The sequence below is a fragment of the Streptomyces sp. NPDC058231 genome, assembly GCF_042882275.1.
Taxonomy (GTDB): domain Bacteria; phylum Actinomycetota; class Actinomycetes; order Streptomycetales; family Streptomycetaceae; genus Streptomyces.
Map to the genome: position 1 here is coordinate 62,459 of NZ_JBHVWN010000002.1, position 57,469 is coordinate 119,927.

Genomic DNA, 57,469 nt, shown 5'->3' on the forward strand with positions numbered 1-57,469 from the left:
GGGCAGTCCGCCGCTCGGCTTCACCTTCGGGCTCGGCGGTCTGGTGGTCTTCCCGTTGCGGGCCGGGGCGTCGACGCTGCTGCTGGAGCAGGCCGGTCCGCGCCAGCTGCTGCCCGCACTGGCCGACCACCGCGTCTCGGTGCTGTTCACCGCCCCGACGGCCTACCGCGTGATGCTCGACCACCTGGACAGGCACGATCTCGCCGCGCTGCGGCGCTGCGTGTCGGCGGGCGAGAACCTGCCCGAGGCGACCTGGCGGTCCTGGTACGAGCGGACCGGTCTGCGCATCATCAACGGCATCGGCGCCACCGAGCTGCTGCACATCTTCATCTCGGCCGCCGACGACGCGATCCGCCCCGGCACCACCGGGGTTCCGGTGCCGGGCTGGGAGGCGCGCGTGCTGGACCGGCACGGCCATCCGGTACCCGACGGGGAGCCGGGGCTGCTCGCCGTGCGCGGCCCGGTCGGCTGCCGCTATCTCGCGGACACCCGCCAGTCGGAGTACGTACGGCACGGCTGGAACCTCACCGGCGACACGTACACGCGTGACCGCGACGGCTATTTCCACTACGTCGCCCGCGCCGACGACATGATCATCTCGTCCGGGTACAACATCGCCGGTCCCGAGGTCGAGGACGCCCTGCTGCGCCACCCCGAGGTCGCCGAGGTGGCGGTGGTCGGGCATCCGGACGAGCTGCGCGGGCAGATCGTGGTGGCGTACGTGGTGCTGCGCGAGGGCGCCGGGACATCGGCCGACGAGCTGCGGACCCATATGAAGGACGAACTCGCCCCGCACAAGTGCCCGCGTGTCATCGAATTCGTGCCGGCCCTCCCCCGGACCGCCACCGGCAAGCTGCAGCGGTTCCGGCTGCGCAGCGACGGAGGGCGGACCGACGCGCGGGACCTAGAGTGATCACGTGGCCGAGCACACTCCCAGATCCCTGATCGTCACCCTCTACGGCGCCTACGGTCGCACCCCCGGCAACGCACCGCTGCCGGTGGCCGAGCTGATCCGGCTGCTGAACGCCGTCGGGGTCGACGCCCCGTCCGTACGCTCCTCCGTCTCCCGGCTGAAGCGGCGCGGACTGCTCGTGCCGGCGCGGACCGCGGGCGGCTCAGCCGGCTACTCGCTGTCGTCCGACGCCCGGCAGCTGCTCGACGACGGTGACCGGCGGATCTACGCGCACCCGCAGCCGCGGCTCCGGGACGGCTGGGTGCTCGCCGTCTTCTCCGTACCGGAAGCCGAGCGGCACAAGCGGCATCTGCTGCGCTCGCGGCTGACCCGGCTCGGCTTCGGCACGGCGGCGCCGGGGGTCTGGATCGCGCCCGCGGCGCTGTACGACGAGACCCGGCACACCCTGGAGCGGCTCGAACTCGCCCCGTACGTGGACCTGTTCCGCGGCGAGCACCTCGGCTTCGCCGCGACGCGGGAGTCCGTGGCGCGCTGGTGGGACCTGGATGCCATGGCCGGGCTCCACCTGGACTTCCTGAAGCAGCACGAACCGGTGCTGCGGGCCTGGGAGTCACGGCCCGGCACCCCCGACCCGGCGGCCGCCTACCGCGACTACCTGCCGGCCCTGGACTCGTGGCGTCAGCTGCCGTACGCCGATCCCGGGCTGCCGGAGGAGCTGCTGCCCAAGGAGTGGCCGGGGGGCCGGTCGGCGGAGGTGTTCGGGCTGCTGCACGCCCGGCTGCGGGACGCGGGGGCGGAGTTCGTACGGGGCGTGCCGGACGGTCTCCCGTAATTTCGGTGCCTCCCGCGGACCGGGCCGGTCATCATGGACCATGACTTGGACGTTCACCGACGACGCCGAGGTGTTCCTGGAGGCGGCCGGCGCATGGCTGGCCGCCCGGCCCGCCGAGAACACCCTGATCCTGACCGTCACCGCGACCCTGCGGGCCGACGGACCGCACGCGTACGGCGACGGGGCGCCGTTGCTGGGCTGGTGGCGCGGGCCGGACGACGAGGTCGCGGGCACCGTGGTGCAGACTCCGCCGTACCGGCCGCTGCTCGGCGCGGCCGTCCCGGATGCGGTCGCGGCGCTGGCCGTGGCGCTGCCGATGACCTCCGTCAACGCGGACCGCGCCTCCGCCGCGACCCTGGCCGCCCGATGGCCGGGGCACCGCGTCGACCAGGAGCAGCGACTGTACCGACTGGCGGAGCTGATCCCGCCGTCGCCCGCTCCGCCGGGCCGCCCCAGGCGGGCGACGGCTGCCGACCGGGACCTGCTGGTGGCCTGGCACCGCGCGTTCGCTGCGCAGGTCGGCCAGCCGGACGACCGTGCCGAGTGGATGGTCGACGAGCGGACGGCATCCGGTGGGCTGACGCTCTGGGAGGACGGCGGGACGCCGGTGTCGATGGCGGCCGTCACCCCGCAGATCGCGGGCGCCGTGCGGGTGGTGGCCGTGTACACGCCGCGGGAGCACCGGGGCCGCGGCTATGCGGGCGCGGTGACCGCCGAGGTGAGCCGGGCGGCGCGGGAGGCCGGGGCGGACGAGGTGCTGCTCTTCACCGATCTGGCGAACCCGACCAGCAACGGGGTCTATCTGCGCATCGGTTACCGGCCCGTCCTGGACCGGGTGCTGATCAGCCGGGAGGAGTGACGGCCGAGCCGGTCCGGCCGATCGCCGCGCACGCGGTCCGGTACCGCAGGTCCGGTCCCGGGCGTCCGCCGCTCACCCCAGGGTGAGCCGCGGCTTCGGTGCGTCGGTGCGACCGGCCGGAGGCCTACGGCTGCCCGCGCGGTACGGGACCGGCCAGGGGGCGCCCGGTCCTGCGTAACCTTGGTCGGCCGCCGCGTGCAGGGTCCAGTGCGGGTCGTAGAGGTGCGGGCGGCCCAGGGCGCAGAGGTCGGCGCGGCCCGCCAGCAGCAGGGAGTTGGCGTCGTCCCAGGAGGAGATCGCGCCGACCGCGACGACGGGCACGACCAGGGTGTTGCGGATCCGGTCGGCGTACGGGGTCTGGTACGAGCGGCCGTACTCGGGGCGTTCGCCCGGGACGACCTGGCCGGTGGAGACGTCGATGGCGTCGGCGCCGTGCGCGACGAACGCCCGGGCGATCTCGACGGCGTCCTCGGCCGTCGTACCGCCGTCCGCCCAGTCGGTGGCGGAGATCCGGACGGTCATGGGCCGGTCGTCGGGCCATTCGGCGCGGACCGCGTCGAAGACTTCGAGCGGGAAGCGGAGCCGGTTCGGCAGCGGGCCGCCGTAGGCGTCGGTACGCCGGTTGGTGAGCGGGGAGAGGAAGCCGGAGAGCAGGTAGCCGTGGGCGCAGTGGAGTTCGAGCAGATCGAAGTCACAGGTGACGGCGTGCCGGGCGGCGGCGGCGAACTGGGCGCGGATGACGTCGAGTCCGGCCCTGTCCAGGGCGTGCGGGACCTGGTTGACGCCCTCCTCGTACGGGATCGGGGAGGCGGCCGACAAGGGCCAGTTGCCCGTGTCGAGCGGCTGGTCGATGCCGTCCCGCATCAGCTTGGTGGAGCCCTTGCGGCCTGAGTGGCCGAGCTGGATGCCGATCGCGGTGCCGGGCGCCGACTCGTGGACGAAACCGGTGATCCGGGTCCAGGCGGCGGCCTGCTCGGGTGTGTAGAGGCCGGTACAGCCCGGGGTGATGCGGCCCTCGGGACTGACGCACACCATCTCGGTCATGACGAGCCCGGCGCCGCCGAGGGCGCGGGCGCCCAGATGGACGAGGTGGAAGTCGGCAGGGACGCCGTCGACGGCCGAGTACATGTCCATCGGGGAGACGACGATCCGGTTGCGCAGTTCGAGACCGCGCAGCCGCAACGGGGTGAACATCGGCGGGGTGCCCGGGGCGCAACCGAACTCCTCCTCGACGGCGGCGGTGAAGTCCGCGTCGCGCAGCCGCAGGTTGTCGTGGGTGACGCGGCGGCTGCGGGTGAGGAGATTGAAGGCGAACTGGCGGGGCGCCTGGTCGACGTACGTACCGATCTCCTCGAACCAGCGCAGGCTGGCGGCGGCGGCGCGTTGGGTCGACTCGACGACGGGACGGCGCTCGGTCTCGTACGCGGTGAGGGCGGCGGGCAGGTCCTGCTGCTCCTCGACGCAGGCGGCGAGTGCGAGGGCGTCCTCGACGGCCAGTTTGGTGCCGGAGCCGATGGAGAAGTGCGCGGTGTGCGCGGCATCGCCGATGAGGACCGTGCCGCCGTGCGACCAGTGGGCGTTGACGACGGTACGGAAGGTGAGCCAGGACGAGTGGTTGGAGCGCAGCGGACGGCCGCCGAGGGCGTCGGCGAAGATCTTGGCGCAGCGTTCCGTGGAGGCGGCGGTGTCCATGGTGCCGAAACCGGCCGCGCGCCAGACCTCCTCGCGCATCTCGACGATGACGGTGGACGCGCCGGCCGAGAAGGGGTAACCGTGCAGCTGCATCACGCCGTGCTCGGTCTCGGCGATCTCGAAGCGGAACGCGTCGAGGGCGAAGTCGGCGGCGAGCCAGATGTAACGGTTGCGGTGGGTGGTGACGGTGGGCCGGAAGGCGTCGGCGTGCGCCTCGCGGGTGGCGCTGTGCACCCCGTCGGCTGCGATCACCAGGTCGTGTGTCGCGGCGAGCTCGGCGGCGGGCGGGGCCTGTTCGCGGAAGCGCAGCCGTACACCGAGGGACCGGCAGCGCTCCTGCAAGATCTCCAGGAGCCGGCGGCGGCCCAGCGCGGCGAAGCCGTGACCGCCGGACGTCTGGGTCCGTCCGCGGTGGATGATGTCGATGTCGTCCCACCGGACGAACTCGGCCTGGAGCGCCCGGTACACCACCGGGTCGGCGTGCTCGATGCCTCCGAGCGTCTCGTCGGAGAGGACGACGCCGAAGCCGAACGTGTCGTCGGGGGCGTTGCGCTCCCACACGGTGACGGTGCGCGCCGGGTCCAGGCGCTTGAGAAGAGCCGCGGCGTAGAGCCCGCCGGGACCGCCGCCGATGACCGCGATACGTGTCGTGCCGGACGGCATCGCGCTACCTGCCTTGCCACTTCGGCGGCCGCTTCTCCGTGAACGCGGCATGGAACTCGGCGTAGTCGTCACCGTGCATCAGCAGGGCCTGGGTGGCGGCGTCCATCTCGACGGCGGCGGCGAGCGGCATGTCGAGTTCGGCGGTGAGCAGCGCCTTGGTCTGCGCGAGGGCGAGCGCGGGCCCTTCGGCGAGGCGGCGGGCGAGCCGGCCGGCCTGCGCGTCGGCCTGTCCCTCCTCGGTCAGCTCGCTGATCAGCCCGATCCGTTCGGCCTCGGGGGCGCGGACCGGTTCGCCGAGCATCAGCAGCCTGGTGGCGTGGCCGAGACCGACGACGCGCGGCAGCAGGTACGCCGCCCCCATGTCGCCGCCGGAGAGTCCGACCCGGGTGAAGAGGAAGGCGAACCGCGCCGACGGGTCGGCCACCCGGAAGTCGGCGGCCAGCGCGAGGACCGCGCCGGCGCCCGCGGCGACCCCGTGCACGGCGGCGACGACGGGGAAGGGGCACTCCCGCAGGGCGCGTACGACCTGCCCGGTCATCCGGTTGAAGTCGAGCAGCTGCGCGGTGTCCATGGCGAGCGTGGCGCCGATGATCTCGTCGACATCTCCGCCGGAGCAGAAGCCGCGCCCCTCCCCGGCGAGGACGAGTGCGCGCACGGAGCGTTCACGGGACAGCTCGGCCAGGAGGTCGCGCAGGTCGGCGTAGGCGCCGAAGGTGAGCGCGTTGAGTTTCTCGGGACGGGCCAGGGTGATGGTGGCGACGCCTTCGTGCGTCGTCAGCCGCAGATGGCGCCAGTCCTCCGTACGGGGGGCGGAGCTGGGAAACGGGCTCATGGAGGGTGGTCCCCTTCAGCCGTCGGGCTGCTACCTGCTCCCGAAGTTATCACTCATCCGTGACTTCCGTCACGAGTACGCGATAGGTCGGCACCGGGTGCGGAGTGGCGAAAGTCCCATTCGTACCGGTCCGCCGCCTCTGTTTCTCCGCCGTTGCGCTTCGTATGGTTGAAACGAGAAATCTTCAGCTCCAGAAAGCCGTGACCTCCGAACGGAAACCTGCCGTGCCCCCCGATGGACCGACCACCGCCTCCTGGCGCATCGCGCTGCCGCACTCCGCGGCCGCCGTACCGATCGCCCGCACCCTGATCCGTACGGCGCTGGCGGACATCGGCACCTCCGCCGAGACCACCGACACCGCGGAGCTCCTCACCGCCGAGCTGGTCGCCAACGCCGTGGAGCACACCGACGGCGACGAGCCGATAGAGCTGGTGGTGGAGCTCCTTCCGACCGGCTGCCAGGTGGAGGTCCACGACCGCGACCCCGCCCCGCCGGGCGATCTCTCCCGGCCGCGGCCGGGCAGCCATCCGGACCCCTGGCAGGAACACGGCCGGGGTCTGCTGCTGATCCGTACTCTCAGCTCGTCCTGCGGTCACCGCACGACGGAGCGCGGCAAGGTGGTCTGGTTCACCCTGCCGTCGCACCAGCCCCAGTAGGGGCGCGCACTCAGTCCTGACCCGCGGCGGCCCGGTCCGCGACCAGCCGCGAGCGGCGTCGCCCGTAGCCCGTGTACACCACCGCGCCGACGGCCAGGAAGACCACGAACTGCACCCAGGTCACCCAGCCCGTCCCGTACATCAGGTAGAGGCAGAAGAGGACGCCCAGGATCGGGCTGACCGGATAGACCGGCACCCGGAAGGAACGCCTCATCCCCGGGTGGCTGCGGCGCAGCGCGATCACCGCGATATTGACCGCCACCATGGTGGCGAGCGTGCCGATGGTGGTCAGGTTGACCACCGCGTCGAGGGACGCGAAGGCCGCCGGGACGGCGAAGACGGCGGCGACGATCCACGTGTTGGCGACGGGCGTCGAGGTCCGCGGCGACACGCGCTCGAAGACCCGCGGGACCAGGCCGTCGCGGGACATCGACATCAGGATGCGGGTCTGCCCGTACATCACCGCGAGCACGACGGACGCGATGGCGACGACCGCCCCGAAGGCGATGATGCCGCCGCCGACGGTCGAGTCGGTGACCTGGTCGACGATGAGTGAGAGCGCGGCCGGCTTGTCGGAGACGGCGTCCGCGCCGAGTGCCCCGATGGCGGTGAGCGCGACCACGCAGTAGAGCAGGGTGGCGACCCCGATGCAGATCATGATCGCGATCGGGATGTTCCGCCGGGGGTTCTTGACCTCCTCGCCCGCGGTGGTGATGGCGTCGAAGCCGATGTACGAGAAGAAGGCCAGCGAGGCACCGGCGGTGATCCCCGGGACGCCGTTGGTGGCGAACGGCGAGAGGTGGCCGGCCTCGAAGGCCGTGAACGCGATGGCGCAGAAGGCGATCAGGATGCCGATCTTGAGGACGGCCATCGCGGCCGTGGCACCCGCGCTCTCACGGATGCCGCGCACCAGCAGAGTGGCCGCCATCATGATCACCACGATGGCGGGGAGGTTGATCACACCGCCGTCGCCCGGCCCGGCGGACAGCGCGGTGGGCAGGTGCCAGCCGACGAGGCTGTTCAGCAGCTCGTTGACGTACTGGCTCCAGCCGACCGCGACCGCGGAGACCGAGACGCCGTACTCCAGCAGCAGGCACCAGCCGACGAGGAAGGCGACGCGTTCGCCGAGGGTGGCGTAGGCGAAGGAGTACGAGCTGCCCGACACCGGGATCGCGCCACCGAGCTCCGCGAAGGAGAACGCGGTGAAGATGCAGGTGATCGCCGCGAGGACGAAGGAGACGACGACCGCGGGGCCGGCCTCGGCGACACTGTCGGACAGTCCGACGAAGATCCCGGTTCCGACGATGGCACCGATGCCGAAGCACGCGAGCTGGAACAGCCCCATGGTTCGCTTGAGACCGTGCCCCTCCAGGTCGGCACCGGATTCGGCGACCAGCTGGATGGGGCTCTTGATACGCAGACCTGGCCGGGGCGACGTGCTCGGCGGGCGGAGCGGGCTCACGGGAAAATCTCTTCTCTGATGGCGCATGTGGGGGCTCGGCCTGCGGAGCGGGTGGGGGCGCTCCGGTTCCCGCGGGGAACCTCGGCAGGCACGAAAATGGGGTTCGAGCGTCCGAGCCCGAACCCCACCATCTGGGACCATCTTAGCCAATTGTCCGTATGTTCACCCCATCGGGTGCATGGCCATACGGCACCCCGGAAGGAGCCGTCAGGCGCCCGCCATGGTCGCGACGAGGACGGCCTTGATCGTGTGCATCCGGTTCTCGGCCTCGTCGAAGACGATCGAGTGCGCGGACTCGAAGACCTCGTCGGTGACCTCCAGCTCGGTCAGACCATGGCCGGCGTGGATCTCACGGCCCACCTCGGTGCCGAGATCGTGGAAGGCCGGCAGGCAGTGCAGGAACTTCACCTCGGGGTTCCCGGTGGCGTTCAGGACGTCCATGGTGACGGAGTACGGCGCGAGGGCCTTGATGCGCTCGCCCCAGACCTCCTTCGGCTCCCCCATGGAGACCCAGACATCGGTGACGACGAAGTCGACGCCCCGCACTCCCTCGGGGACGTCCTCGGTGAAGGTGATCCTCGCGCCGCTGCTCTCCGCGAGCAGACGGGCCCTGGCGACGATCTCCTCGGCCGGCCAGTAGGCCTTCGGCGCGACGATGCGGACATCCATGCCCAGCAGCGCACCGGTGACCAGGTACGAGTTGCCCATGTTGAAGCGCGCGTCGCCGAGGTAGGCGAAGGCGATCCGCTCCAGCGGCTTGTCGCTGTGCTCGGTCATCGTGAGGACGTCGGCGAGCATCTGTGTCGGGTGCCAGTCGTCGGTGAGCCCGTTGAACACGGGGACCCCGCCGCTCGCCGCCAGCTCCTCGACGGCAGCCTGGCTGTCACCGCGGTACTCGATGCCGTCGAACATCCGGCCGAGTACGCGGGCAGTGTCCTTCACCGACTCCTTGTGGCCGATCTGGGAGCCCGAGGGGTCGAGGTACGTGGTGGAGGCACCCTGGTCGGCGGCAGCGACCTCGAAAGCGCAGCGGGTGCGGGTCGAGGTCTTCTCGAAGATCAGCGCGATGTTCTTGCCGCGCAGCCGCTGCACCTCCGTACCCGACTTCTTGGCGGCCTTGAGCTCGGCGGCCAGGTCGATCAGGCCGCGGAACTCCTCGGCGGTGAAGTCCAGCTCCTTGACGAAGTGGCGGCCTGCGAGGTCTATGGCCATGGTGGCTGCTCCTGGATCGGGAGAGGTCGGGCGTACAGTTCCCTGGAAGTCTATACGAGCGGACGCATCGCTATACAGTCTCTCGTGCCACCACGAGCCCCTCCGCACTCCCCCGTGGGCCCGCATTCGCCCGTTCGGCCGGACGGTTCCCGCACAAGGGACGTCCCACCGGCCGTGGAAGGTCGCCGCGCGGCATCGGATGCGGCACGTCGCGCGGCGGAGCGGGTCTCGTGCCGGGCGTGTCCGGACGTTCCCGCAGTGCGGTGAGGGGCCGTGGCCGCCGTCGCGCGCCCGCCAGGGATCACGGCACGGCCCTCACACCGGATCACGGACCACCGGACAGCTCATACAACGGGGTCCGCCCCTGCCCCGGCCCAGTTCACTGCCGCGGATCTCGATGACCTCGATGCCTTCCTTGCGCAGATACGTGTTGGTGGTGGCGTTGCGCTCGTAGGCGATGACGACACCCGGCTCGACGGCGAGCACGTTGCAGCCGTCGTCCCACTGCTCCCGTTCGGCCGCGTGCACGTCCTGGGTGGCCGTGAGGACGCGGATCGATTCCAGGCCCAGCGCCGCGGCGATGGCCCGGTGCATGTGCTCGGGTGGATGGTCGGTGACCTTGAGCTCCCGCGGACCACTGCCCGGCTCGATGGTGTACGAGCGGAGCATGCCGAGCCCCGCGTACTGGGTGAACGTATCGCCGTCGACCATCGTCATCACCGTGTCGAGGTGCATGAAGGCGCGCCTCTTGGGCATGTCGAGCGCCACGATCGTCCGGGCGGAGCCGGCGTCGAACAGCCCGCGGGCCAGCATCTCGACCGCTTGCGGGGTGGTGCGCTCGCTCATCCCGATGAGGACCGCGCCCCGGCCGATGACCAGGACGTCGCCGCCCTCGATGGTGGACGGGTAGTCGTCCTGTCCCTCCGACCAGTGGTGGAAGGCGCCGGCCTCGGGGCCGGTGAACAACGGATGGTGCCGGTAGATCGCCTCGAAGTGGACGGTCTCGCGCTGCCGCGCCGGCCAGCGCATCGCGTTGATGGACACCCCGTCGTATATCCAGGCCGAGGTGTCCCGGGTGAAGAGGTGGTTGGGAAGCGGACCGAGCAGGAAGTCGTCGAGGTCCATGACATGGAAACGGACGGAGGTCGGCTCGTTGTGCCGCTCCAGGAACTCCCGCTTCGTCATCCCGCCGACCAACGCCTCGGCCAGGTCCGCGGCGGACAGCTCCTCGAAGGCGGCCCGCAGGTGTTCGGTGGCGAGCGGGCCGTACTCCTTCTCGTCGAAGACACGGTCGAGGACGAGCCGCCTGGCCACCGGGACGTCCAGGGACTCACGGAGCAGATCACCGAAGAGATGCACCTCCACCCCGCGGTCGCGCAGCACATCCGCGAAGCCGTCGTGCTCCTGCCGGGCCCGCCGCACCCAGAGCACGTCGTCGAAGAGGAGTGCGTCCTTGTTGCTGGGGGTGAGCCGCTTCAGTTCCAGATCGGGGCGGTGCAGGATGACGCGGCGCAGCCGCCCGGCCTCGGAGTCGACATGGAATCCCATGCCTCCATCCTCACCGTGCGGAGCGCCGTTCACCCTGCGAACCGCCACCGAATTCGCCGCGGAACCTGCGTCCGGGTCCACGACCGGGCCGGGCCCGAGTGCTGTCAGAGCCTCGGGTCGACGGGCTCCGACTCCAGGGCGAGCACCGCGAACACCGCCTCGTGGACCCGCCACAGCGGCTCGCCCTCGGCCAGCCGGTCCAGGGCCTCCAGGCCCAGCGCGTACTCGCGGAGCGCGAGAGACCGCTTGTGGCCCAGGGACCGGGAGCGCAGCCGCTCCAGATTCTCCGGACGCGTGTACTCGGGACCGTAGATGATCCGCAGGTACTCCCGGCCACGCACCTTGATGCCGGGCTGGACCAGCCTGCCCTTCCGGTCCCGCACCAGTGCGGCCAGCGGTTTGACGACCATGCCCTCACCGCCGCGGCCGGTCATCTCCAGCCACCAGTCGGTACCGGCGCGGACCGATGCCTCGTCCCCGGTGTCCACGACGAGCCGCCGGGTGACCTGGAGCAGACCGGTGGGGTCGTGCTCCACGAGCCGGTCCAGCCAGGCCAGTTGCCGGTCATGGGGTACGGAGGCCAGCGAGCGGCCCTGCACGGCGAGGATCTGGAACGGTGCGATCCGTACGCCGTCCAGGCCCTCCGTGGTCCAGCAGTAGCGCCGGTAGGCGTCGGTGAACGCCGCCGCGTCCGCCGCCCGGCCCTGCTGACGTGCGGTCAGTTCCGCGACGTCCACACCGCGGGCGGCCGCTGCCGCCAGCGCCGCGTCGACCTCGGGAAGCACGGCGCCGGACGCTGCTCCGACCGCCGCGTACTGCGAGCGCAGCAGCCCGCCCGCCTTGAGCGACCAGGGCATCAGCTCGGCATCGAGCAGTACCCAGTCGGTGTCCCACTCCTCCCAGAGTCCGGCGGCGCCGACCGCCGTGCGCAGCCGGCCGAGGATCACCTCGGTCAGGGCCACGTCGTCCAGGAACGGCCGCCCGGTACGGGTGTGCAGCGCCCCGGTCGGGCCCTCGACCCCGAACCGCTCGCGGGCCGCGTCCGCGTCACGGCAGACCAGGGCCACCGCACGCGAGCCCATGTGCTTCTCCTCGCACACGACCTGGGCCACACCGTCCGCCCGGTACTGCGCGAACGCCTCGGCGGGGTGCTCCAGGAACCCCTCCTCCCGGGAGGTCGCAGTGGGGGCCATGGTCGGCGGAAGATAGCCGAGCAGCCGTGGGTCGACGGCGAACCGGCTCATGACTTCGAGCGCCGCCGCGGCGTTCTCCTCGCGCACCGAGACGCGGCCCAGCTGCCGCGTCTCCACGATCCGCCGGCCCTGCACGTCGGCCAGGTCGAGCGGGCGCCCCTCCCGGCCGCCGGGCGCCTCGGTGGCGAGCGGCTTCGCCGGTTCGTACCAGACCTTCTCGGCCGGTACGTCGACGATTTCCCGCTCCGGCCAGCGCAGCGCGGTCATCTTCCCGCCGAAGACCGCGCCGGTGTCCAGGCAGAGGGTGTTGTTGATCCACGAGGTGCTGGGTACGGGGGTGTGACCGTAGACGACGGCGGCCCGGCCCCGGTACTCCTCGGCCCACGGGTAACGCACCGGAAGGCCGAATTCGTCGGTCTCCCCGGTGGTGTCCCCGTACAGCGCGTGCGAGCGGACCCGTCCGGACGTGCGCCCGTGATACTTCTCGGGCAGTCCGGCGTGGCAGACGACGAGATTCCCGCCGTCCAGCACGTAGTGGCTGACGAGTCCGTCGATGAACTCGCTCACCCGGGCACGGAAGGCCGGGTCACGGGCGTCCTCGCGGTCCAGCTGCTCGATGGTCTCGGCGAGCCCGTGGGTGTGCTGGACCTTACGGCCCTTGAGGTGGCGCCCGAGCTTGTTCTCATGGTTGCCCGGCACGCACAGGGCGTGGCCGGCCGCCACCATGGACATGACGCGGCGCAGCACCCCCGGGCTGTCGGGACCACGGTCGACCAGGTCACCGACGAAGACCGCCGTACGTCCCTCGGGGTGCACGCCGTCGGCATAACCGAGCTTGCCGAGCAGGGTCTCCAGCTCGGTGCTGCAGCCGTGGACGTCACCGATGATGTCGAACGGCCCGGTGAGGTGGCGGAGGTCGTTGTAGCGGCGCTCCAGCACCACTTCGGCGTGCTCGGCCTCCTCCTCGGTGTGCAGGACGTGCACCTTGCGGAAGCCCTCGCGCTCCAGACCGCGCAGCGAGCGGCGCAGCTCGCGGCGGTGGCGCTGGACGACGTGGCGGGGCATGCCGGCGCGGTCGGGGCGGGTGGCATTGCGCGCCTGGCAGACCTCTTCGGGCAGGTCGAGGACGATCGCGACGGGCAGCACGTCGTGGCTCCGGGCCAGCTGGATCAGCTGCCTGCGGCTCTCGGCCTGGACGTTGGTGGCGTCGACGACGGTCAGCCGCCCGGCGGCGAGCCGCTTGCCCGCGATGTAGTGCAGGACGTCGAAGGCGGCACCACTGGCGCTCTGGTCGTTCTCGTCGTCGGCCACGAGACCGCGGCAGAAGTCCGAGGAGATGATCTCGGTGGGCTTGAAGTGCCTGTGCGCGAAAGTGGACTTGCCGGAGCCGCTGGCCCCGATGAGAACGACGAGGGAGAGGTCGGTCACCGGCAGCACGCGGTGGGCACCGGCCCTCCCCGCGGTGCCGGTGTGGTGCTCGGTGTCGGTCTGCTTCTCGGTACCGGTCATGCTGCCTTCGCCTCCTTCTCCCTGTCGTCCTCGGCGGTCCTCGTGAACACGGCCATCTGCGTGGGCGGCCCCACCTCGGGGTCGTCCGGCCCCACCGGCACGAATGCGACTCCGTATCCGTGTCGCCGCGCGACCTCCCGCGCCCACTGCCGGAACTCGGCCCTGGTCCACTCGAAGCGGTGGTCGCCGTGGCGCACATGTCCGGCCGGGAGGCTCTCCCAGCGGACGTTGTACTCCACGTTCGGCGTGGTCACGAGTACGGTCCCCGGCCGGGCGGAACCGAACACGGCGTACTCCAGGGCGGGCAGCCGCGGCAGGTCCAGATGCTCGACGACCTCGCTGAGCACCGCCGCGTCATATCCCTTGAGCCGGTTGTCGGTGTAGGTGAGCGAGCCCTGCTGCAAGGTGACGCGGCCGGCCTGCTGCTCCCCCATCCGGTCCAGCTTCAGCCGGCGCGAGGCGATGGTCAGCGCGCGCATCGAGACGTCGACACCGACGATCTCCGTGAAGCGCACGTCCTTCAGCAGCGCCTGGACCAACTGGCCCTGCCCACAGCCCAGGTCGAGGACCCGGTTCGCCCCTGCGGCCCGCAGCGCCTCCAGGATGGCGGCGCGCCGCTGCTCGGCGAGCGGCACCGGCTGCTCCTCGGTGTCCGTCGTCTCGTCCACCGCGTTGTCGACGCTCTCCACCGTCAGCTCGTCCAGCTCGGCGAGCCGTACCAGTTCGAGCCGTTCCATCGCCTGCCGGGTCAGCCCGCGGCGCCGGGAGAGGTAGCGGCTGGTGATCAGTTTCTGTTCGGGGTGGCCCGCCAGCCAGCCGTCACCGGCCCGCAGCAGCTTGTCCACCTCGTCGGGCGCGACCCAGTAGTGCTTGGCATCGTCGAGCACCGGAAGCAGGACGTACAGCTGCCGCAGGGCGTCGGCGAGCCGCAACTCGCCTTCCAGCACCAGCCGTACGTACCGCGAGTCACCCCACTCCGGGAACCGCTCGTCGAGCGGTACGGCCACCGCGTCCACCCGCGTCCAGCCGAGCGGCCCGAAGAGCCTCGTCACGAGTTCCGCACCGCCGCGCGCCGGGAGCGCGGGCACCTCGATCCTGAGTGGCAGAGGCGACTCCGCCCGTTCGGGCAAGGCCCGGCACACACCGTTCAGAGCTGACTTGAAGACGGTGCTCATGGCGACGGAGAGCAGCGAGGACGCCGCGTACGGCCGGTCGTTGACGTACTGCGCGAGTGCCGCGTCGGGGGCGCCGCCGCGTCCCTTGCCCTTGCCACGCCGCACCAGGGCCACAGGATCCACCTGGAGCATGAGCGCGGCCGTGCAGTGCGCGGCGGATGCCTCGGGGTAGAAGACATGCGCGGTGCCGTGGGACGTGGAGAACGCCTGCGCCTTCTCGGGGTGCTTGTGCAGCAGGTAGCCGAGGTCGGTCGCGGGACGCTCCGGGGTGCCGGTCGTACTGATTGTCAGGAACACACGTCCGAGTATGGTCCGGTCACTCGGTCCCCACCAGGCAATTTCATGGCCTCCCGGGTCCTTCCGGCTCTCCTGTTCCCCCTGTCTCCCCGGTCGCGTGGCCGGTCCGTCCCGGCTGCACCAGCGCCGCCAGTTCCGTGATGCTGCCGGGGCCGACCCGGCAGCAGCCACCGACCAGCCGTGCGCCGGCCTCCTGCCAGCCCCGCACCCGGGCCGGGTCGAAGGTGGCGCCACCGGTCCACCCCCGGCTCGGCGCGTCCCAGCGCTCCCCGCTGTTCGGGTAGACGACGACCGGCTTCCCGGTCGTCTCCGCCGCCGCTCGCACCGCTCGGTCCGCGTCCGCCGGATCGCAGCAGTTCACCCCGACGGCCACCACGCAGTCGTGCCCGGAGACGAGTCCGAACGCCGTCTCCAGCGGCTGACCGGCCCGGGTCCGGTCCCCCGCCACGCTGTAGGAGAGCCAGACGGGCAGCCCGCACCCCTCGACCACCCGCAACAGCGCCTCTGCCTCGTCGGTGTCCGGCACCGTCTCCAGCGCCAGCACATCGGGCCCGGCAGCGGCCAGCGCCTCGATCCGGGGCCGATGGAAACGCTCCAGTTCCCGGACCGAGAGGCCGTACCGCCCGCGGTACTCGCTGCCGTCCGCGAGCATCGCGCCGTACGGGCCGACGGAGGCGGCGACCCACACCTCCCGGCCGGCCGCATCGCCGGCCCGCCGCGCCAGCTCGACACTGCGGATGAGGAGCTCCACCGCCCGGGTCCGACTGACTCCGCGCCGCGCGAAACCCTCGAACGTCGCCTGATAGCCGGAAGTGATGAGCACCTGCGCACCCGCCCGCACATAGGCCCGGTGCGCGGCCTCGATCTGCCACGGCTCGTCGAACAGCAACCGGGCCGACCACAGTTCGTCGGTCAGATCGCAGCCCTGTGCCTCCAGTTGGTTGGAGAGACCGCCGTCGAGCACGACGGTCCCTTCGGCGAGCGCGACGGCAAGCGGGCGGACGGGTCGCACGGTTACTCCCTCATGTTCGCGTCTGCTTCATCTGTCCCTGCCACCCTCCGCACTCAGCTCAGCTGGGACTGGACCTGCGAGGAGATCAGATCCAGGTGCTCCAGATCGCCCAGATCCAACACCTGGAGGTAGATCCGCGACGCCCCGATCTCGCCGTACCGGCCGATCTTGTCGACCACCTCGGCGGGCGATCCGGCCAGCCCGTTCGCCTTCAGCTCCTCCACATCGCGGCCGATGACCGATGCCCGGCGGGCGACCTCCGCGTCGTCCTTGCCGACACACACCACCAGGGCGTTGGAGTACACCAGGTCGTCCGCCGCTCGCCCGGCCGCTTCCGCCGCCGCCCTGACCCGGCCGAACTGCCTCTCGCTGTCCTGCAGCGAGGCGAACGGGATGTTGAACTCGTCCGCGTACTGCGCGGCCAGCCGCGGCGTACGCGACGCACCGTGACCGCCGATCAGGATCGGCACCTTCGCCTGGGTGGGCTTCGGCAGTGCCGGCGACTCGGTGAGCTGGTAGTACGTGCCGTCGTAGGTGAACTTCTCGCCGACCTCCGTCCCCCACAGGCCGGTGACGATCGCCAGCTGCTCCTCCAGCCGGCCGAACTTCTCCTTCGGGAACGGAATGCCGTACGCCTTGTGCTCCTCCTCGAACCAGCCGGCGCCCAGGCCGAGTTCGACCCTTCCGCCGGACATCTGGTCGACCTGGGCGACCTGGATCGCGAGCACACCGGGGAGCCGGAAGGTTCCCGCGGTCATCAGCGTGCCCAGTCGGATCCGCCTGGTCTCGCGCGCCAGCCCGGCCAGGGTGATCCAGGCGTCGGTCGGACCGGGCAGCCCGTCTCCGCCGCCCATGCGGAGATAGTGGTCCGAGCGGTAGAAGGCGTCGAACCCGAGGTCCTCGGCGGCCTTGGCGACGGTGAGCAGGGTGTCGTAGCTCGCCCCTTGCTGGGGCTCGGTGAAGATTCGAAGATCCATGGTTCCATCCTGCACCTCCGGCCGCCGGTCGTTCCCCCCTCCCGCCTCGCGCCGCACCGCCGGTACGCCCCGCCCCGCCGGTGCGGCTCCGCGCCGTCACTGCTGTCCCGCCGCCGACCCCGCCGGGCCGCGGACCGCACCGTAAGCACCGTCCGCCTCCCGCTCCCGGCCGTGCTGACGCTCGCGGTCCTGTTCGGCGAGGAGCCGGAGCATGCCGTGCACCCGGTCCAAGGCCTCGTCCGCGGCGTCGATCGCCTCTATGCACTGCCAGTAGAGGCCCTCCTCGTCGGTGTCGCAGGCCACCGCGACCAGAGCCATCCCCGCCTCCCCCAGCAGGACACCGAGACCGGTCAGTGTCGCGCGCGGATCGGCCACCTCGGAGAGCTGGGCGGCCCGCACCCCACCGGTCCGCAGCACCGAATCGTCCGGTGTCCCGCCGCCTGTCCCCCCGATCTCACCGAGCCCCCGCGCCTCGCCCCGCAACTCCTTCGGCCCGCTCGCCGCCAGCCGCTCGCCGACCGCTTGGGCCAGCGCCTGGACCTGCCACGCCTCCGCCATGATGGACGGCGTGCCCCGGCTCTGCGCCAGAGCCCGCCGGCTTACCCCTATGAGCCGCTCCGCTTCCATGCGTCGCCCCCGTCCGTACGAAAACCCGCTCACCTCATCCATTACCCACAGTGAGGGTGATGGCACCGAAAGGCCAGGGGATTTCGGAAATCTGTGGACACGAAGTCGATTGTGGATAAATCGATCACTCCGAAGAGTGACGATCTTGGCGTTCCGGGCGTCCCGGAACCGGAAAACGCGCCTCGTTCCTGTCGATCTTCGCCGCCAGCGCCGCCAGCGCATCGATGCCCAGCACCTCGCAGAGCTGCAGGAGATACGCGAGCACGTCCGCGACTTCGTCGGCGACCCGATGCGCCGTCTCGGGTCGCTCCATCACCCGGGACGACTGCTCCGGCGTCAACCACTGGAAGATCTCGACCAGTTCGGATGCCTCGACGCTCAGCGCCGCCACCAGGTTCTTCGGCGTGTGGTACTGCTCCCAGTCCCGTGCGGCCGCGAACGCGGCGAGCCTTCTCTGCAGTGTCGGTACATCAAGTTCTGTCACGGATGCAGGTCTACCACTGTCACGCCGGCCATCCCCCGCGCCTGCTCGGCGGCCGACTCCGCGATCGTTCCCACCAGTCTGAGATGCCCGGCCGTGACGATCGACGCCGCCAGTGCCAGCAACTCCCGCAACTGCCGCCGGTCGAGGTCCCGGTCGACCCCGTCGACCAGCACGGTGAGCGTCTGCAGGGCCGACGGCACCTCCACCGCGGTCTCCATGGCCAGCACCCCGGGCCCGGTGAGCAGCACCAGGGCGAGCGCGAGATACCTCAACTCGCTGTCGCCGAGCCGCCCGGCCGGGGTGAGCCGGCCGTCCTCGCGCCCCACCGTGGCATGCAGCAGCCCGTCCGTGAGCTGTTCGACGCCCAGTCCCGTGACCGTCCCCGCGCAGCCGGCGCGGGCGGCCGCGACCAGCCGGGCGTGCCGCCGGCCGCACTGGGTGTACGTGCGGGCGAGCACCGCAGCGAGGTTGTCGCAGCCGCGGCGGAGGCGGTCCGCCCCGGCGGGCACCGGCGCACGCATCAGCTCCGGCCGCGGTGCGCACGCGAAGACCGAACGCAGGGCGACCACCATCTGTTCGGCGGCGGCAAGGACGCGTAACTGCCCCTCGGTGGTACCCGCGACGCGCAGCGGCAGCAGCGCCGTGCCGAGCAGGTCGTCCGGCAGCGGCGCCCGGGTCACCGGGACCGCGCCGGCCGTGTGCCAGGCCGCCTGGACCGTCGGGCGGCCCGGGTCGCGCAGCGCGGTGGTCAGCAGGGTCTCCCCGCCGCCGGTCAGCCGTTCGCCGACGATCCGGAGGGTGGGCTCGGCCTGGACGGCGAGATCGAGATGGACCGGGCCGGCGGGTCCGTCCGCCGTGCAGCCGATCCGGAAGCCCCGGCGGCCCTGCGCATCGGGCCCGCTCCCTTCGGGCACATGCGCCGCCGGGTCGGGGAAGACCTCTGCGAGCGAGTCCCCGGCACCCAGCCGGGCCAGCGCCTCGTACGCCCGCAGCGCACTGGACTTGCCGCTGCCGCCGGGGCCGGCGAAGAGTGTGAGCGGGCCGATCGGGAGAGCGGCGCCGCGGTGCGAGGCGAAGGAGGAGAGCCGCACCTCGGTCACGACGGGACCGGCGGAGCGGGCTTTCCGGGAGCGGGCGTCCTCGGACGTGTCCTCGGATCGGGCGTCCTCGGCTCGGACGTCCCCGGACAGGGCATCCCCCGGACGGGCGTCCCGGGCGGCGGATGTCAGGAGTGTGGCCCGCGGTGTCTCAGGGCGGCATGCAGTCATGAGCGGACCGTACGCATGCCGCGGACCGGCGAACCGTTCCGCCCGGACCACCTTCCTACGATCGGGGGACGCCCGTCGCCGCGGCCCCCTCGACCTCCATGCCGACGGGCGACAGCAGAAAGACGTTCCGGTCGACCCGGTGCATCCCGCTGCCGAGACCGAAGACCACCCCGCTGGTGAAGTCCAGGATGCGCTTGGCCACATCGGTCTCGGCGCCGGTCAGGTCGAGCAGCACGGGAATCTGGGCGACCAGGTAGTCGGCCACCTCGCGCGCGTCCGCGAAGACCTGTACCCGCAGCACGACCAGGCGGCGCTGTTCTACGGCCTCGCGGTCGTCGGCAACCGTGCGGTGGTCGACCCGGGACGGCCACTCGTTGCGGCTGCGGAGCGGTACGACCTGGGCCAGCCCTTCCCACTGCTCGTCCGTGACGTCGTACCTGTCGTACCTGCTCACCGGACCACCCCGTCCGTGCATCGGTTGGCGTCGCGCCGGCTCTGGTCACTGTTCATCGGGCAATTCTCTCGCCCCTCACCCGTTCGGCGTACCAGCGACACGGGTCAGCGGTTGATCGACACCTCCGGCGACTGCGGAAGCTCCGCTTCCGCAGTCGAGTCGAGCGGGGTGAAACGGACCGGCAGATGCATCAGCGCCCGGTGGAACGGGCCGGGACGCCACATCAGTTCACTCGCCGGAACAGCCAGTTCCGCATCGCACAGCCGACCGGTCAGCTGCTCGATCGCGGTCATCGCGATGAGCAGCGCCGGCTGCTTCGCCGGGCACCGGTGCGGCCCAGCCGACCACGCCAGGTGGGCGCTGCCGCCGGAGCGTACGGCGGGGTCCGAAGAAGCCTGGCCGGACTGGGAGTTGGCCGCGGCGTAGGAGACGATGAGCAGCTGCCCCGCGCGCAGCCGGACGCCGTGGAACTCGGTGTCGTGACGGGGGTAGTGGGCGGCCAGGTTGGCCAGCGGCGGGTCCTGCCAGAGCACCTCGTTGATCGCCTCGTGCGCGGTCATCGCACCGCCGTGCAACGAGCCGGCGTAGCGCGCGTCGGTGAGCATGTGCAGCAGCGCGTTGCCGATGAGATTGGTCGTCGGGTCGTGGCCCGCGCTCATCAGCAGAGTGATCTGACGCACAGTCTCGTCGTTGTCGAGACCGGCGGGGTGGCCGAGGAAGTAGGAGGTCAAGTCGCGGCGTGGTCTGGCGCGCCGGTCCGCGACGAGGTCGGTGACGACGGTGACGAGATCGGCGTACGCGGCGGCGGCGTCACCGGCGGAGTTGAACATGCCTCCGACGCCGTCGACGATCCGTTCGCGGTGTCGGGGCGGTACCCCGAACCAGGTGGTGAAGATGTGCAACGGGAGCCGTCGCGCGTACTGGGCGACGAGGTCGCCGCTGCCGGTGGCGGCGAACTCCTGGATGAGCTGCTGGGCGACCCGGGCGACCTCGGCCCGCAGGATGTGCGGTTCGATCAGGGCGAGGGTGTCGTTGATGGCCTGGCGGTAACGGGCGTGCACGTCACCGTCGCTGAAGAGCGCGGTGGGCCGGTAGCCGAGCACGGGCAGGATCGGCGAGTCGGCGGGGACGGTGGCCTGCCAGGCGCGGGGGTCCTTGGTGAAGGTGTGGGTGTCGCGGAGCAGATCGACGGCGGCCTGGTAGTCGGTGACCAGCAGGGCGTCGATGCCGGGGGCGATCCGGACGGGGGCGATCGGACCGTGTGCGCGCAGCTGTCGGTAGTGGCCGTGCGGATCGGCGGCGAAGTCGGGCCCGTACAGCGCGAGCGGCTGCGGCGCCTGCACGGACCTGACGGAGGGTGCGGGGGGTGTCATGACGGGTCCCGGGACTCGGGAATGCGGCTCAGCGCATGCTCGGCGAGGGCGATCAGGGCATCGATGCTGCCGCGGCGCTCGCGGGCGTCGCACTGGAGCATGGGGGTGTCCGGGTGCAGGTCGAGGTGGTTGCGCAGCACCTCGTCGGTGTGGGCGGGGGCGTCGGGGAAGCGGTTGACGGCGACGGCGTACGGCAGCCCCTGCTCCTCGACCATGTCCATGACCGCGAAGGAGTCGCCGAGGCGGCGGGTGTCGACCAGCACGAGTGCGCCGAGGGCGCCGCGCGCGATGTCCTCCCAGAGCGGGAGGAACCGTTCCTGTCCGGGGGTGCCGAACATGTAGAGCACCAGGTCGTCGGCGACGGTGAGCCTGCCGAAGTCGACGGCGACCGTCGTGGTGGTCTTGTGCGGCAGTCCCGCGGTGTCGTCCAGCCCGGTGCTGGACTGGGTCATCGTCTCCTCGGTGTGGAGCGTGGGTATCTCCGACAGGGTACGGATCAGGGTCGTCTTGCCCACACCGAACGGACCCGTGACGACGAGCTTCATCAGGGTCTGGGCGGCAGGCGGCAGATAGCCGATGCCGGTCCGGTCAGTGGAGGGAGCGGAGTCCAACGAGCAGCCTCTCGACGAGCGACCGGTCGGTCTCCCCGGCGCTGGGGATCGGCGGTCGGGTGTACAGGTGTCCGGCGGCCGCGAGGTCCGCGGCCAGGAAGACGGTGGCGCTGACCGGGAGGTCCAGGTGGGCCGCGCATTCGACGACGGTGAGAGCTCCCGGTTCCAGCAGTTCGCACAGCCGGCTCTGCTCGGACCCGGTGTCCGGCGGCAGCTCCCTGTCGGTGCGTACGAGCACGGCGAGCCGGTCGAGGGCGGGGCCGGAGGGCCTGGTCCGGCCACCGGTGACCAGGTAGGCGGGGATCAGGCGGCGTCCTGGGCCCGAGGTCATGGCCGGGCGGCTGCGTCCGGCCGGCGGTCGGGCGCGTTCATCGCCCGGGTCAGCGCGGTGACCTGCACCTGCATCTGATAGGCGATGTCGCCCAGCTTGGCGCCGGGATCCGCGAACAGGGCGAGCGTCGTGTTCTTGCCCGCGGGCACGACGATGGCGAATCCCTGGTCGGACTCGACGACCGTCTGGGCCAGTTGCGGCGCCTCGACATCGGTGAACGCCGTGGTGAAGGCGCGCGCCGCCGCATGCAGGGTGGCGGTCATGGCGGCGACGCGTTCGCCGGACGCCCGGTCGAGTCCGGGCGAGGCCCCTTCGACGAGACCGTCGCCGGTGGCGACCACGGCGTGCTGCACTCCGGGAAGTTCCAGCAAGGGGGTCAGCACCCAAGCGAGGTCACCGGTGGTGGGGGTAGGGGTGCTCACGTCTGGTCGTCTCCTTGATCGTGCCGGTCGTTCCGGTCTTCTTCGTACTCCGATGCCGATGGGGCCGCCGGGGCGGGGGCAGTACGGCCGCTGAGCGTGCCCTGCTGGAGCGCCGTCCAGGACGCCGCGGCCTGCTCGGGGGTGCGGGGCGCCGGGGCTCCGGCCGGGGTCGCGCGGACGGCTGCCGCGGGCCGCGCCGCCGCCGGGCGGGGTGCACGGCGGCGCCGGCTGGGCAGCCCGGTGGAGGACGCGACGGCGGGCTCCGGCACGGCGGCGGGCTCCGGTTCGGGCGTCTGCGCAGCGGGGGCCGTGCCGGCGGCGGGCCCGTGAACCGGCTTCGGGGCGAGGGCGGAGAGGGTGCGGTCGTCCTGAAGCACGGTCAGAAGGTGGGCGGGGACACGCAGCATGGTCCGCATCCCGCCGAACGGCGAGGGTTCGATGTGACAGCTGAGGCCGTACTGCACGACCAGCCGGCCCACGACGGCGAAGCCCGTCTGGGGCGGGTCTCCCAGCTCGGTCAGCAGGACCTCGGAGGGGCCCGCCAGCAGCGTACGGGCCCGTTCCAGCGCATCCGCGTCCATGCCGATGCCGGCGTCGTCGATGACCAGGAAGGCGCCGCGGCCGCCGCTCTGCTGGATCGTCACCTGCACGTCCGTGTCGGGGTGCGAGTAGGCGGTGGCGTTGGCCAGCAGTTCGGCGAGGGCGATCGCCAGCGGTTCGGCGGCGCGGGCGACGACGGCGAGCCACTCGTCGCGCAGATGGTTGGCCACCTTGATCCGCTCGTAGCCCGCGACCCGCGACTGGGCGCCGAGCACGATCTCGACGAGCGGCGAGTTCTGGCGGGCCAGACCCGGCCAGGCGTCGCAGAGCACCGCGGTGGCCTGGGTCCGGCGCAGCGCCAGTTCGTTGCGGAAGTCCAGCTGCAGGATCCGTGGGTCGTCGTACTCGTGCTGGAGCTCGTGCAGGAGCTGCTGGGACTGGTTGAGCAGCGACTGGATCTTCGCGGAGGTGCCACGCATCGCGGCGCGGGCGGCCGCGTCGACGCGCTGCCGCTCCTCGACGACCGCCGTGCGGGCGGCCTGGACCGCCTCGGTCAGCAGCCGCGCGGAGCCGCCGTCGACCTCGGCGGCCTCCCGCAGTCCGGGGACCGGCGCACTGGGGTGGGAGAGGGCGAGTGCGGCGGCGGGTATCCGCCTCCGGGCGAGCTGCCGGATCTCCTCGGTGAGGGCGACGGTACGGGCGTCGGCCGCCTTCGCCTGACGTTCGGCAAGTTCGGCCCGGGCCACGGCAAGATGGGCCTCACGGGTCGCGTTGTAGGAACGGACCGCCGTCACCACGGCGGTGACGGCGGCGATCAGCGCCACGATCCATCCCATGCCCGTCACCGCTTCTCTGTCGTCGGAGTCTCTTCTGCCGGATCGGTCTCCCGGCCGGGGCGGCGGGCGACGGCGGCGGTCACACCGCGGGGTCCTTCTCCGCGCGGGGCCCGACGTCTTCGCGCGGGGCGCCGCCCCGGACGGCCGCCGCCTTCGGAACGGTCCCCCGAGCCGCGATCTCCCGTGCGACGACGGCGACATCGGTCATCAGCTGGAGCACCCCCGGCAGTTCGGATCCGTCGAGCTGCCGGTACTCGCTGCCGATGGTGATCACCAGCCGTTCGGCCAGGCCGAGTTCGGGATGGCGCCCCTCGGCGATCACCCGGCGGGCTGCCTCCAGCGCGGGCACCCCGGCCGAGTGAAGGGCATGGGCGCGCTCCCGTACGTACTCCAGGTAGCCGATGTGCGCCCGTACGCCGGCCGGGTCGAGGACCGGTCCGTGGCCGGGGACGATGGTCTCGGCGCCGGTGGCCAGCACCTGTTCGCAGGCGGCGATCACGTTGGCCAGCGGGCCCGCCCAGTGCACCGGGTGGTCGCCGGGCTGCCCGGGCGTGGAGGAGAAGATGATGTCGCCGCTGAACACGGTGCGCTGCGCGGGCAGGTGCACGATCAGGTCACCCGTGGTGTGGGCGGCGGGCAGGGCGGACACCTGCACCGGGTACTCGCCCAGGGTCAGTTCGAGCTCGCCGGTGAAGTACGTGGTCGGCCGGACGGGTTCGGTCTGCGACCAGTCGAACGAGCCGAAGTGGTGTCCGAGGTACTCGCCGAGCGGGGTCGCCGGATCGCCTCCCCGGACGAGCGCGTGCTGCTGCTTCGGGGTGGGTTCGTAATGGATGTGCTCCCGGGCCTCGCGGGTCGCGATGATCTCCGCGTCGGGGAGTACGCCGGCGCCCCAGAAGTGGTCGCCGTTGGCGTGCGTGACGATCACCCGGCCGATGGAGACGCCGTCCGGCAGTCGCTTCGTGGATTCGGCCAGGAACTGGCCGGCGAGCACCGGGTCGTACGGGGTGTCGATCCAGATGGCGCCCCGGGGTGACGTGAGGAGACCGCAGTTCGCGAGGCCCCAGCCCCGTCTCGGAGGGAGCCATGCGTACAGGTCCCGCCCCAGCGCGACGAAATCCCCGTCAGTGATCGACATGGACGCGATTATGCCGACCTCCATCCGGTAGCGCGTTCGAACTCGGTCCCCAACGGTCCGGGTTGGCGCAAAATCGCCGTTCGCTTGCACCGGTGTCGACGGGGCGGTGACGGTACGAGACCGGACTGCCTGGTCCCTCTATCCCATCTTCCGGACGAGAGACACCATTTCGACCGACAGTGACACGTGCGGAGGCGACCTCCTGTCCGGTGGCAGCCAAACCGGAATGTGGCGATTACCCACCGAGCATGGCTGAAAACAGATGCAGAAAGTGCCTCCGGTGAGTGCGCTGGACAGCGCTGTCATCGAAGGTCCCCGGGTTGCGGCCCGCGGTGTCCGGTGCCGTATCAGGCAACGTTCGCCCACGCGACCGAGCCATGAGGGAGTGCCCACGTGGCTTTGTCGCCGAGAGCCAGGAGCGCTTGTCGGTCAGCGCCGAGAGCGGCCTACCAGTTGCTGGATCGCGTTGCCGAGTTCTGGAGACGCGTTGGTGCCTCTGCCCGGCTGTCGCCTGTGCGGGTCGGATGGTTCGGTGGGTTCACGTGGCGGGCCAGGTGCCCAGTGCTCGGGCCAGTCGATCGCTCTGGTCCCGGGTGATGCCCTGGGCGAGATGGATTCCGCACCGGGGGCTGCCGGGCTCGTCGCAGTGCAGGATGCCGGGGAAGTGGGCCCGACTGCCGGAGAGCGGGGAGACGGCAGGCGTCACCCATGCAGCCGGCTCCCACAGGGGGTGGTCCATGAGCAGGGCCTGAGCCAGCCGCGGGACCTCATCAGCTCCGACACCTGCCTGGGTGAGCGCGCTACCGAGCAGACCGGCCGCTTCGTCGGGCAGGTCGGCGTCGCCAAGTGCGGGCAGCAGAAGCAGGAGGCGAGCGTACGGTGCGTGCACGCCGGGAGAATCAGGGTCGGCCGTGTTGGCGATGTGCGTGAGTTCGGGCCAGGACAGCCCAGGGCCGGCTTGATGCCCGTCGACGGTGGCCAGGTAGCCGTGCCGGTCCCACTCGGGGTGCGAGATGAAGTATTCCGTCCCCGCGTCGTCGGCGAGGTTGCGGCCCAGGACGACCGCAGTGTGACCGCCGCCGAACGGGATCCGGAAGACCGGCCACCGCTCCTCGTCGCTCAGGGCCTCGTATGCCGCGTCGGTGTCGGCCTCGTCGACACCGAACCACTCCGGATCCGGATCGTCCTCTTCGGTCTGGCACAGCCACAACAGGTAAGCGGCCCAGAACCCGGGCAGGGCCAGCAGCTCGTCCCCGGGAACAAGCGGGTCGTTCTCAAATCCATCGATCAGCACCAGCCCAGACTGCCAGCCACGTCTGACAAGACCCGCATCACCCTGGAAACCGACAACACATGTCTTCGGCCGGCTTCGACGCCGCTTGCTGCGCCACCGACCTCAGCAAGTACCGTGCCTGCGGTCACACCTACGAGCGCTACTCCTCGAGAGTCTGCCGCCGCTTGACTCCGACCGGTTCACAGGCGCATTTCGATGGCTCGGGGACGCCGGCGCCCCCATCCCGCGGCAGGTCATGAAGCTCATTCCCTGCCGCGGGATTTCGTCAGGTCCGACGCGGCACCTAGTACGTCGCCGGCACCGTCCACTGCTGGTTCGCGCCGCCGTGGCAGTCCCACAGGTCCAGTGCGGTCCCGCTGGTGCTGTTGCTCCCCGGGACGTCCAGGCAGCGGCCGGACGCCTTGTTCACGAGGGCGTGGGTGGAGGTGTTGTACGTCCACTGCTTGGCGGTGTCCGTGACGGCGCCTCCGGCGCCCGTACCGGCGCAGTCACGGACCAGGACCGCTGCCCCGTTACCCGTCCCGGCCGCGGTCAGGCAGTAGTCGGAGGGCAGCCGCAGGGTGCCGTCGGCGGCCCTCACCCATGCCTGGTTGCTGTTGCCCGTGCAGCCGTAGAGGTCGGCGGCGGCCCCGTCCGACACGCCGCCGAACGCGTCCACGCACTTTCCGGCCAGGCCCGTCACCGGGCCGCGCACCGAGTTGCCGACGGCGAGGTTCTGCACCGTGCCGCCGGAGACGGTGTCGGTCCGCGTCATGGACGCACAGGCGTTGCCGCTGTTCGAGGTGGAGGAGACGGTCGCGGTGACCGTACCGCCGTTGCCCTTCGGCAGCCCGAACCGGGCGTCACTGAACGGCTGGTCGTAGCAGGTGGCGCGGGGGTCGTTCCACTCGAAGTACTCCGTCCAGTCGACCATGCCGGACGGCGAGATGGCGGTGGCGGGCGTCTTGATGCTGCCCAGCTTGTACGACGTACCCGCCGTGGTGTCCGTGACGGTGGCGCCGAACCAGCCGTCGCCCTCGGCCGCCACCTTGAAGGTGTACGTGTGGCCGGCGGTCCAGTCGAGGTTCATCCGGCAGCTCATGCCGTCGCCCTCGCCGCCGAAGCCCTGGCACCAGGATCCGGTGGTGCCGGCCTTGGCCTCCGAGACGTCCCAGACGGAGAAGAGGAGCACTCTGCTCGACCCTCCGTTGGACTGCATCCCCAGGTAGGCGCCGTTGCCCTGGTTGAATCCGAACTGGTGGCTCCAGAAGACGTCGGCGGTGTAGCCGGGATCGTGCTGGACGGTCGTCGACCAGGTGACATCGGTCAGGACCGGCGCACCGGAGAACGAGTAGTTCGTGTACGTGCCGGGAGTCGTGCCGGTGTCCGCGGCGTGGGTGGGGCCGGCCACTCCGAGCAGGGCCAGGGCGGCTGCCGCGGTCGTGGCGAGTGTGGTGCCGAACAAGTGGCGCAGAGTCATGCGTTGCACCTGCTTCTGATGGGGGGAAATGGGGGATCGTGCTCTCTTGCATGCGCCTGTGGAACGAGGCACACGGTGTGCGAGTCAAACCCGTCGGACAGGGCCGAAGCCCTGTCCGACACTTCCCGGCAGAATCGGCCAGAAGTTTCCTAGCGGACCTGACCGCGCTCGAAGTACGCGACCAGCTCGGGGTCGAGGGCCGGCACGTCGTACGGTGCACCGCCCTCACGCAGCGAGCGGGTCGCGAGCACACCGGCGGCGACGCTCATCCGGGCGGCGACCGGAGAGGTGTCGGTGACGCCGCCGTCGCGGACGAACCGGCAGAACTCATCCATGATCCGGCTGTCCCCGCCGCCGTGCGAGCCGTCGGCCTCCGGCACCCGGTAGGTGATGTCGGCCTCGGCGCGGTATCCGCTGGGGCCGGTGTTCCAGACCTTGACCTCGTCACCCGGGCTGTCGCCGAAGTTCTCCAGCCGCCCCTCGGTGCCGATGACGGTGTAGTTCCGCCAGTAGTCCGGGGTGAAGTGGCACTGCTGGTAGGCGGCCACGACGCCGTTGTCGAGCTGCATGTTCATCACCGAGACGTCCTCGACGTCCACGATGTGATGCAGGTCCTTGCGAGCCGTCGGCGGCCAGTCGAACTCCCGCAGCCAGTTGTCCGGTCGCGGGGTGTCCGCCTCGCGGCGCGGCAGGTCGCCGTAGACGAGGAGGTCGCCGAGGGCGTTGACCCGGCGGGTGTATCCGCCGGCCAGCCAGTGCAGCACGTCGATGTCGTGAGCGGCCTTCTGGAGCAGCAGTCCGGTGGTGCGGGTCCGGTCGGCGTGCCAGTCCTTGAAGTAGTAGTCACCGCCGTAGCCGACGAAGTGCCGTACCCAGACGGCCTTGGGCTCGCCGATGTCGCCGCGGGCGATGATGTCGCGCATCAGCCGCACGACGCCCATGTGGCGCATGTTGTGGCCGACGTACAGCCGGGTCCCCGTCTCGTACGCGGCGCGCAGGACATTGTCGCAGCTCTCGACGGTGATACCGAGCGGCTTCTCGACGAAGACCGCCTTGCCGGCCCGGAGGGCATCGATGGCGATGGCCTCGTGGGTGTCGTCCGGGGTGGCGATGATGATCGCGTCGAGGTCGTCCCGGTCGAGGAGCTGCTTGTAGTCCTCGACCGCGACATCGGTGCCGAAACGCTCGGCCTCGCGCTGCCGCACCTCGGGGTCGAGGTCGCAGACGGCGGTGATCGCCGAACCCTTTCCGGGGTGGTGGGCGGACATCGCGATGGAACGGCGCAGGCCGAGTCCGATGACGCCGAGTCGCAGGTCTGACACGGGAGTCCCTTTCTCTGGATGTACTGGTCGAGCGGGCGGAGACTACTTACCGGCGAGCGAGGCCTCGAACTCGGCACGCATCTTGTCGCCACCGCCGGAACGCCACTTCCGCAGCTGCTCCTTGTACGCGGAAAGCGGCTTGCGGCCCGCGACGATGTCCAGCATGCAGTCGCTCATCGCCGTGGTGAGCGAGGGGCTCTTGCTGGTGGACGTGTCGGAGAAGTGGCCGCTCGTCGGGTTCGTCTGGTTGATCTTGAGGAGCTCCTGCTGCCAGCCGTGGATGTTCCCGGCCAGCTCCGACTTGCCCGGCAGGTAGATGTACTCGGGACCTGCGGCGAGGAAGGCCAGCGGCATGGCCGTGGTCACCGCCTCGGAGTTCCCCTTGGCCGTGAGCTTGACGTCGCCCTTCGATGTACGGGTGAAGTGCTTGCCCTCGATGCCGTTGTCGAGGAAGAGCCGTTCCTCGGTACCGAAGGGGGCGGCCAGGTAGTCCATGACACCCAGCAGCATCTTCACGCGCTTGGCGTCGACCTTCTTGTTGATGGCGGTGTAGCCGACCGAGCCGTAGCCCATGTTGTACCGCGGCTCGGCACCGGCCTTGGCCGCGAACGGCACGATGACGCCGAACGGGAAGTCGTACGTCTTGGCGTCCACCAGGAAGCTGGGGAAGGACTGCACATAGGCGCCGAGGGAACCCTGCGCCATCTTCTCCATCGTGGTGCTGAGGTTGGGGTCCGGCCAGAAGAGACCGGCCTTGGCCACCTTGACGGCGAACGCCACGGCCTCCTGGTACTCCTCCGTCTCGTACATGTGGGTCAGCTTGCCGTCCTCCAGCCGCCAGCCACTGGGCGCGCCGAACCACTGGCCGAACATGCCGATGTGGTTCACGTACGCCGGCTCCAGGACGTACTTGTTGCGCTTGGCGTCCAGGAGCTCCTTGCCCTTGGCGAGGAAGTCCTCGGCGCTGCTGAACTCGGCGCCGCCGACCGGCTTCCAGAAGTCCTGGTTGACGACGTAGACCTGGCCCATGGAGCCGTAGGCCACGGTGACACCGCGGATCTTGCCGTTGACCACGGCGGTCTTCCACGCGGTGGTCGGCAGGTTCGCCAGGTTCGGGTAGTCCTTGACGGCGTCGCCCGAGAGGTACGGGGTGAGGTCGTGGAACTTGGCGTCCAGCAGCTCGGGCACGCGCTGGATGCCCTGGTTCGGCGGGAACCACACCAGGTCGGGTATGTCGCCTCCGGCCATCATGGCGTTGAATTTGGTGAGGTACGCGTCGACGCCCTGGTCCACGACGATCGTCATGTCGAACTGCGCCCCGAGGCGCTTGTTCAGCTCCTGCCAGTAGGCGTTCTTGGCCTGCGGCGGGGCGGGCGTGGTGAACGTCTCCGTGAGGGCCGTGATGCGGCTGCCGTCACCAGGCGCCTTGGCCACCGACTTGGTGAGGACCTTGGGGTAGCGCAGATACGTGGCGTCCAGACCCGCGGCGTTGCCCGCCAGATCCGCGGGGGCGGTCTGCGCGGCAACGTACGTCGGGAGCTTGAGCTTGGCCGACGCCTTGGCGCCGCCCTTGCTGACCGTGGCACCGCTGCCGCAGGCGCTCAGAGTCGACAGACCGGCCACGGTCAGGCCGGCGATTCCCGCGGCGCCCATGAAACCGCGCCGGGACAAGTTGGTGGACATGGGGCTCCTTGAAGTGTGTGTGACGGACGTGGCGGCGATGTCGGGGTGGGCTGATCAGCCCTTGACCGCCCCGGTGAGGACGCCCTTGACGAAGAACTTCTGCAGGAAGGGGTAGGCACAGAAGATGGGCACGATGGCGATGATCAGCACGGCCATCTGCAGCGAGGTCGCGGGCGGCACCGCGTGGACGCCCATGGCCGAGGCGTTGATGCTCTGCCCGTTCAGTACGTAACTGCGCAGGATCACCTGGATGGGGAACTTGCTGGAGTCGTTGAGGTAGAGCACCGCGTTGAAGAAGCTGTTCCAGTACCCGACGGCGTAGAACAGGCCGACCACCGCGAGGACCGCCTTGGACAGCGGGAGGACGATCCGGAAGAGGACCGTGACCTCACCGGCACCGTCGATCCGCGCCGCGTCGTACAGCTCCTCGGGAATGCTCTGGAAGAAGGAGCGGACGACCACGATGTTGAACGCGTTGAGCAGCACCGGAAGGATCAGCGAGGCGTACGTGTCCAGCATCTTGAACTGCTGAACGGCCAGGTACGTCGGGATGATGCCGGGGGCGAAGAGGAACGTGCCCAGCACCAGCAGCAGGATCGGTTTGCCGAGAACCGTGCCGGGACGCGAGGTGCCGTACGCGATCATCACCGTGCACGCCAGGCTGAGCGCGGTACCGATCAGCGTGATGAAGATGGAGACCAGCGCGGCCTGCGTGACGATCCCGCCGGAGAGGATGACGCGGTACGCCTCGAGCGTCGGGTGGTGCGGCAGCAGTACGTAACCGCCGTTGGCGTTCAGCTCCTCGCGGCCGGCCAGGCTGGTACCGATGGCAAGGACGAACGGGTAGAGCACGATCACGGTGAGGACGACCAGGGCCGCCGCCTTCGCACCCTGTCCGTACCAGTGGGGGCGCTCCATCCACGGCGGCCTGCCGTGAGAGGAGCGGGGGCGTGCACCGCCCCGCGGGCCGAACCGTGCCGTGCGCAGCCGGGTCGCGGCGGACTGTTGACTCATCGGTAGACTCCCTGCTCGCCGAAGCGGTGTGCGAGCTTGTTGGCGGCGAGGATGAGGGCGAATCCGATGACGCCCTTCATCAGACCGGCGGCGGTGCTCATGCCCCAGTCGCCGTCGACGACGCCGTGGAAGTAGACGTAGGTGTCCATGACTTCGGAGGCGTCCGGGCCGACGGCGTCGCGCTGCAGGATGATCTGCTCGAAGCCGACCGAGAGGATGTCGCCGAGCCGCAGGATCAGCAGCATGAGGATCACCGGCCGGATGCCCGGCAGGGTGATGTGCCAGATCCTGCGGAACCAGCCGGCCCCGTCCATGGCGGCCGACTCGTACTGGCCCATGTCGATCGAGGCGATCGACGCCAGGAAGATGATCGTCCCCCAGCCGCAGTCCTTCCAGATGGCCTGGGCGGTGATCAGCAGCTTGAAGGTTCCGGGGTCCGTCATCACGTTGCCGATGCTGACCCCATGCTCCATCAGGAGCGTGGTGACCGAACCCGCGCCACCGAGCACCTGCTTGAACATCGCGACCACGACCACCCACGACAGGAAGTGCGGGAGGTAGACGATCGTCTGGATGAACCGCTTGATCTTCTCGCTGATCAGCGAGTTGAGCAGCAGCGCCAGCGCGATCGGGGCCGGGAAGTAGAGGAGCAGCTGGATCGCGGTGATCTGCAGCGTGTTGGAGACCGCGGACCAGAACTCCGGCTCGGAGAGCAGCGCGGTGAAATTCGCGAGGCCGACGAACGGGCTCTGCTTGAAGCCCAGGAACGGCTGGTAGTCCTGGAAAGCGATGACGTTGCCCGCGAGCGGCAAGTAGAAGAAGAGCGCGAAGTACAGGACGCCCGGCAGGCAGAACAGCAGGAGCGCTTTGTCGCGCTTCAGGCGGTGCCGCAGCGGCTGCCGTATTCGGCCTTTGGCGCGCTTCTTCCCGCCGGGTGAGTCCGTGTCATCCGGATCGCGGGGCTGCGGCACCGGCGACCGCACCGATGAGACCGGCGCATCTGCCATCGTCACAGGCACCTCCAGGGCTGATGGAGCAAAGGGAGTCCCGCAGCGATGGAGGGGCGGCACGCACCGTCCACGGTACGGCCGCCGCTCCGTTGCGGCGACAGCCACATAGTTCACGACAGTGCGCATGAATGGCAAGAGATGTTCATTTCACAGAGGTAACGAACATCTATAGACATTGAGAAAGTCCAATGAACGTCCGTTTTAAGCCCATTGGGGACTACGGCTGGGTGTGCCGGAAGCACGGAAGCGTCCAATGAGTGGCCTGAGCCTCTTGCCACCGGGTTCGCCACGGGACCAGGATGCTCCACCGTGCTCGATCTTGCACTGACGGGCACTCTTCCCAACATTCACAAGCAGAGACGGGTATGCCCGTATGACCTCTCGCATGACTGTGTCCGGCCTCGGCCGGCTCGGCCGCATCGCCGGAAGTGCCGTCGCGGCGCTGGCACTTGCGGCCGGAATCGGAATGTCCACGGCCGCCACGGCGCAGGCCAACGAGGACGGCTGGGGCGACACCCCCGGCACATACACCCACTACGAGTTCCCCGCCGGGACGCCGGACCTGTCGTCGGTGACCTGGAGTACCACGGTCACCGCCGAGCCCGGCTTCACCTCGCACACCTTCTGGTCGCACCAGTTCGGCTTCAACCAGGGGAACGGCGGCTACATAGGCATGCAGGACAACGGGGGTGAGGACCAGCTGTTCCTCTTCTCCGTCTGGGACGTGAACCAGGCCAGGCCCGGCACCGAGGGCAGCTGGTGCCAGGACTTCGGCGGCGAGGGCACCGGCTACAGCTGCCGGATGAACGTGCCGTGGAAGGCCGGCCACACCTACACGTTCAACGTGGCCGCCGAGGGCGACGGCTGGTTCGGCGCCACCGTCGAGGACACCACCGCCCACAAGTCGTTCAAGCTCGGCAGCATCCTCACCCCGGCGACCGGGGTCAAGACGGCCGGCATGGTCGACTGGGTCGAGTACTACGAGTGGAGCATGACCCGCTCCACCTGTGTGCAGCAGCCCTACAGCGCGGCGACCTTCGGCCTTCCCGAGGCCACGACCCTGGCGGGCACCCGGGTCACCGGCACGGCCACCCGGCCGGAGGACAACGGTGACTGCGCCAACGTCTCCAGCACGATCGGGCCCGACGGCGGCGAGCAGGTCCTGGGCATCGGCAACTCCGCACGCGGCGCCGTGACCGACCGGGCGGGCAACTGCCTGGACGTGGAGGGCGTGGACTTCGCCCAGCTCGAATGGGCCGAGGACACCGATCTGGCCGCCGACGAGAACCGGCCCGCGGTCGTCGAGACCTGCCACCGGCGCACCGACCAGGGGTGGGTGCACGGCGCCGACCGGACCCTGCGCCTGGTGAACAACTTCTGCCTGACCGCCGCCCCGGAGAAGTCCGGGCACGGCAGGAAGGTACCGGTCACGATCACGACCTGCGCAGGCACCCCGGGACCGCTGACCACCTGGACGTACGGCGCCCACGGTTCGATCGTGAACGACGCGACCGGCCAGTGCCTGTATACCCCGGGCGGTCACGAGACCGGGCACCGCGTGGAACTGCGCGACTGCACCGGCAAGGCCGACCAGCGGTGGACCGCGCCCCGCAGCTGATCCTGCGGGACGGCGCCACCGCCGGGCGGGCCGGAGTCTCCGTCACACCGCGATGACGGTGACTCCGGCCTCGGTGAAACGGGCCTTCGCGTCCTGGGTGATGCCGGTGTCGGTGACCAGGAAGTCGACCTGGCCGAGATCGCAGACCCGGGCGAAGGCCCGCTTGCCGATCTTGGAGGAGTCGGCGGCCACGACCACCCGCTGCGCCTGCTGGGCGAGCAGCCGGTTGATGCTGGCCTCGCCCTCGTGATGGACGTAGGCCCCGCGCTCGGTGTCGATCGCGTTGACGCCCAGCACGGCGACATCCAGCGTTATCTCACCGAGCACCCCGCTGGCCAGCGGCCCCGTGAGCTCGTACGACTGGGGCCGGGCCACCCCACCGGTCACCACGATCTTGATCTGCGGCCGGATCACCAGCTCGTTGGCGATGTTGAGGGCGTTGGTGACCACGGTCAGCGTCGGCTGCCCGCCGACTCCGGGCCCGGTGTCACCGACGAGATCGGAGCGGACCGCCAGCGAGCGGGCGACCTCGGTGATGGTGGTGCCGCCGGTCAGTCCCACCACCTCCCCCACGGCCACCAGTTCGGACACGGCACGGCCGATGGCCTGCTTCTCCGGGGCGTGGCGTCCCGTCTTGTAGCGCAGCGCCAGTTCGTACGAGACCCCGTGCGCGACGGCGCCGCCGCGGGTACGGGTGAGCAACTGCTGCTCGGCGAGCTGGTCCAGGTCGCGGCGGATGGTCGCGGCCGAGACATCCAGCGTCGTCGCGGCGTCCTCGACCTCCACCCTGCCGTTTTTCCCGACCAGCTCCAGCAGCGCGTTCCACCGGGCATCCCTGGACAAGAGAACTCTCCTTACGGGTCCGGGATTCGAGCACCCATCCCCTTGGGCACGGTCACCGGACAAGCGCAAGCGTCGCACAAGGTTACGGGCAGTCAAGCCATATGCAAGTCCCTGCAAGGAAGATGCTTGATAATGCTTGCAGTTCACGTATAACGTGCGTGAACGAGCATCCCATCACCCATACGGAGTGCAAAAGTGTCGTTTGTAGAGATTGAGACAGCCAGTCAGCCGGAGTGCTGGCGTCGCGCCGCAGACCTCGCACAGAGCCAGTCGGCCGCCCTGCCCGCCACGGGCGAGCGCATCGCCGTCGTCGGCTGCGGCACCTCGTTCTACATGGCCCAGGCGTACGCGGCGCTCCGCGAGGGATCCGGGCAGGGCGAGTCCGACGCGTTCGCCGCGTCGGAGTTCCCCTTCGGCCGGCGCTACGACCGCGTCGTCGCACTGACCCGCTCGGGCACCACGACCGAGGTGCTGGAGCTGCTGAACCGGCTCCGCGGCGTCACCCGTACCGTCGCGATCACCGCCGACCCGACCACTCCGGTGATGACCTCCGCCGACGACATCGTCGTCCTCGACTTCGCCGACGAGCAGTCCGTGGTGCAGACCCGGTTCGCCACCACGCTGCTCACGCTGCTCCGCGCCCACCTCGGCCTGCACACCGACGCCGTGGTCCGCGACGCGGAGACCGCGCTCGCCGAGCCGCTGCCCGAAGGCCTGGTGGACTGCACCCAGTTCTCCTTCCTCGGCCGCGGCTGGACCGTCGGTCTCGCCAACGAGGCCGCACTGAAGATGAAGGAGGCGTCGCTGTCCTGGACGGAGTCGTACCCCGCGATGGAGTACCGTCACGGCCCGATCAGCATCGCCACGACGGGCACCGCCACCTGGATGTTCGGCACCGCACCGGACGGACTCGAGGAACAGGTGCTGTCGACCGGCGCCCGCTGGGTGGAGAGCGGACTGGACCCGCTGGCCGAACTGGTCCGCGTACAGCGGCTGGCGATCGCCCGCGCCGAAGCCGCCGGCATCGACCCGGACAGCCCCCGCCACCTGACCCGCTCGGTGGTCCTCGCAGACGCCTGACCGGCCGATGGACATCGTCGAGCATGCCCTCACCGTTCCGCACGACGGTGCGGGCGAAGGCACGTACGACGGTGGATACGGGTGCGAGGGGTTCCTCGCCACGCCTGTGCGGGGCGGCGAGGCCGGCGTCCTCGTCCTCGCAGGTTCCAGCGGACGGATCGAGGTCGAGCGGTGCCGGATCCTGGCCCGCGAGGGGCTGACCGCCCTGTCGGTCCGCTGGTTCGGCGGCCCCGGGCAGCCACCGGGGATCTGCGAGGTCCCGCTGGAGACGTTCGTCGCCGCGACCGGACTGCTCCGGTCGCGCGGGGCGCGGCGCATCGGGGTGCTGGGCGTCTCCAAGGGTGCTGAGGCCGCACTGCACCTGTCGGTGCTGCACCCTGGGACCGATGCCGTGGTGGCTCTCTCTCCCACCTCGCTGACCTGGGCGAACGTCGGTCCCGGCCGGGACGGGCAGACACGGCCGTACCGGTCCTCGTGGACCTGGCGGGGCGAACCGCTGCCCTTCGTCCCCTACGACGACCGCTGGACTCCGGCCCAGCCGGAAGGCGCCCCGGTCTCCGTCCTCGACTGGTACGAACGCAGTCGGCGGACCTTCGCGGACCGCGTCGGCGCCGCCACGATCCCGGTGGAACGGTCCGCCGCCGACCTGCTGGTCGTCGCGGGCGGGGACGATGCGATGTGGCCGTCCCTGCGCGCCGCCGAGGAGCTCGCCGCGCGCCGCCGTGCGGCCGGGCGGCCGGTACGGGTGGTCGCACGCGCCGACGCCGGGCACCGCGTGCGCTTTCCCGGCGAGGGCCCCGCGCCCGCCTCCACCCTGTTCCTGCACGGCGGTTCGCCCGCTGCCGACGCCGCGCTGGGCGCGGCGGCCTGGCCGTACGTGCTCGATGTACTGCGTGGCGCCGCGTGACCATCGCCCGACGGCTCCGGCTGCGCCCGCCACGTCCACGCCGGGTGCGAACGGCAACTCCTCCAGCCGAAACGCCACTTCTGGGCCCCGAGCAGTCGTCGGAGAACCCTGCGGTTCCGCATACGTCCCCTATTGTGGCTTTTGATGTCGTGTCTCCACGGATCGGACGGAGTTGGGGCTGTGGCGTTCGCGGAGTCGGCCGGCGGCGGTGAGTCCATGCCCTCTCCCGAAGCGGCCCCGGAGTCCGAGCGACGGTCCTGGGCACCCCTGCTGGCGGTGTGTGCCGGGTATTTCATGGTGATCCTGGACGTGACGGCCATCAACGTCGCCGTGCCGGTGATCGGCCGGGAACTGTCGGCCTCGCTCACCGGCATCCAGTGGATCACCGATGGGTACACCCTGGTCTTCGCCGGGTTCCTGCTGACCGGTGGCGCGCTGGGTGACCGACTGGGCAACCGCCGGGTCTTCTGCTCGGGCGTGGCGGTGTTCACTCTGTCCTCAGCCGCGTGCGCACTCGCACCGAGCGCCCCTTTCCTGGTCTGCGCCCGACTGGTGGAGGGGCTCGGTGCGGCACTGATCGTGCCCGGTTCCCTGGCCCTGCTCCAGCAGGCCTACCCGCAGCCGGCCGCTCGCTCGCGGGCCTTCGGGCTGTGGGGTTCGATGGCGGGCATCGCCGCCTCCGCCGGCCCGCTGCTGGGCGGGCTGCTCGTCTCCACGCTGGGTTGGCGCTGGGTGTTCCTCATCAACCTGCCCGTCGGTGTGGCCTGCACGGTGCTGACGCTGCGGCATGTGTCACGCTCGCCCCGGCGCACCGCCCGGGCCCTGGACTGGCCGGCGCAGTGCGCGGTCGTGGCGACGGTGGCGCTGCTGACCGCGGCGCTCAACGAGGCCGGACGGCGGGGCTGGTCCGATCCGGCGGTGCTCGCCGGGGTGGGCCTGGCCGTGCTGGCCGCCGCGGCGTTCACGGTGCGCGAGCGGCTGGCCCGCTCCCCCGTCCTGCCGCCGAGCCTGTTGCGCTCCCGTGCGATGAGCGGCGGAGCCGTCATCGGACTGCTGTTCAACTTCGGCTTCTACGGGATGGTGTTCACCGCCAGCCTGGAATTCCAGCACCAACGCGGCTTCAGCGCCCTCGGTACCGGGCTGGCACTGTTCCCGGCGGTGGCGATGACCATGTTCGCCTCCGTCCTGTCCGGGCGGCTGGCCCGTCGCACCGGCGATCGCCCGCTGGTGGTCTCCGGCATGCTCCTGGCCGCCCTGGGGCTGGTCGGCTGGGCCGCGGCGGGAGCCGACCCCGCCTACCCGCTGCTGGTGGCCCCGATGATGGCCGTGGGATTCGGTACCTCCTTCGCCCTCACCGGCTCGACCGCCACCGTGATGGGTGCCGCTCCTTCGGCGTACTCGGGCGCCGCCTCCGCCCTGTTCAACACCACACGCCAGATCGGCAGCGCCACCGGCGTCGCGCTCGGCGGCAGCCTGCTCGCCACGGCCACCGACTACGACAGCGGGCTGCGCACGAGCATGGCCATCGGCGCGCTCGCCTACCTGACCGCCGCAGGCCTCGCGTGGCTCTGCGTGCCGGCGACGACGAAGAAGGCGTAGAGGACGCAGAGCGTTCTGAGGCCACCGGTCAGGCCGAGGACAGCCTGCGGCTGCCGGCCCTGCTGTCCCTTCCCCGTGGACGGAACCGTCCCGGAAGCCGAAGGCCCGTGCTTGCAAGGGGAACTGACGGCTGGAAAGGCACCGGGCGGATGTGCGGGCGGCACTCTCCGGCGGAGCCTCGGTCGCGTGCGCACCGCAGGATCCGGACGCTGTCCGCCGGCTGCGCGTCAGATGACATCCGATCGCCGCGCAGGGCCGTGCGGGGAGGGAACCGGCGGCCTTCGCAGCCCCCGGCTCCCTCCCCGCCGTCGTTGCGGCGGCCTGGACCGCTCTCGCCGCTACTCCTCGAAGTAGGCGTCCAGAACGGCGTCGAGCTCTTCCGCCCACTCCTTGAGGCTGCTCCTGGCCGGTGCCTCGACCTCCGCGTTGAACCAGCGACGGGTCGACATATGGACGGTGACCGTGAACCGGCGGCCGAACCGGGGAGACTTCACCTCGACCGCGCCGATTTCGTCCCAGCGGAAATCGGCCTCCTGGTCGTCCAGCCGGAACAGGATGCCGTCGCGGTTCGCGGTGATCGAACCGCGACGGTCGCGGACCTCGAACACGGGACCGTCCCCGTCCTCCCCGGATTCCTCCTTCTCCGCGTCCGCCACGTCCTCCGCGTCCGCCACGTCCTCCACCTCGGCGGAGGAGACGTCCACGCCCACCTCCCCGGCGGCGGATTCGTCGGGGACGCCCTTCGCGAGGGCATCGTCGGGGGCGGCGTCCTCGGGCGCCGGCTCCGCTGTCTTTTCCTGGTCCACGTCGGGCGACCCGGCGAGGCGGGGAGCCGTGAGGCCAGGGATGTACGCCGGGTCTGTCCCTGCGGCGTACGCGGGCTGAGTGTTCGGATCTATGCGCTGCTCCACGGCGGGCAGTATGGCCGACGAACCTGTACGAGACCAGTGACCGCCGGCCTCACCGGACCTGTTCCCACTCCGACGGCGCTCCACTGCCTCCGTCGCGCCGCGTGAAGGCGGGTGCGGAGTACGCCTGACGGCGCGTCCGCCGACCGCGCACACGGGACCCTCTCGGGTGCGTGGCAGCCGCTTCTCAGGCGGCCGGGATGGTGACGTCGAACCACGTGGTCTTGCCGCGCCCCGCCGGTGAACTCCCCCAGTCCCCGGCGAGCGCGTCGACGATCAGCAGGCCGCGTCCGGACTCGGCTTCCTGATTGATCTCCTCGTCCGCGACGATCGCGGTGGGTACGGGCGGATGCGGGTCGCTGTCGCGGACCTCGACACGGATGCGGTCGGGGTACTCCCGCAGGCGCAGCTCCACCTCGCTGTCGGCGTGGATCAGCGCGTTGGTGACCACTTCGGAGGTCAGCAGTTCCATGGTCTCCTGCAACGGCGCCATGTCCCACTCGCTCAGCAGGTCCCGCAGGAATTCCCGGACCCTGGCGACACCCTGCAGATGGTGGCGCTGCACCGACATGCTCGCCATCCTCCGGTGGCCACAGGTTTCCGCCCCCTCGTACCTGAGCAGCAGCAGCGCCGCGTCGTCGGCGAGCACATGCCACGCCCGGCGGTCCGCGACGAGCCGGTCGGCCAGGACCTCCAGGTTGTCGCCGCAGTGGTCGGAGAGCACCCGGCCGAGCTTCTCCATCGCCGCGTCCGATCCGAGGAGGCGCCCGTCCAGCAGGCCGTCGGTGAAGAGTGCCAGCACCGAACCCGTCTCCACCAGCACCTCGCTCTGCTCGTACCGGGTCCGCGTCTCGACGCCCAGCGGAGGTCCCGCCGGCAGGGGGCCGGTGACGTTCCGGCCCTGCGCGTCGACGATGAGCGGGCTGGGGTGCCCCGCGGTGGCGATGGCGGCGGTCCCGGTCGACAGATCGAGCCAGACGCAGCAGCAGGTCACGTACAGCTCCGTGTCCAGCCCGGCGAGCAGCCGGTTGCTCCGTTCCAGCACGGTCGCCGGGTCGTGCCCCTCGGTGGCGTACGCGCGGACGCTGCTGCGGAGTTGTCCCATGACCGCCACCGCCTCCAGGCTGTGGCCCTCCACGTCGCCGATCACCAGGCCGATTCCGCCGCCGGGCAGCGGAACGATGTCGTACCAGTCGCCGCCCACCTCGGCACGCTCGGTCGCGGGGAGATACCGGGCCGTGGCCACCGCCTCGGTCAGATGCGGGAGGCTGCGGGGCAGCAGACTGCGCTGCAGGGTCTGGGTCAGCGCGTGCTCGAGCTCGTACGAGCGGGCCCGTTCCAGGGAGAGACCCACCTGTTCGAGCATGATCGTCAGCACCGCGAGCTCCTCGGGGACGAAGGGACTCGCGGGCTCCGGGAACTCCAGGACGCAGCAGCCGGTGGCCCGGCCGTGGGAGACGAGGGGGAGGTAGGCGCGGGCCTGGGCCTCCGGGTCGGCCTCGTCGTCGGGATAGGCCTCCCGGAGCGCCTGCGCCGAGGCGAACGACCGGATCTCGATCTTGCGGATCGTGTCCGTCTCCGGCGTGGGCCGGGACAGCAGCGTGCCCTCCACCCGGTGCACGGACTGGCGGGAGAACCCCGCCGCGCCGACCACATGCAGCCGCCCCTGCTCGGCGAGGCACAGCATCACCGCGCGGCCGCCGAACGGCCGGACGACTTGCGTATGGGCAGCGGCGAGCACGTCCTGGATGTGCACGGCGGCCGTGAGTTCGGCGGCGAGCCGTTGCAGTTGGTAGAGGAACGTACTGCTGGTCGGCTTGGGAGCGGGCGGCGCATCGAGATCGGCCCGCTCCGCCGCCGGCGCACCGCCGCGCGACACGGCGGAGATGAACAGCGGGAGCTCCGGAGCCGTCATCGACACCCCTTGCCGCGCGAGTCCCTGCAGCTCGGCGGCGAGCTCCTCCGCGACGGTACGGAGATGGTCCAGCACCTCGTCGGCGACCGGCCGCGGCGGGACCCAGCGCACGCTCAGGGCACCGAACCGGCGGTGGGAGGTCCGCACCGGCGCCGAGGCGACCATCATCGGGTACGGGTTGGTCAGGAAGAGGGCGGGAACCCGGCGGGTCAGCTCCCGCAGATCCGCATTCTGGAACAGCACCAGTTTTCCCGACTGATGCGCTTGCGCCGCCGAGAAGTTGGCGTCGTCCGCGGCCATACCCGAGGGGACGGTGAAGCTCAGGCTGGTGTCGACCATCATCGCCGCCGCCAGTGCCTGGGCGTCGTCGGTCAGCAGATAGGCCGTGCAGGTGCTGAAGTCGAAACGGCGGTTGAGGCGTCGCAGAGCCGCGGCGATGGCGCGGTCACGGGACGTCGCCACCCGCCCGGTCGGCCACTCGGTGCGTGCCGCGGAGGATGGGGAGTCCATGAAATCCACCCCGGTGCGTCGGCGACAGGTGGGGGTGCCCGGCTGCTCGGCGGTATGCGCCGTAGCCATTTCAGTATGGGCGCAATCCCCGAGGTACGCGCCCGCGCAAGGCCATCGGTGTCCCGGCGTGGCCCCGTGCGGCCGTGCTGGCGTCCGCTGCCCGGCTCCGGTGGGACAGCCCACCCGGCGCCCGGGGCCGCGGGCTCCCGGGCCTCGGTCACTCCTCCGCCGCCGCCACGCGGGCGAGCAGTTCGTCACGGCTGATCGGATCGGTTCGCGTCGATGCCACCGTGCAGGCGTGGGCTCCGGCCACCGCACCGTAGAGTCCGCATCGCCGGGTCGGCTCGCCGGCCAGCCAGCCGAGGAGGAAGCCGGACGCGAAGGCGTCGCCTGCGCCGTTGGAGTCCACCACCGGCGCGGGCGGCGTGACAGCCGGTACATGGGTCAGCTCGTCATCGGCCAGCAGGTACGCGCCTTCGGCCCCGGCGGTCGCGACGACCACCCGGGCCCTGCCCCGCTCGGTGATCCGGCGCATGGTCCGCTCCGGGTCGGCGAGGGCGGTCGCGGAGACGAAGACGAGGTCCGCCTCGTGGGCGAACGGCTCGTGGTAGGGATCGGCGCCGTCCCAGTTGTGCAGGTCGGTCGAGATGGTCACTCCGGCCGCCCGCAGCACCGGGAGAGCGAAGGCGCACGGGTAGGTGATGGAGACATGGGCGTGGCGGCTCACCGCTGCCAGGGTCCGGACCGTCTCCTCGGGCAACCGGTCCGCCTCCCGCGAGCGGCTGTCGTCGTACAGGGAGAGCCGTCGCCCGTCGGGGCTGACGAGATTCACGGCCCGCTTGGTGCCGCCCGGCTGGAGAACCTCGGTGAACGCGATGCCCCGGTCCCGGTGCAGTGCCCGGACCAGGTCGCCGGCGTGATCGTCGCCGATCATGTCGAGGTGATGTGTGCGCAGGCCGAGAGCGCTCACCCCCAGCGCGACGAAGTCCCCGGTCTGGCCCGCCCGCGCCTCGATCCCCGGCCGGATCATGTAGCTGTCGGCCAGCGGCAGCGGCAGCTCGGGTACGTAGACGATCGTGTCGACGCCCGCGCCTCCCAGGACGAGGACATCGGTCTCGGTGCTCATGGGGTTCCTCTCCGGCCTGCCGGCAACTGCGGTTGCCGGCAGGCGAGTCAAGCAGCCGATCACACGCATCAGCAAGATTTTGCAGAAACTTTCAGCAATTCTTTGCTGACCTCCGCCCTCCGCCTCCGCTTCCGGTGGGATCGCCGCTCCACTCCCGCCGTCGCCGCTTCCGGCAGGGCCGTTACGCGGCGCACGGCCGTGAGTGCGGCCCCGCCCTCGTGGGCGGGGCCGCAGTCAGGCGCTACCGGGGCGGTGCCCCGTGGGGGGCGATGCCCGGCGCCGGCGCGTATCCGGTGGCGCGGGTGGTGAAGGTCCCCCGGCCCTGGGTCCGGCTGCGCAGCCGGGTCGCGTAGCCGAACAGCTCGGCCAGCGGCACGGTCGCGGTGATCACCGCGGTGCTCGCCCGGCTGGTCGAGCCCGAGACCCGGCCGCGCCGTGCCGCCAGGTCCCCGAGCACCCCGCCCACCGCGTCGTCGGGCACGGTGACCGTGACTTCCACGACCGGTTCCAGCAGCAGCATCACGCTGGTGCGCAGCGCGTCCCGGAGCGCGAGCCGCCCGGCCGTCCGGAACGCCATCTCCGAGGAGTCCTTGGGATGGGTGGCTCCGTCGGTCAGCGTGACCCGCACCCCGGTCACCGGGTGCCCGCCGAGCGGACCTTCGGCCAGAGCGTCCCGGCAGCCGGCTTCCACCGCCCGGACGTACTCCTGCGGTACCCGCCCACCGATGACGGCGGACCGGAAGGCGAAGTCCACCGCACTGCCCGGACCGTCGTCACCAGCGGCTTCCAGCGGTTCCACGTCGAGTACGACGTGCGCGAACTGGCCCGCGCCTCCGTCCTGCTTGACATGCCGGTACACCAGCCCGGACACACCGCGGGCGACCGTCTCCCGATAGGCCACCTGCGGCCGGCCGACGCCGATGTCGAGCTCGTGAGCGCGACGGATCTTCTCCACCGCGACCTCCAGATGCAGCTCTCCCATTCCCGACAGCACCGTCTGGCCGGTCTCGGGATCGGTCCTGACCGACAGCGAGGGGTCCTCCTCGACCAGCCGCACCAGCGCCGACACCAAACGGTCGGTGTCGATGGTTCTGCGGGCCTCGACCGCCACGGAGACGACCGGGACGGCCACGGAAGGCGGTTCGAGAACCAGAGGTGCCGCGGGTGCGCTCAGAGTGGCCCCGGCGCGGGCGGCCTTCACCCCGATCACGGCGACGATGTCCCCGGCCACCGCCAGGTCCACGTCCGAGTGACGCCCGGCCTGCATCCGCAGAATGCGGCCGACCCGCTCGGTGCGCCGTGCGCCGACGTCCAGCACGGTTTCTCCCTTCCGGATCGTTCCCGAATACACCCGCAGACAGGTCAGCCGCCCCGTGGCGGTGGAATGCACCTTGAACACCAGCGCGGCGAAGGGCGCCGCCGGGTCGGCGGCCCGCTCCTGCACCTCGCCGTCGAGGGTGCCGCGTACCGCGGGCACCTCCAGCGGCGACGGCAGATACGCCACGACGGCGTCCAGCAGAGGCTCGATGCCACGGTTGCGGTAGGCCGACCCGCACAGGACCACCACGCCCTCACCGGTACGGGTCAGGTCGCGCAGCGCGGCGGCAAGAGTCGGTGCGGAGACCTTCGACTCCGCACAGAACTCCTCCAGAGCGGAAGGATGCAGTTCCGCCACCGTCTCCTCCAGCAGCCGCCGTCGCCGGTGCGCTTCCTCCCGCAGGGCCTCCGGCACCCGGACCTCCTCGAACGTGTCGCTGCCGTCGGCCCAGACCAGTGCCCGCATGCGCAGCAGATCCACCACCCCGGTGAAACCGTCCTCCTCTCCGATCGGCAGCTGGACCACGAGCGGGACCGTGTGCAACCGCTCCCGGATCGAGGCGACCGCCGTGTCGAGGTCGGCCCCGGCACGGTCCAGCTTGTTGACGAAGGCGATGCGCGGCACCCCGTACCGATCGGCCTGCCGCCACACCGACTCACTCTGCGGCTCGACCCCCGCGACGGCGTCGAACACCGCGATCGCGCCATCGAGCACCCGCAGCGAGCGCTCCACCTCGTCGGCGAAGTCGACGTGCCCCGGGGTGTCGATGAGATTGATCCGGTGACCGTCCCAGGCGCAACTCACCGCGGCGGCGAAGATGGTGATTCCGCGATCGCGTTCCTGGGAGTCGAAGTCGGTGACGGTCGTCCCGTCATGGACCTCTCCGCGCTTGTGGACGGTGCCGGTCAGATAGAGGATCCGTTCGGTGACGGTGGTCTTGCCCGCGTCGACATGGGCGAGGATGCCCAGATTACGAACGCGGGTCAGCGGGCTGGTGAGATGACGGTGCAGTTCGGTACGCACGGCCGTGGCCTTTCGGAGTGATCCGGATCGGGTCGGCGCGATTTCCGGACGGGCCGGCCTGCGATCGGGCCGGGCAGATGCCCCCCCGATACGGCGCACCGCATCGGAACTCAGCCGCTCATGCGGCTCGACTCCGTGGAGTGAGGGGTCAGTTGTCCGTCACGGACGTCCGGTGCCGGCCGCGCAGCAGGCACCGGGCGGACGGAGACACCAGGATCACCTCGTACCGCGACCGGGGGACGACGACAGCGGTGCGGTAACGCACGACCGGTCTCCCCTCACTTGTCACGGCGCGCGCCGGAACGTGGGTACGGCGCGCGGTTCGTGGCGAGTGTAGTGAACCCGGTGCGGGTGGGGCATCGGGTTTTCCGGAGTCCGGGCGGGGCCTGCGGAGACTGCACGGATCGGCCCGGCACCCTCGCCGCGGAGCGCGTACGGGGCTCCGGCGGCGGCTCCGTCCCGTCGCGGACGACAGCCTTCCGTCGCCTTCCGACCGGTCCGGGCGCGCCTATGCCGTGGCGGCTTTACACAGCCGTCAACCCCTGCACCTGCAACCTTTTCTGTCGAATCATCAGTCCATCCGCACCACCCCCGACGGCGAGCAGGACGTCATGCTGCGCAAGGCCGACGGCACCACGGTCGATGTGACGCCCGGGCAGTGTGCCCCAGGCAAGTGAGGCGATCAGCAACGCGGTTCCGTGCTCATCCCGGCCCCAATCCCCCGTGCGAACGGATCCGCGCACTCCGATCCCCCGACTCCGAGGGCTGCCCCGTCAACGATCTTCGAACCGTCGGGACGGCTCCGCCGCCGCGATCACACCGGCCACACCGGCCACACCGAGATCGCGCATGGCCGGCCCCGGCAGGCCGCCGGGAAGTGTCGCTCAGCCCGCGGACTCCCGTTGCGCCCCCGTCGCGAAGGCGAGGATGTCGGGCACCGCCTCGCGCAGGGTCCCGAAGTGGCGGTGCACACCGTCGACCGCGACCGGGGCGTTGACTCCCCACACCGTCATCCCGGCCCGCAGCCCGGACTCGACGCCGGACGGCGCGTCCTCGATGACCAGGCAGTCCGCCGACACGGCACCGAGACGCTCCGCGGCCAGCAGGTACGGGACCGGTGACGGCTTGCCCTCGTCGACGGCGGCGGCGTCCACGACCACGCCCGGAACCGGCAGCCCTGTCCGGGCGAACCGACCACGCACCCGGTGCTCGTAGTTCGAGGTCACCAGCGCCCAGCACTGCGCGGGCAGTCCGGACAGCAACTCCGCCGCGCCGTCGAACGAGGCATAGACACCGGATCGGACATCCTCGTCCTCCAGTTCGTGCAACGCGGCCAGACACTCCCGTGGGTCCCGCCCCGGGGCCACCGCCGCGAACGTCTCCATGGGACGTGTCCGCAGCGCCACCCGGTACACCGCGTCGGGGTCGAGTCCGTACCGCGTCGCCCATGTCTCCCAGACCCGGCGCTGGTTGGACAGCGCATCGATCAACGTACCGTCGACGTCGAAGAGGACGTACTTCGCGGGGTCCGGCCGGGTCGGTTCGCTGGTCACGCCGTGATCATGCCATCAGCCCGCCGCACCGGCGGTTACGGGACGGGTACGGGCCCGGAAGCGTCAGCCGGCCCCTGCGCGACGCCTGGACGCCGGCCTCCTCGAGCCCCGAGGTCAGCAGGGTCAGCAGGGTCAGCAGTTCACCCCACTCGTCTCCCGGCTCGTCCGCTCGTTCGCCTGACGAGCCGCGCCGGTGCGGACCGGCCGTGGCAGGAAACTCTGAATGATGGTTCACTTCTTTCATGGCCTACCGCAAGACCCCAGCCGAAATGCGTCGGCTCGAAGCCGCCAGAGAGCGCCTCATCGCCTGCGCCACGTCGGTCGTCGCGGAAGTGGGCTGGTCACAGGCGTCCGTGACCGCCGTGGCCGACTCGGCGGGCATCGCGGCCGGGTCGGTCTACCAGCACTTCCCGTCCAAGGCGGCGCTCGCTGTGGAGGTGTTCCGGCGCGCCGCCGGACGTGAGGTCGAGGTCCTCGGCGAGGTGTTGCGGGGACCCGGCTCGCCCGTCGTGAGACTCGCCGCAGGGGTCCAGGTCTTCGCCCGTCGCGCCCTGGAGAACCGCGGCCTGGCCTACGCCCTGCTGGCGGCCCCGGCCGAACCGGCGGTCGGCGCGGAACGCCTCGAATTCCGCCGCCGCTACCGGTCGCTGTTCGCCGAGGTCGTCCACCAGGGCATGGCCGATGGCCTGCTGCCCGAGCAGAACGGCGAGGTCACCGCGGCCGCGCTCACCGGCGCGATCGGCGAAGTCCTCGTCGCCCCGCTGGGCACCCCGCGCGAGGACGACACCGACACCCTGCTCGCCGAGCTGACGGCGATGGCCCTGCGCTGCGCGGGTGCCCCGCCGCAGACAGCCGGCCCCTGAGGAGGTGCCGTCCGGTTCCACGCCGGGCCACAGCCCACGATCCGAACCCACCCCGGGAGAGACGCATGACCTCGACGCCTTCACCGCTCAGCCACCCCACCGCGGTGACGCACGAAGTGACCAATCAGGTACCGCCGTTGACCGGCCACGACGCCGCCGACGACCCGGTGCTGACCGAAGGCGTACACCGTGAGGGCGCGGGCTGGTACCTGGAGGACCTGCACCGGCTCGGGCGCCGGGCCGGCAGCGAGGAGGTGCAGCGCTGGGCCGACCAGGCCAACCGCTACGAGCCGGTGCTCCGCACCCACGACCGCTACGGCCACCGCGTCGACGAGGTCGACTTCCACCCGGCCTACCACTCCCTGATGGACGTCGCGGTCAGCGAGGGACTGGCCGGTGCCGCCTGGGCGGACGAACGCGTCGGGGCCCACGTCGCACGTGCCGCGGGCTTCATGGTGTGGAGCAGCGCCGAGGCCGGTCACGGCTGCCCGGTCTCGATGACGTACGCCGTCGTCCCGGCGCTGCGGCACGCCCCCGACCTCGCCAAGACGTACGAGCCCCTGCTCACGAGCCGCGTCTACGATCCCGGTCTCAGCACCCCCGCCGGCAAGCGCGGCCTGCTCGCCGGCATGGGGATGACGGAGAAGCAGGGCGGCACCGATGTACGGGCCAACAGCACCACCGCTGCCGAACAGGCCGACGGGACCTGGCGGCTGCGCGGGCACAAGTGGTTCACCAGCGCACCGATGAACGACCTCTTCCTCGTGCTCGCCCAGGCGCCCGGCGGCCTCTCCTGCTTCCTCGTACCGCGTGTGCTGCCCGACGGCAGCCGCAACACCTTCCGTATCCAGCGCCTCAAGGACAAGCTCGGCAACCGCTCCAACGCCAGCAGCGAGCCCGAGTTCGACGACACGGTCGCCTGGCTGGTCGGTACCGAGGGCAAGGGGGTGCGCACCATCATCGACATGGTGACCATGACCCGGCTCGACTGCGTGCTCGGCTCGGCGGCCGGTACCCGTGCCGCCCTCGCGCAGGCCGCCCACCACGTGCGTCACCGCGCGGTCTTCGGCGCCAAGCTGATCGACCAGCCGTTGATGCGCAACGTCATCGCCGATCTGGGCCTCGAGTCCGAGGCCGCCACCACGCTCGCCCTGCGCCTCGCCGGGGCAGCCGACCGGGCCCGGCACGGCGATGCTCAGGAGCGCGCCTTCCTCCGGCTCGCCACCGCCGCGGCCAAGTACTGGGTGTGCAAGCGCCAGCCCGCCGCCGTCGCCGAGGCTCTGGAATGCCTCGGCGGCAACGGCTACGACGAGGCGTCCGGCATGCCGCGGCTGTACCGGGAGGCTCCGCTCAACGGCATCTGGGAGGGCTCGGGGAACGTCAACGCGCTCGACATGCTGCGGGCCCTGGCGCGCGAACCCGAGTCCCTGGAGGCGTTCCGCATCGAGATCGAGGCCGCCGGCGGCGCCGACCGTCGGCTGGACGCGGCCTGGCGGGATCTGCGGGGCGAGCTGGTGCTGACGGAGGACGCTCCGCTGCGCGCCCGCCGCGTGATCGAACGCGCGGCGCTCCTGCTGCAGGGCTCGCTCCTGGTCCGCCACGCCCCGCCCGCGGTCGCCGACGCGTTCTGCGCGTCGCGTCTGGCCGGGGACCACGGGGTCGCGTTCGGCACCCTGTCGCCGGGAACCGACTTCGCGGCACTGCTGGACCGGCTCCCCCGCTGAGGCCGGGGCCCCCACGGTGAGCAGCTCGGCGGCCTGATCCGACGGGACCGGCCCCGGGGCTCGGGAGGGTCGGCCACCAGCAGGAGCAGCGTGCCATCCGTGCGGGTGGCACGCGGCCTCGCCTTCGCCGTGTGGACCGACGATCACGTGGCGGATTCGGTCGAGCTCCTCGGCTACCAGGGCGAGATCGGCTCAACGCCGATGCGGCGCCCCGCCTCGTCGAGGAGATGGCCCATGCGTTTGGCTGTGTGAAGGCCGACGATGCGATCGGTCACCGTGAGCGTGGGCAGGCGGGCGCACAGAGCGGTCTCGCGCCGTTGGATGTCACCGAGGTCGTGCACCCAGAGCGTGGCGAAGATGTTCGCGGGACCGGTCACGGCCGCGACCAGGCGGCACTCCGGCAGGGCCGCGAGGGTGCGGTGGACGGTGCCGATGTCCCGCGCGGGCACCCGGCCGAGCAGGGAGACCGGGACTGGATGCCCGGCGAGTGCCGAGGCGATGTCGCAACGGAAGGTCAGGACCGCTGAGTCCGTGAGGCGGCGCAGGCGGCGGCGGACGGTGGCCGGGCTGGTGGCCGTACGCTCGGCGAGTTCCGCCAGACCGAGCCGGCCGTCGCGGACCAGCTCGTCGAGCAGGGCCCGGTCGACCGGATCGAGTGCGAACGTACGGACCGGGTCCCGCGCCGACGCCGAGCGGCCGAGCGCGGTCAACTGGGCAGGATCGAGGGAACGCAACCGCCAGCGACTGCCTTCGACGTACAACGACGTGGCGAACAGGCAGCTCACCGAAACGATGCCGGGCAGGCGGTCCAACTTCTCGTTGAGGAATCGGCCGAGCGAAGCCAGGTCCGGGGTCAGCACGTCGAGGAGCAGGTCCGCGCTGCCGGGCCCGGTCAGCTCGATCGTCACGGCTTCCGGGAGCGCGGTCAGCTCCGTCATCAGCCGGGACCTCTCCTGGGGGACGCAGCGCAGCAGCACGAACGCCGTGCAGCGGTTGCTTGTGAACTCCCGCCCGGGCGCCGCGTACACCCAGGCGAGCCCCGCCCCGGTCAGCCGCTCCCAGCGCCGCGCCAGCGTGCCCGCGGTCACGCCTAGCAACGGCGCCAGTTCCGACCATGAGGCCCGCGGCCGCAGCTGGAGGGCGTTGACCAGGGCGAGGTCGAGTTCGCTGGTGGTGACCGTTTCTCGCATCGCAAGCACCCCGTACGTACGAATCCATGAATATTCGGAGCTGTTCGTACCTCGACCCGCACAGTAGCCACCACATTCGGTTCCGGACACCAGATGATCCAGAGGTGAAGCTGTGCCCACACGCATATCGAAAACAGGAAACGGACCCGGAGCGCTGAGCTCCGGCCCGGGAATGCTCGCGACGATGGCGGTCGTCGTCCTGTTCAGCGGCATCGTCCAGGGCTATCTGACGCCGCTGCTGCCCGAGGTCGGCCTGCACCTGCGCATCGGCACCGTGGGGCAGAACAACATCTACCTGCTTTCCCAGCTGGCCTTCGCGGTGATGACACCGCTGCTCTCCCGGCTCGGCGACCTGTACGGGCACCGCAGGCTCCTGCGGGTGGCCCTCGCGATGGTGGCGGGCGGCTCGCTCCTGATCGCCGTACGGCCGTCCGCTCTGACTCTCGCCGTCGGCGTCACGCTCCAGGGCGCCCTGGTCGGGTTCTTCCCGCTCCTGGTGGGCATCCTCCGCTCCCGTGCCCCGGAGCGGAACCGCACCGGAATCTCCCTCCTGGTGGGTGTTCTGCTCATCGCGATCGGCGTGGGCGGCCTCGTGGCGGGCGCACTCAGCGAGCGGCACGCGGAGGCGGGACTGTGGACGGCCGTGCCGGTCGCCGCTCTCGCCCTGGCCGCGGGCTTCGTCCTGCCCGACAGCGACGCACCGCGCGGCGGGCGCTTCCACTACGGCGCGGCGGCGCTGCTCACCACGGGCCTGCTGGCGCTCGTCCTGGTCCTCGCGCAGGGCAGTACGTGGGGCTGGGCCACACCGCGCACGGTCGCTCTCGCCATCACGGCCCTTGCCGTCCTTGCGGCCTGGGTCGTGGTGGAACGGCGGTCCGCGCATCCTCTGGTCAGCGTGCGGATGCTGAGCAATCCGCGCCTGGCGGTGGTCAGTGGCTATACCTTCTGCGCCGCCTTCGGCACGATCGGTTTCCTCGGCGCCAACGCCCTCTTCCTCGGCGCCTCACGGTCCACGGCCGGCTACGGCATGGGCCTGGGACCGCAGGCCATCGCCACCATCTCGCTGGCCATGGTGACCGCCGGATTCGCCGGCTCCACGCTCACCCCCTACCTCGCCCGGCGGCTCGGCGACCGCGCCGCGCTCGCCTCGGGCGGCGGCCTCGTCGCGCTGGGCTTCCTGGGGATGGCCCTCTTCCACGACACCCTCGCCCAGTACGTGGCCTGTGCCCTCGTCGTGGGGCTCGCGACGGGGCTCTTCGAGTCGATCACGCGGACCCTGTCGGCCGAGGTCGTCGAGGAGCACGAGACCGCCCTCGCTGTCGGCATCAACGAACTGGCCCTCTCCCTCGGCGCAGCCATCGGCGCCGCCGTGATCGGCGCGTTCTTCGCGGCCCACGCCCTGCGCGGCACCACGCGCATCGCCGAGTCCGGCTACCTGTGGGGCTGGGGCGCGTGTGCCTGCGCGGCCCTCGTCGGCATGGCCCTCGCGCTGCGCTATCCCAGCGCACGAGGGGCGGACACGACGTACGTACTTCAGCCGGCCCAGGGCGGAGAGCTCGCATGACGGACACCCCGGACGTGCACAGGACCGTGACCGAAGCCGTGCGTTCCTGGAGCGAGCGGCTCGTGGCCCTCAGCCACGGCCTGCACGACGAACCCGAGACCGCTCTCCAGGAACACCGCTCAGCGGCGAGGATCGCCGGCCTCCTGGAGACGGCCGGCTTCACCGTCACCCGGGGCGTCGCGGGCCTGCCCACCGCCCTCGTGGCCACCCGTGGCACCGGCGACCTCGTCATCGGGTTCTGCGCCGAGTACGACGCCCTGCCCGGCATCGGCCACGCCTGCGGGCACAACGTCAACGGCGCCGCGGCCGTCGGCGGCGCGCTCGCACTGGCCGCCCTCGCGGACGAACTCGGCCTGACGGTCAAGCTGATCGGCACCCCCGCGGAGGAGGACATCGGAGGTAAGGTGCTCCTCCTCGACGCCGGAGTCTTCGACGACGTGGCCGCCGCGATGATGGTGCACGCGGCCCCCGACGACAGTGTCGGCGCCTCCTCGCTGGCCATCGGGGCCTGGGACATCACCTACCGCGGCAAGCCCTCGCACGCCGCGCTGGCCCCCTGGGAGGGGGTCAACGCCCTCGATGCGATGACCCTCGCCCACACCGCCGTAGGACTGCTGCGCCAGCAGCTGCCGCCCGGTGTGGTCGTGCACGGCATCGTCACCGACGGCGGTCAGGCCGTGAACGTCATTCCGGCCCGGACCAGCGCGCGCTGCGAGGTCAGGGCGCTGACCGGGGAGCAGCTCGCCGAATCGTGGCAGCGGGTGCGCGCCTGCTTCGAGGCCGGGGCGCTCGCCACCGGCGCCGATCTCGAACTACACGCACACGGAAGGGACTTCGCCGATTTGCGCCAGGACCCGGACATGACGGAGGCGTACGTCAGGGCCCTCGGCGAACTGGGCCGCGCTGCGACGTCACGGCACGGCGAGACAATGGCGTCGACGGACATGGGCAACGTCTCGCAGCTCATCCCCACGATCCATCCCACGATCGGCTACGACACGGGCGGCGCGAAACAGCACACCCCCGAGTTCGCGGCGTACGGAAAAAGCCCCGGCGCCGACCGAGCGGTGCTCGACGGGGCGGCCGCGCTCGCCCTCACCGGAGCAAGCCTTGCGACGTCCCCGGCCCAGCGGAGCCGGCTGCTCGACGGAGTGAGGAAACGACAACGGAGTCAGCCGACGGCCGGCGCACGAACCGCTCGTCCCCTTCCCGGCCGGGCCGAGCACGACGAGGCACCGCCGGCCTCACACAGTGATCGGCCGCCTCTTCTGAATGCCGCTTCACGAAACCCGGTCACGGAAACCCGGCCTCCCAGCACGCCCGGCCTGCGGCGCCCACAGAGTGACGCCCCATCTGAACGAGCGCCAGTTCAGCATGAAGACCTCACCGTCAACACACCCAACACGCCTGCCACAGACCGGGAGGCCAGAGGTCGTGGTAGGGGGTCGGAGTCGGGGGCGGCGAACGCGGTGGTCAGGTAGCGCGGGATCAGTGAGGCTCCACGCGCCGTTTGGATTGCTCAACTTCTGCGGGCCCGATTCAGTGCCTGGTGGCGCGGCCCTGATGATCAGCGCACTGCGGAACTGAGGTCGGTGGCTGTCGGTCTGCCGGAGTGGAGGGTGAAGACCCGGTCCAGGCCGACGAGGCGCAGGATCCGGACGGTGTTGGCGGGGACTGCGGTCAGGGCTATGCCGGCGCTCTGTTCCGTAGCCAGGTTGCGTGCCGCCAGCAGGGCGGCGATGCCGCTGGAGTCGCAGAATTCCATGCCTGCCAGATCCAGGACCAGTAGTTGCCCGGTAACCAGGGTGAGGCGGTCCGCGGCCTGACGGAGTTCGGGTGCCGTCGTATGGTCGAGTTCACCGGTGATCTCCAGCACGGGACCGGTGGCTGCGTCTCGGGCAGTGATCGTCAGCGGGCTCATGTCAGATCTTCACTCGCGGGGCGGAAAGCGGGGCGGGCACGCCGAGGGCGAGCAGCGCTGTGTCGTCGTCAAGCCCGTCGCCGAAGCCCGCGAGGAGCCCGGTCAGAGCGGTGATGAGTGCCTGGGGCCCCGTGGCGGGCTGTTCGGCGACGAAGGCGCGCAGGGCGTCATCGCCGTAGAGCTCACGCCCCGCCCCGGTGCGGGCCTCGGTCAGGCCGTCGGTGTAGAGCAGCAGGGTGTCGCCTGGGAACAGCTGGGTGCGGGCGGGTGTGAACTGTGCCCGGGGCAGGGCGCCGATGAGCATGCCGCCGGGGGTGGGCAGGTAATGCGCGGTGCCGTCGGCGCGTTGGATCAGTGCAGAGGGATGGCCGCCGGAGGCCAGGTGCACGCTGACGTGGTCGCTGCCCGGGCACAGGACGCCGAATATGGCGGTGCAGTACCGAGTGGCGCCGCTGGTGTACCGCTCGTGCAGCACGGTGTTCAGAGTGGTCAGCGCGGTGACGGGGTCCGGGTCGTGCAGGGCGGCCGCCCGCAGCGTGTAGCGGGTCAGTGAGGTGACCGCGGCGGCCTGGGGGCCTTTGCCGCACACGTCTCCGAGGAAGAACGCCCACCGGTCCGCACCGAGGGGGAACAGGTCGTAGAAGTCTCCGCCGAGAAGATCCGGAGAGGCAGTGTGGTAGTAGGAGCCGGCTTCCAGGCCGGGAACCGTGGGCAACTCGGCAGGCAGCAGGCTCTGTTGCAGGACGGCGAGGGCTTCCTGGAGTCGTTCGCGGTCGGCCTCGGCCTGCCGGCGCGCTTCTTCAGCCGCCTGGCGTGCGCGCAACAGCTCGGTCTCGTAGGCGCGGCGGTCTCGGGCGTCGAAGATCGTGGTGCGGACGAGCATCGGTCCGCCGTCGTCGCTGGTCTTCACCTTCGAGGTGACGAGCACCGGCATCCGTTGCCCGTCCGTGTCTTTGATCTCCAGGGCAATGCCGCTGACCTCGCCATTCATTTGCAACAGTGGGGCGAAGTGCGTCTCGTGGTAGAGCTTGCCGCCCACCGTGAGCAGATCGGTGAACCGCATCCGGCCGACCACCTGCCGCCGCGACAGACCCAGCCACTCCAGAAGGGTGGTGTTGATCTTCGCGATGGTGCCGTCCATCAGCGTTGACAGGTAGCCGCAGGGCGCCTGCTCGTACAGCTCCTCCGCGCTGTCCTCCAGCAGGGCGGTGAAGGCCACGTCGGTGGCCTCCATCTCCTGCTCCCGGTCCGGATGTTGATCGCCGCGGCACATCAGCTGGTCACTTCTATGAAGTCGGTGATCGCCACCGCGGTGGCCTGCGGTGCGCTCAGTTGCGGGCAGTGCCCCGTCGCCTCCAGCGTGACCAGGCGGCTGCCCGGGATCGCGTCGTTGACGAAGGCACCGACCTCGCGGGGGGCGATCACGTCCTGTTCGCATTCCAGCACCAGCGTCGGCACCGCGACCGTCTTGAGGTCTTCGCGACTGTCGGACAGGAACGTCGTGCGGGCGAAGACCCGAGCCATGTCCGGGTCGGTCGCACAGAACGAAGTGGTCAGCTCCTGACCGAGTTCCGGCCGGTCCGCATTACCCATGATCACCGGGGCCATCGCCGCCGACCAGCCCAGATAGTTGGACTCCAGCGATTCCAGCAGCTCACCGATATCGTCCGCGCTGAACCCGCCCCGGTACCCGTCCTCGTCGATGTAGCAGGGCGACGGAGCCACCATCACCAGCCGGGAGAACCGCTCGGGCGCCTCGGCGGCTGCGAGAACCCCGACCATGGCACTGACCGAATGCCCCACGAAAATTACCTCCCGCAGGTCCAGCTCCTCGCAGATGTTCAGCACATCCAGGGCGTAGCCCTCCAACGAGCTGTAGCGCTGCTCACTCCAGGCCGAAGGGTCCGAGCGGCCGGAGCCCACGTAGTCGAAGAGCACCAGCCGGAAGTCCTCGGCCAGTATGGGGACCACCAGACGCCACATGTTCTGGTCACAGCCGAACCCGTGCGCCAGCAGGAGCACCGGCCCGTCCGCACGGCCGGTGACGGTGACGTTGTTCCTGCGACGGATATCCATGCCCACCGATTTCCCCTCACTCCCGGCGAGCGGGCCGAAGCGACCGCTCCGACCCGAATCGGCGGAGCCGAAATCAGGGCCGCCGGTCCGGCTGGAGAATTGGTCGCCCATAGGTGCGGGATTCATTCAGAACCTTCCTCATTACGGCACGCATCAAAGAATTCCCACCGCGCAATAAGCAGCGCGAGGATCATAAGAACCAGCCGAATTGAATTCGAAAGTAAATCTGTCCTGCAGTGAATCCGGTACGGATGCAGGCAACGAAAAGGGTGGCGTCATGCGGACGCGAAATCCAGGACGGCAGACGGGTGCGGCTTCGGGAGAGTTCCCCATCCCTGGATAATGCCTGCGGGCGACGGCGGTCCCACGCGTGAGTCCACTACGGGAAGGGCCCGCAGCGGGTGGTCCGCACCCCGAGAGATGCAGGCCCCCGCTGCAGAGTGCGCGTCGGCGTCAGCCGGGAACAATGTTCTCGGCCGTCGGGCCCTTCTGGCCCGGCGCGATGTCGAAGGTGACCTTCTGACCTTCGAGCAATTCACGGAAGCCCTGGGCGGCGATGTTCGAGAAGTGGGCGAACACGTCGGGGCCGCCACCGTCCTGCTCGATGAAGCCGAAACCCTTTGCCGCGTTGAACCACTTCACGGTGCCAGACGCCATGTCATATCTCCTTTGGGGCAGTACGCCGGGACCCACAACGCGCGGATACCGGGCCGCCGAGATGATGTCTCTCCCGGAATGACCGGAGATACAAAAACGCTTCCAACGGTCGAAATCACCGTTGGAGGCGCTTGAGGTTTACGAACACAAGGCTGCAACTGAGATCGACAGTAGCATGCCATAGTGGCCGGCGTGCGTTACATAATTCCATTGTGGTCGTTGCGGTAAAAACACACCCGGCACGGCGCGTTAAACCCTCACCTCGCGGTCGTAGCTATTAATCCACCCGGAGTGCAACGTTTCGGGAAGAGCGGTCGCTGTTCGCGAACACGTCAGCGCCCCTGCCGTACCGCTCGATGAAGCCGAACCACCTACG

General features: G+C 70.7%; 49 protein-coding genes (1 of these 49 only partly in view). 12 read left to right on the forward strand and 37 right to left on the reverse strand.

Going from position 1 to position 57,469, the window contains the following annotated elements; genetic code table 11:
• The 3 genes in view from ACFVXE_RS01800 to ACFVXE_RS01810 are tightly spaced (at most 40 nt apart) and all read left to right on the forward strand, a layout consistent with a single transcriptional unit that may run on beyond the window.
• On the forward strand, positions 1–913 hold the 3' portion of the coding sequence (locus ACFVXE_RS01800; RefSeq protein ID WP_389668166.1) for an AMP-binding protein. Its footprint begins 719 nt before the window's first position; 913 of the gene's 1,632 nt are visible here — the last part of the coding sequence; the start codon falls outside the window, past its left edge; it ends in the stop codon at positions 911–913.
• Between the two features lie 4 nt (positions 914–917).
• Positions 918–1,745 carry a PaaX family transcriptional regulator C-terminal domain-containing protein gene (locus tag ACFVXE_RS01805; RefSeq protein ID WP_389668168.1) on the forward strand — a complete coding sequence of 276 codons (828 nt, stop codon included), beginning with the start codon at positions 918–920 and terminating at the stop codon, positions 1,743–1,745.
• A 40-nt stretch (positions 1,746–1,785) separates the two neighbouring features.
• Positions 1,786–2,604: a GNAT family N-acetyltransferase gene (locus ACFVXE_RS01810; protein WP_389668170.1), complete on the forward strand. Its 819-nt coding sequence runs from the start codon at positions 1,786–1,788 to the stop codon at positions 2,602–2,604.
• A gap of 72 nt (positions 2,605–2,676) precedes the next feature.
• Here ACFVXE_RS01810 and ACFVXE_RS01815 read toward each other — a convergent pair whose 3' ends face one another.
• Together ACFVXE_RS01815 and ACFVXE_RS01820 are read right to left on the reverse strand one after the other, a co-directional pair.
• Positions 2,677–4,959, reverse strand: coding sequence for a bifunctional salicylyl-CoA 5-hydroxylase/oxidoreductase (locus tag ACFVXE_RS01815; RefSeq protein ID WP_389668171.1), 2,283 nt, complete (start codon positions 4,957–4,959; stop codon positions 2,677–2,679).
• Positions 4,960–4,963: 4 nt separating this feature from the next.
• Positions 4,964–5,791, reverse strand: coding sequence for an enoyl-CoA hydratase family protein (locus ACFVXE_RS01820; RefSeq protein WP_389668173.1), 828 nt, complete (start codon positions 5,789–5,791; stop codon positions 4,964–4,966).
• Between the two features lie 224 nt (positions 5,792–6,015).
• On the opposite strand from ACFVXE_RS01820, the gene ACFVXE_RS01825 reads away from it, so the two are divergent.
• On the forward strand, positions 6,016–6,447 hold the full coding sequence (locus tag ACFVXE_RS01825; RefSeq protein WP_389668174.1) for an ATP-binding protein: 432 nt from the start codon (positions 6,016–6,018) through the stop codon (positions 6,445–6,447).
• Between the two features lie 10 nt (positions 6,448–6,457).
• Here ACFVXE_RS01825 and ACFVXE_RS01830 read toward each other — a convergent pair whose 3' ends face one another.
• The 23 genes from ACFVXE_RS01830 to ACFVXE_RS01940 form a co-directional block, all read right to left on the reverse strand.
• Positions 6,458–7,936, reverse strand: coding sequence for an amino acid permease (locus tag ACFVXE_RS01830; RefSeq protein WP_389668176.1), 1,479 nt, complete (start codon positions 7,934–7,936; stop codon positions 6,458–6,460).
• Between the two features lie 180 nt (positions 7,937–8,116).
• Positions 8,117–9,121 carry an ornithine carbamoyltransferase gene (argF, locus tag ACFVXE_RS01835; RefSeq protein ID WP_389668178.1) on the reverse strand — a complete coding sequence of 335 codons (1,005 nt, stop codon included), beginning with the start codon at positions 9,119–9,121 and terminating at the stop codon, positions 8,117–8,119.
• A 315-nt stretch (positions 9,122–9,436) separates the two neighbouring features.
• Entirely contained in the window at positions 9,437–10,669 is a 1,233-nt protein-coding gene (locus tag ACFVXE_RS01840; RefSeq protein ID WP_389668180.1) for an arginine deiminase, read from the reverse strand.
• Positions 10,670–10,773: 104 nt separating this feature from the next.
• On the reverse strand, positions 10,774–13,371 hold the full coding sequence (locus tag ACFVXE_RS01845) for a polynucleotide kinase-phosphatase (RefSeq protein WP_389668182.1): 2,598 nt from the start codon (positions 13,369–13,371) through the stop codon (positions 10,774–10,776).
• A complete protein-coding gene (locus tag ACFVXE_RS01850) occupies positions 13,368–14,843 on the reverse strand; it encodes a 3' terminal RNA ribose 2'-O-methyltransferase Hen1 (protein WP_389668184.1) in 1,476 nt (491 codons plus the stop codon). Before ACFVXE_RS01850 ends, ACFVXE_RS01845 begins: the two co-directional genes overlap by 4 nt.
• A 43-nt stretch (positions 14,844–14,886) precedes the next feature.
• Positions 14,887–15,855, reverse strand: a complete 969-nt coding sequence (gene mmuM / locus ACFVXE_RS01855; RefSeq protein WP_389668186.1) for a homocysteine S-methyltransferase — start codon at positions 15,853–15,855, stop codon at positions 14,887–14,889.
• Positions 15,856–15,908: 53 nt separating this feature from the next.
• Entirely contained in the window at positions 15,909–16,832 is a 924-nt protein-coding gene (locus ACFVXE_RS01860; protein ID WP_389668188.1) for an LLM class F420-dependent oxidoreductase, read from the reverse strand.
• 96 nt (positions 16,833–16,928) lie between these two features.
• Positions 16,929–17,459 (reverse strand): DUF6099 family protein, encoded by a 531-nt coding sequence (locus ACFVXE_RS01865; RefSeq protein ID WP_389668189.1) that lies wholly within the window; start codon positions 17,457–17,459, stop codon positions 16,929–16,931.
• A 124-nt stretch (positions 17,460–17,583) separates the two neighbouring features.
• Positions 17,584–17,943 (reverse strand): nucleotide pyrophosphohydrolase, encoded by a 360-nt coding sequence (locus ACFVXE_RS01870; RefSeq protein ID WP_389668191.1) that lies wholly within the window; start codon positions 17,941–17,943, stop codon positions 17,584–17,586.
• Complete coding sequence (locus tag ACFVXE_RS01875) at positions 17,940–19,211, reverse strand: AAA family ATPase (RefSeq protein WP_389668193.1); 1,272 nt, start codon at positions 19,209–19,211, stop codon at positions 17,940–17,942. The genes ACFVXE_RS01870 and ACFVXE_RS01875 overlap by 4 nt, the downstream gene beginning before the upstream one ends.
• A 55-nt stretch (positions 19,212–19,266) precedes the next feature.
• Entirely contained in the window at positions 19,267–19,665 is a 399-nt protein-coding gene (locus ACFVXE_RS01880) for a cell division protein SepF (protein ID WP_389668195.1), read from the reverse strand.
• Between the two features lie 104 nt (positions 19,666–19,769).
• Positions 19,770–21,038: a cytochrome P450 gene (locus tag ACFVXE_RS01885; protein ID WP_389668197.1), complete on the reverse strand. Its 1,269-nt coding sequence runs from the start codon at positions 21,036–21,038 to the stop codon at positions 19,770–19,772.
• Positions 21,035–21,649 (reverse strand): ATP/GTP-binding protein, encoded by a 615-nt coding sequence (locus ACFVXE_RS01890; protein WP_389668199.1) that lies wholly within the window; start codon positions 21,647–21,649, stop codon positions 21,035–21,037. The genes ACFVXE_RS01885 and ACFVXE_RS01890 overlap by 4 nt, the downstream gene beginning before the upstream one ends.
• On the reverse strand, positions 21,627–21,980 hold the full coding sequence (locus tag ACFVXE_RS01895; RefSeq protein ID WP_389668201.1) for a DUF742 domain-containing protein: 354 nt from the start codon (positions 21,978–21,980) through the stop codon (positions 21,627–21,629). The genes ACFVXE_RS01890 and ACFVXE_RS01895 overlap by 23 nt, the downstream gene beginning before the upstream one ends.
• Complete coding sequence (locus ACFVXE_RS01900) at positions 21,977–22,402, reverse strand: roadblock/LC7 domain-containing protein (RefSeq protein WP_389668203.1); 426 nt, start codon at positions 22,400–22,402, stop codon at positions 21,977–21,979. The genes ACFVXE_RS01895 and ACFVXE_RS01900 overlap by 4 nt, the downstream gene beginning before the upstream one ends.
• A complete protein-coding gene (locus tag ACFVXE_RS01905) occupies positions 22,399–23,778 on the reverse strand; it encodes an ATP-binding protein (RefSeq protein WP_389668204.1) in 1,380 nt (459 codons plus the stop codon). The genes ACFVXE_RS01900 and ACFVXE_RS01905 overlap by 4 nt, the downstream gene beginning before the upstream one ends.
• A 79-nt stretch (positions 23,779–23,857) precedes the next feature.
• Entirely contained in the window at positions 23,858–24,916 is a 1,059-nt protein-coding gene (locus ACFVXE_RS01910) for an MBL fold metallo-hydrolase (protein WP_389668206.1), read from the reverse strand.
• Positions 24,917–25,454: 538 nt separating this feature from the next.
• Complete coding sequence (locus tag ACFVXE_RS01915) at positions 25,455–26,210, reverse strand: hypothetical protein (RefSeq protein ID WP_389668207.1); 756 nt, start codon at positions 26,208–26,210, stop codon at positions 25,455–25,457.
• A 283-nt stretch (positions 26,211–26,493) separates the two neighbouring features.
• Positions 26,494–27,669: a ricin-type beta-trefoil lectin domain protein gene (locus ACFVXE_RS01920; protein WP_389668209.1), complete on the reverse strand. Its 1,176-nt coding sequence runs from the start codon at positions 27,667–27,669 to the stop codon at positions 26,494–26,496.
• A gap of 149 nt (positions 27,670–27,818) precedes the next feature.
• A complete protein-coding gene (locus tag ACFVXE_RS01925) occupies positions 27,819–28,991 on the reverse strand; it encodes a Gfo/Idh/MocA family protein (RefSeq protein WP_389668211.1) in 1,173 nt (390 codons plus the stop codon).
• Between the two features lie 42 nt (positions 28,992–29,033).
• Positions 29,034–30,674 carry a hypothetical protein gene (locus ACFVXE_RS01930; RefSeq protein ID WP_389668212.1) on the reverse strand — a complete coding sequence of 547 codons (1,641 nt, stop codon included), beginning with the start codon at positions 30,672–30,674 and terminating at the stop codon, positions 29,034–29,036.
• A 54-nt stretch (positions 30,675–30,728) separates the two neighbouring features.
• Positions 30,729–31,688: a carbohydrate ABC transporter permease gene (locus tag ACFVXE_RS01935; RefSeq protein ID WP_389668213.1), complete on the reverse strand. Its 960-nt coding sequence runs from the start codon at positions 31,686–31,688 to the stop codon at positions 30,729–30,731.
• The gene (locus ACFVXE_RS01940; RefSeq protein WP_389668215.1) at positions 31,685–32,695 is read right to left on the reverse strand and encodes an ABC transporter permease; all 1,011 of its coding nucleotides are present in this window, start codon (positions 32,693–32,695) and stop codon (positions 31,685–31,687) included. The genes ACFVXE_RS01935 and ACFVXE_RS01940 overlap by 4 nt, the downstream gene beginning before the upstream one ends.
• A 388-nt stretch (positions 32,696–33,083) precedes the next feature.
• Between ACFVXE_RS01940 and ACFVXE_RS01945 the strand changes: the two genes are divergently transcribed.
• A complete protein-coding gene (locus ACFVXE_RS01945; RefSeq protein ID WP_389668216.1) occupies positions 33,084–34,316 on the forward strand; it encodes a DUF3472 domain-containing protein in 1,233 nt (410 codons plus the stop codon).
• A 42-nt stretch (positions 34,317–34,358) separates the two neighbouring features.
• On the opposite strand, the gene ACFVXE_RS01950 is transcribed toward ACFVXE_RS01945, so the two are convergent.
• Positions 34,359–35,159 (reverse strand): DeoR/GlpR family DNA-binding transcription regulator, encoded by an 801-nt coding sequence (locus ACFVXE_RS01950; protein ID WP_389668218.1) that lies wholly within the window; start codon positions 35,157–35,159, stop codon positions 34,359–34,361.
• 195 nt (positions 35,160–35,354) lie between these two features.
• On the opposite strand from ACFVXE_RS01950, the gene ACFVXE_RS01955 reads away from it, so the two are divergent.
• The 3 genes from ACFVXE_RS01955 to ACFVXE_RS01965 all read left to right on the forward strand — a co-directional run bounded on the left by ACFVXE_RS01955 (position 35,355) and on the right by ACFVXE_RS01965 (position 38,745).
• Positions 35,355–36,239: an SIS domain-containing protein gene (locus tag ACFVXE_RS01955; RefSeq protein ID WP_389668219.1), complete on the forward strand. Its 885-nt coding sequence runs from the start codon at positions 35,355–35,357 to the stop codon at positions 36,237–36,239.
• Positions 36,240–36,246: 7 nt separating this feature from the next.
• The gene (locus tag ACFVXE_RS01960; protein ID WP_389668221.1) at positions 36,247–37,146 is read left to right on the forward strand and encodes an acyl-CoA thioester hydrolase/BAAT C-terminal domain-containing protein; all 900 of its coding nucleotides are present in this window, start codon (positions 36,247–36,249) and stop codon (positions 37,144–37,146) included.
• Between the two features lie 216 nt (positions 37,147–37,362).
• A complete protein-coding gene (locus tag ACFVXE_RS01965; protein WP_389668223.1) occupies positions 37,363–38,745 on the forward strand; it encodes an MFS transporter in 1,383 nt (460 codons plus the stop codon).
• Between the two features lie 338 nt (positions 38,746–39,083).
• Here ACFVXE_RS01965 and ACFVXE_RS01970 read toward each other — a convergent pair whose 3' ends face one another.
• The 6 genes from ACFVXE_RS01970 to ACFVXE_RS01995 all read right to left on the reverse strand — a co-directional run bounded on the left by ACFVXE_RS01970 (position 39,084) and on the right by ACFVXE_RS01995 (position 47,333).
• Positions 39,084–39,656 carry a hypothetical protein gene (locus ACFVXE_RS01970; RefSeq protein WP_389668225.1) on the reverse strand — a complete coding sequence of 191 codons (573 nt, stop codon included), beginning with the start codon at positions 39,654–39,656 and terminating at the stop codon, positions 39,084–39,086.
• 184 nt (positions 39,657–39,840) lie between these two features.
• On the reverse strand, positions 39,841–42,078 hold the full coding sequence (locus tag ACFVXE_RS01975; protein WP_389668227.1) for a SpoIIE family protein phosphatase: 2,238 nt from the start codon (positions 42,076–42,078) through the stop codon (positions 39,841–39,843).
• Between the two features lie 217 nt (positions 42,079–42,295).
• Positions 42,296–43,204 carry an adenosine kinase gene (locus ACFVXE_RS01980; RefSeq protein WP_389668229.1) on the reverse strand — a complete coding sequence of 303 codons (909 nt, stop codon included), beginning with the start codon at positions 43,202–43,204 and terminating at the stop codon, positions 42,296–42,298.
• A 241-nt stretch (positions 43,205–43,445) separates the two neighbouring features.
• Positions 43,446–45,545, reverse strand: coding sequence for an elongation factor G (gene fusA / locus ACFVXE_RS01985; protein WP_389668231.1), 2,100 nt, complete (start codon positions 45,543–45,545; stop codon positions 43,446–43,448).
• 884 nt (positions 45,546–46,429) lie between these two features.
• Positions 46,430–47,098: an HAD family hydrolase gene (locus ACFVXE_RS01990; protein WP_389668233.1), complete on the reverse strand. Its 669-nt coding sequence runs from the start codon at positions 47,096–47,098 to the stop codon at positions 46,430–46,432.
• Between the two features lie 7 nt (positions 47,099–47,105).
• Positions 47,106–47,333, reverse strand: coding sequence for a hypothetical protein (locus ACFVXE_RS01995; RefSeq protein ID WP_389668235.1), 228 nt, complete (start codon positions 47,331–47,333; stop codon positions 47,106–47,108).
• 7 nt (positions 47,334–47,340) lie between these two features.
• On the opposite strand from ACFVXE_RS01995, the gene ACFVXE_RS02000 reads away from it, so the two are divergent.
• Together ACFVXE_RS02000 and ACFVXE_RS02005 are read left to right on the forward strand one after the other, a co-directional pair.
• Complete coding sequence (locus ACFVXE_RS02000; RefSeq protein WP_389668237.1) at positions 47,341–47,961, forward strand: TetR/AcrR family transcriptional regulator; 621 nt, start codon at positions 47,341–47,343, stop codon at positions 47,959–47,961.
• Between the two features lie 65 nt (positions 47,962–48,026).
• Positions 48,027–49,685: an acyl-CoA dehydrogenase family protein gene (locus tag ACFVXE_RS02005; RefSeq protein ID WP_389668239.1), complete on the forward strand. Its 1,659-nt coding sequence runs from the start codon at positions 48,027–48,029 to the stop codon at positions 49,683–49,685.
• 173 nt (positions 49,686–49,858) lie between these two features.
• On the opposite strand, the gene ACFVXE_RS02010 is transcribed toward ACFVXE_RS02005, so the two are convergent.
• A complete protein-coding gene (locus ACFVXE_RS02010) occupies positions 49,859–50,875 on the reverse strand; it encodes an Lrp/AsnC family transcriptional regulator (RefSeq protein ID WP_389668241.1) in 1,017 nt (338 codons plus the stop codon).
• A gap of 184 nt (positions 50,876–51,059) precedes the next feature.
• On the opposite strand from ACFVXE_RS02010, the gene ACFVXE_RS02015 reads away from it, so the two are divergent.
• Together ACFVXE_RS02015 and ACFVXE_RS02020 are read left to right on the forward strand one after the other, a co-directional pair.
• Positions 51,060–52,439, forward strand: a complete 1,380-nt coding sequence (locus ACFVXE_RS02015) for an MFS transporter (RefSeq protein WP_389668243.1) — start codon at positions 51,060–51,062, stop codon at positions 52,437–52,439.
• Positions 52,436–53,920, forward strand: coding sequence for an amidohydrolase (locus tag ACFVXE_RS02020; RefSeq protein ID WP_389668245.1), 1,485 nt, complete (start codon positions 52,436–52,438; stop codon positions 53,918–53,920). Before ACFVXE_RS02015 ends, ACFVXE_RS02020 begins: the two co-directional genes overlap by 4 nt.
• Before the next feature lie 86 nt (positions 53,921–54,006).
• Here ACFVXE_RS02020 and ACFVXE_RS02025 read toward each other — a convergent pair whose 3' ends face one another.
• The 4 genes from ACFVXE_RS02025 to ACFVXE_RS02040 form a co-directional block, all read right to left on the reverse strand.
• Positions 54,007–54,360, reverse strand: a complete 354-nt coding sequence (locus tag ACFVXE_RS02025; protein WP_389668247.1) for an STAS domain-containing protein — start codon at positions 54,358–54,360, stop codon at positions 54,007–54,009.
• Between the two features lies 1 nt (position 54,361).
• Positions 54,362–55,633, reverse strand: a complete 1,272-nt coding sequence (locus tag ACFVXE_RS02030) for a PP2C family protein-serine/threonine phosphatase (RefSeq protein ID WP_389668249.1) — start codon at positions 55,631–55,633, stop codon at positions 54,362–54,364.
• Positions 55,633–56,436, reverse strand: a complete 804-nt coding sequence (locus ACFVXE_RS02035; protein WP_389668251.1) for an alpha/beta fold hydrolase — start codon at positions 56,434–56,436, stop codon at positions 55,633–55,635. Before ACFVXE_RS02035 ends, ACFVXE_RS02030 begins: the two co-directional genes overlap by 1 nt.
• 453 nt (positions 56,437–56,889) lie before the next feature.
• Positions 56,890–57,093, reverse strand: coding sequence for a cold-shock protein (locus ACFVXE_RS02040; protein WP_093464295.1), 204 nt, complete (start codon positions 57,091–57,093; stop codon positions 56,890–56,892).
• Positions 57,094–57,469 lie beyond the last annotated feature (376 nt).

Bases quoted from the DNA above. Each gene is read 5' to 3' on its own strand.
- ACFVXE_RS01840 (WP_389668180.1), bottom strand. From the start codon at position 10,669: ATGGGATTCCATGTCGACTCCGAGGCCGGGCGGCTGCGCCGCGTCATC.
- ACFVXE_RS01905 (WP_389668204.1), bottom strand. From the start codon at position 23,778: ATGGGATGGATCGTGGCGCTGATCGCCGCCGTCACCGCCGTGGTGACG.
- ACFVXE_RS02030 (WP_389668249.1), bottom strand. From the start codon at position 55,633: ATGTGCCGCGGCGATCAACATCCGGACCGGGAGCAGGAGATGGAGGCC.
- ACFVXE_RS01960 (WP_389668221.1), top strand. From the start codon at position 36,247: ATGGACATCGTCGAGCATGCCCTCACCGTTCCGCACGACGGTGCGGGC.
- ACFVXE_RS01930 (WP_389668212.1), bottom strand. From the start codon at position 30,674: ATGTCCACCAACTTGTCCCGGCGCGGTTTCATGGGCGCCGCGGGAATC.
- ACFVXE_RS01975 (WP_389668227.1), bottom strand. From the start codon at position 42,078: ATGGACTCCCCATCCTCCGCGGCACGCACCGAGTGGCCGACCGGGCGG.
- ACFVXE_RS01810 (WP_389668170.1), top strand. From the start codon at position 1,786: ATGACTTGGACGTTCACCGACGACGCCGAGGTGTTCCTGGAGGCGGCC.
- ACFVXE_RS02005 (WP_389668239.1), top strand. From the start codon at position 48,027: ATGACCTCGACGCCTTCACCGCTCAGCCACCCCACCGCGGTGACGCAC.
- ACFVXE_RS01895 (WP_389668201.1), bottom strand. From the start codon at position 21,980: ATGACCTCGGGCCCAGGACGCCGCCTGATCCCCGCCTACCTGGTCACC.
- ACFVXE_RS02020 (WP_389668245.1), top strand. From the start codon at position 52,436: ATGACGGACACCCCGGACGTGCACAGGACCGTGACCGAAGCCGTGCGT.
- ACFVXE_RS01830 (WP_389668176.1), bottom strand. From the start codon at position 7,936: ATGCGCCATCAGAGAAGAGATTTTCCCGTGAGCCCGCTCCGCCCGCCG.
- ACFVXE_RS01865 (WP_389668189.1), bottom strand. From the start codon at position 17,459: ATGGAAGCGGAGCGGCTCATAGGGGTAAGCCGGCGGGCTCTGGCGCAG.
- ACFVXE_RS02015 (WP_389668243.1), top strand. From the start codon at position 51,060: ATGGCGGTCGTCGTCCTGTTCAGCGGCATCGTCCAGGGCTATCTGACG.
- ACFVXE_RS01845 (WP_389668182.1), bottom strand. From the start codon at position 13,371: ATGACCGGTACCGAGAAGCAGACCGACACCGAGCACCACACCGGCACC.
- ACFVXE_RS02040 (WP_093464295.1), bottom strand. From the start codon at position 57,093: ATGGCGTCTGGCACCGTGAAGTGGTTCAACGCGGCAAAGGGTTTCGGC.
- ACFVXE_RS01910 (WP_389668206.1), bottom strand. From the start codon at position 24,916: ATGTCGATCACTGACGGGGATTTCGTCGCGCTGGGGCGGGACCTGTAC.
- ACFVXE_RS01860 (WP_389668188.1), bottom strand. From the start codon at position 16,832: ATGGATCTTCGAATCTTCACCGAGCCCCAGCAAGGGGCGAGCTACGAC.
- ACFVXE_RS02025 (WP_389668247.1), bottom strand. From the start codon at position 54,360: ATGAGCCCGCTGACGATCACTGCCCGAGACGCAGCCACCGGTCCCGTG.
- ACFVXE_RS01820 (WP_389668173.1), bottom strand. From the start codon at position 5,791: ATGAGCCCGTTTCCCAGCTCCGCCCCCCGTACGGAGGACTGGCGCCAT.
- ACFVXE_RS01940 (WP_389668215.1), bottom strand. From the start codon at position 32,695: ATGGCAGATGCGCCGGTCTCATCGGTGCGGTCGCCGGTGCCGCAGCCC.
- ACFVXE_RS01875 (WP_389668193.1), bottom strand. From the start codon at position 19,211: ATGACTGCATGCCGCCCTGAGACACCGCGGGCCACACTCCTGACATCC.
- ACFVXE_RS02010 (WP_389668241.1), bottom strand. From the start codon at position 50,875: ATGCGAGAAACGGTCACCACCAGCGAACTCGACCTCGCCCTGGTCAAC.
- ACFVXE_RS01885 (WP_389668197.1), bottom strand. From the start codon at position 21,038: ATGACACCCCCCGCACCCTCCGTCAGGTCCGTGCAGGCGCCGCAGCCG.
- argF (WP_389668178.1), bottom strand. From the start codon at position 9,121: ATGGCCATAGACCTCGCAGGCCGCCACTTCGTCAAGGAGCTGGACTTC.
- ACFVXE_RS02035 (WP_389668251.1), bottom strand. From the start codon at position 56,436: ATGGATATCCGTCGCAGGAACAACGTCACCGTCACCGGCCGTGCGGAC.
- ACFVXE_RS01980 (WP_389668229.1), bottom strand. From the start codon at position 43,204: ATGAGCACCGAGACCGATGTCCTCGTCCTGGGAGGCGCGGGCGTCGAC.
- ACFVXE_RS01965 (WP_389668223.1), top strand. From the start codon at position 37,363: ATGCCCTCTCCCGAAGCGGCCCCGGAGTCCGAGCGACGGTCCTGGGCA.
- ACFVXE_RS01935 (WP_389668213.1), bottom strand. From the start codon at position 31,688: ATGAGTCAACAGTCCGCCGCGACCCGGCTGCGCACGGCACGGTTCGGC.
- ACFVXE_RS01815 (WP_389668171.1), bottom strand. From the start codon at position 4,959: ATGCCGTCCGGCACGACACGTATCGCGGTCATCGGCGGCGGTCCCGGC.
- ACFVXE_RS01945 (WP_389668216.1), top strand. From the start codon at position 33,084: ATGACTGTGTCCGGCCTCGGCCGGCTCGGCCGCATCGCCGGAAGTGCC.
- ACFVXE_RS02000 (WP_389668237.1), top strand. From the start codon at position 47,341: ATGGCCTACCGCAAGACCCCAGCCGAAATGCGTCGGCTCGAAGCCGCC.
- ACFVXE_RS01920 (WP_389668209.1), bottom strand. From the start codon at position 27,669: ATGACTCTGCGCCACTTGTTCGGCACCACACTCGCCACGACCGCGGCA.